Consider the following 47,475-nt stretch of genomic DNA (forward strand, 5'->3'; position numbering starts at 1 on the left):
TTGGCGTTGGTGGATGGCATCCCTGCTTTTGCCCCCCGGCCCGCGGGGGTGGTGGGGGTGGGGGGGGGGGCCGACCGGGCCCAAACCACGCCAGACAATGGTTTGGAAACGCAAAACAAAAGACGCCGGCTGCGTCCTGCAAAGTGCAACGCAAGCCACGAGATCGTACGGAATCGTACAAGCTCTTTCGCTTTGCGGCAGTCTTGCTATCGTTGGCTGGGAGAGATGGGTGGAGGCTTCCGTGGGGCAGATCAAGTCGCCGCTAGGAATCGGTATTGACACCGACGCTGCCGTTCATACCATCATGGCCGACTATCATTCCGGCGACATTCTCTCGACCACCGTCGTCATAGCCGATTTGCGCAAACGCTTTCCCTGGTTCCGGCAAACCGACGAGGAGCTGGTTGGCTTCATCGTTCGGGCGCTGGACGGTCGGGATATCGCGGTCAGCTTCGACCACCGCGGCCGCTAGGCTGATTTTACGGCAAAACCAGCCGGCCGCGGAGCTTAAGCTCCGCGGCCTCGTCAGGCTGTGATGACCGGGCGCTTACTTGCCGCAGTGGTTGTCGTTCACCGTCGGCGCCATCGTGCCCGGAGCCTTGCCGGTCGCATCGGGCAGAGCCCCTTGCGGGCCCGGCGGGCAATTCCGGTCGGCATTCGAATTCGTCGTTGAGAAATCGCGAATGCTATTGGTGATGGTCGAATCCGTGCCGGTGTCAGGGCCGCCATTATCCGGGACTACGATCGTCCGCCCGCTACCGTCGGCAGCGGCTCCGGAAGGGTCGCCGACGTTCTGCGCCATCGCTGACGTAGCCAGACCGATCGTAAGCGCCGAAGCTGCGAGAATTTTCGTGAGCATGATGCTTCTCCTTTTTACGAGGGTCGTCGCGTTGCGACTACGAAAACAACCGTTCGGGCGAGCGAAGGTTCCGACAAATTCCCCATGAAATTCAGCATGTTCTCAGGTGTTCAAGGCGGTCGCCATGTCATTCTCCGCGGGCATGCTTCTGTGGACTTTTCTAACGGCACAGCCCGGCATTTTGCTCGCCGCATGAGCGTACGCCTTACCGTTCCGCCGGAACAGGAATGCTTCTTGCGAGTTCATACCTTTGTACAATGCGACGCGCTGATGCGAATGGCGGCAGCGCAAACAAGGAGAGCAGACATCATGGGCCTTGGAACCATTCTCATCATAATCTTGGTCCTTGCCTTGCTTGGCGGCTTCAGCGGCTTGGGCGGCGGACCGTTCTACGGCACCGGCTATTACGGTGGTGGCGGCCTCGGCCTGGTGTTGCTTATCGTCATTATCCTGGTCCTGCTTGGACGCATTTAATGCATGTCGCGCAAAAGTGTGCAGCGGTTTTGTGATAGCGACATGCATAAAACAGGAACCTAAAGCGCATCGCATGAGGCCAGTCGAACGCGACGCGCCTTAGTGTCACGCTCGCGACAAAAACGCCTGCCGCTTGGCAACAAGCGCCGGGCGTTTTGTCGTGAAGAGACAAGATTTCCAAGATCCTTGGCCAACCAGGATCCCTGGCTAAAAAGGGCGACCCGGTGCCGAACCTTTCGGCACCGAGGACACCACCATAGCAGCAGCTTAGTGTTGGCGATCGGCGGCCAGCGCTTCTTTCAGATCGGCGCTGAGCACACCCTCGTTGAACAGTGACATGATACGGGCGGCCAACCGCTCGCGGACAGGACTGTCGTCCGCAACGCCCAACTCACGGCAGCAGTCGTCGAGCGCTTTTTTCAGCACGCTCAGTTCGGCTGGAGTTGCTGCACCTTGCATCGACATGCCATCCTCCCTTGAAAAAGGGCGAAAGCGCGAAGCGTCTTTCAAGCGTCCACTCGCCATGTCTGTGTGGACGACTCCAATTCAATTAGCGCCGCTCTCGTCCAAACTCAATGTACGGAAATTACCAAACAGACAGTTTGGGAACGACTGCCTTGCACCTGCATTGTTGCTGCGATCCAACCCACCCCTCATTTGGATCATTGGGCGTAGCCCACGACGCCCGAATGGAGCCCGTTGCATCCCTCGCGACGGGCTCTTTCGCGTCCGGTGACCTCAATTGTCGTTTTCGTACCAAACCGTCTTTGGTACGTTTCCAACTCTAACGTTCAGTCGGATGTTTTCGTAGGCAAGCGGCAGGAGAAACTGTCGTGCATCGATTCATTTTTTTATTTAGTAGGCTCCATACCTTTCAGTGCTTATATGAGCGTTATCGTCCGCAGGTTATACCGGGCGCGGACGGCTGGGAGATAAAAAAGCTCTTGCCCTGTTTTGGGGCCAGCTATGTCTGATCCAGCAATTTCCAATAGAAATCTATACAGAAACAAGCTGTTGCGCCGGATGAGCGCCGGCGATTTCGCATCTCTCGAGCCGCACATCGAGCGCTGTTCACTGGAGTTACGGCAATCGCTCGAAGTGTCCGGATCGCCGATCGAGGCCATTTATTTCCTCGAGGACGGCATCGGTTCGGTGGTTGCGAAAATGCCGAACGGCAGCGATGCGGAAGTTGGCCTTGTCGGCTTGGAAGGTATGACCGGCTCGGCCCTGATAATGGGCGACGACCGTACGGTCCATGATTGCTATGTGCAGCTGGCGGGAGAAGCCGCCAGGATCGACGCCGAGCCGTTCAAGGCGGCGCTGACGCAAAGCCCGACGCTGCGGCTGTTCTTGCTGCGCTACGTGCAATACCTGCATGTCCAGACCGGCTATACGGCGCTGGTCAACGCGCGATCGAAACTTGAAGACCGGCTGGCGCGCTGGCTGCTCATGTGTGACGATCGGGTGGACGGCGGCCGGCTGACGATCACTCACGAATTCCTGTCGATCATGCTTGGCGTAAGGCGTCCGGGTGTCACGGTCGCGCTGCAGCTGCTCGAGGGGCGAGGGCTCATCCGGTCCCGCCGCGGCGAAATTATCATTCGCGATCGCGATGGTCTCGTCGCACTGGCGGATGGCGGCTACGGCCTGGCCGAGGCCGAATATACCCGCCTGGTCGAGCATATCGGCGAGCGCTGACGGCGCTTTCCTGGCCGATTGCTGCCGCAGGTCGAAGCCCCTTGCGACACTACACGGCGGGTCGGAAAAATTTTCAAAGCTCCCGGACCGTCAGGGAACTTGTTTCCCGTCGGAGGGTTATGGGACGCCTCTACTTTGCGAGGCGGCACCAACCATTCGGGAGAGGATCATGGCGACCACGAAAAAGGCCGCGAAGGCGGCAAGCAAGGGCCTTGAGGATCTGTTCCTCGACGGGCTCAAAGACCTCTACTACGCCGAGAAGAAGATACTGAAAGCGCTGCCTAAAATGGCCAAGGGCGCGGAGTCGGAAGAAGTGACCGCCGCCTTCGAGAAACACCGCATGGAAACCGAAGGACATGTCGACCGCCTGGAGGAGGTGTTCGAGAAGTTCGGCAAGCCGGCCCGTGGCAAGACCTGCCCGGCGATTGACGGCATTATCGAAGAGGGCTCGGAAGTGCTCGAGGAGTATAACGGTGCTCCCGCGCTCGACGCCGGGCTTGTCGGCGCGGCGCAGGCCGTCGAACATTACGAGATCGCTCGCTACGGCACTTTGATCGCGTGGGCGGAAGAACTCGGCAAGAGCGACGTTGTCGAGCTGCTCAGGGCAACTCTCAAGGAAGAGGTCGCGACCGACGAAGCGCTTTCCAAGCTCGGCGAAAGCGGTGTCAACGAACGCGCAATGCAAGAAGCCGCTTGATTTCAAAACCGCAACCGAGCCTCGGAAATGGTTGCCAAGGCTCGGTTGGCCGCGGGAAACCGGTGAATTCTGCATTGGTCCCTCATGAACGGTAGGGCGGGCAGCTAGAGCCTTGAAGCGGTGCCTCGGAGCGGATTCACTCGATCTGCTCGAACGTGCATTGCCGGGGCTCTTTGTCCGGCCGCCAGCGCAACAGCTTGGTTCCGTGCCGGAACCGGTCGCCTGTCACATGGTCGAACCGAACCTCGACCACCAGTTCAGGCTTTATCGGTTCCCATTGTCCGCTGCGCTCCGTGCTCCAGCGGCTTGGTCCGCCCGGCGCCTTGCCGGTGAAACCCGGTTTGGCCCGCAGTTTTTCCAGCCGCCTGGTCAGCGTCGCGCGGTCGTCCTTGCCGATGGTCGAGGTGAACCCGACATGGTCCAGCCTGCCTTCGTTGTTGTAGAGGCCGAGCAGCAGGGATCCGACTTCGTTGCTGCCGGCGAGATAGCGAAAGCCGCCGACCACACAATCCGCAGTGCGCAGCCGCTTGACCTTGACCATGGCGCGCTCGCCGGGCCGGTATGGCCCGGCGATCAGTTTTGCAACGACACCGTCGGTCGAGCCATGGCCGGCGCCTTGCAGCCAGCGCTCGGCGGCAGCGGCGTCATGCGTATATTTGGACAGGTGCAGTTCGGGCCGTGCCGCCGACGCGACAAAGGCCTCAATCGCCTGCCTCCTGGTGGTGAGAGGCTCTTCGATGATGATCCCGCCGCCGGGTTCGGCCAGCATGTCGAACAGGACCAGCATGGCAGGCGTCTCGAGGCTCAACTTGCGGATCCTGCTTTCGGCGGGATGAAGGCGCATTTGCAGGGCCTCGAACGAGGACGATCCGTCGACCTCGATGACGATTTCGCTGTCGGCAACAAACCGCCGCGACCTCACATCGCGCAGCACCGCGACCAGTTCGGGAAAATAGCGGCCAAGCGGCTTGCCCGATTTTGCACGCAGATCGACGGCATCGTCGCCCTTGAACACGAGGCAGCGAAACCCGTCCCATTTCGGTTCGTACTGCCAAAGCCCGTCGCCGCCAGGAATTGCGTCGGCGGCTTTGGCTTCCATCGGACGAAGGTCGAGCGGCAACGGAAATGCGGTCATGGCTGGTCCGCGCCGCCGCTGAGGCATTCGCTACCGCCGTCGGCCATTCCCCTGCGCCCCGCTTTCCCGCCTCGGCACCTTGCGGCCGGTTTGGTCGGGTGAAGGCGACCGCGGATCGACCTCGTCGGACCCACCGATCTCCTTGGTGATGCGATAGGCCAGATAAGCGACGGCTCCGGCAAGCAGCAAGCGGACCATGACTGCAAATCCTTCGTTGGCGTGAACCCACCAACCCGCAGGCCGAAGGTTTTGTTCCGCCGCGGCCCATCGCCGGGGTGGATCGTCGGCGGCGCAACCAAAATCCAAGCGCATCGTTTGTTGCTTATCGACGAAAAGAATTTGCGATGAAGACGCTCTCGCCCTTGTTCGCTTTGACCCTGGCGCTATTCTTGGCCAGCAGCGCTTGGCCTGACGGGTGACCGCGATGCTCCTCGTTGTTCCGGTCTGGCAGGACATCGCGGCACGACTGCTTCTGACCGCCCTCGCCGGCCTGTTGATAGGCCTCAACCGCGAGGCGCGCGGGCACGCGGCGGGGCTACGCACCACCGTGCTGGTCGGATTGGCCGCCGCCATCACAATGATCCAGGCCAGTATTCTGCTCGAGACCGTTGGCAAGCACCCGGATTCGTTTGCATCGATGGACGTCTTGCGCTTTCCGCTGGGCGTGTTGACCGGCGTCGGCTTTATCGGCGGTGGCGCCATTCTTCGCCGCGGCAATCTTGTCAGCGGCGTCACCACGGCGGCCACGTTGTGGGTGATGACGGCGATCGGATTGGCTTTCGGTGGTGGCCAATACGGCTTGGGCGCGGCCGGCACGGCGCTGACGCTGGCCACCTTGCTGGTCCTGAAATGGGTGGACCTTCGAATGTCGCGCGAACACCATGCCCAGTTGGCACTGACGTGGAAGGCCGCGGCTCGACAGGAGCTCGATGCGCTCATCGGGCCGCTTGGCTACCAGGCACGCCTCGTCGCAATAGAGAGGCGCCCAGATCTCAAGGACCCTGTGTTCTCGTTCGAGATCAGTTGGAGGCGGCCGGACACTGGCGCACCGCCAATGGATCTGCTGGCATCGGTGGGCGAGCATTGCGAGATCCAGAAGTTTGATCTCCTCAGCGAACCTGCCCGCTAGAGCGGTTCATCGTTTCACGGAAACGCCGAAACGCTCTATCTCTTTGTTTCTGCGCAATCCCGGACGGAAAACCGTTTCACACTTTTCCTGGAATTGCTCTAGCGGCTTGCAACGATCGCGGCCTGAATCAGGCCATAGCTTCTCCACACCCCTTTCGATACCTATCTGTCGAGGCAGGACTCAAGGAGCAAGCAAAAGAGCGTGGCACAGCGATCGGGAAGTGCTGATCTCCCACTTCACGGCGGACGCGTGCCGAAATGGCTCGGCGACCGCATGACGCGGCTTGGCGCGGTCATGTGCGAGGCGATCATCCACCATTACGGCCGCGATGAGTTGCTGCGCCGGCTGGCGCATCCGTTCTGGTTCCAGTCCTTTGGCGCCGTGATGGGGATGGACTGGCACTCTTCCGGCATCACCACCAGCGTCGTCGGTGCCTTGAAGCGCGGTCTGTCGCCGCTTTCCGGCGAACTCGGCATCCACGTTTGCGGCGGCCGCGGCGCGCATTCGCGCAAGACCCCGCACGAGCTTGCCCTGATCGGCGAGCGTGTCGGCCTCGACGGGCAAGGCCTCGCGACTGCCAGCCGGCTTGTCGCCAAGGTGGACAGCGCCGCGGTCCAGGACGGTTTCGATCTCTATCTGCACGGCTTTATCGTCACCGACGACGGCAAGTGGGTGGTGGTGCAGCAGGGCATGAACGGCGACAGCAAGGTGGCGCGCCGCTATCACTGGCTGTCCGAAGGCCTGAAGAGCTTTGTCGACCAGCCGCATGCTGCCATCGAGGGCGCCAACCAGGGCGAGATCGTCAACCTGACCGACCGGCGCGCTGAAGCGTCGCGCCAGGGACAACTGGACCTTCTGCACGACCTTGGACCGGATCGCATCGTGAGGGAGCTTGCCGCTTTGGAGCGGGGTTCGGCGCCAGCGCCGGAGCCGGCACAAAAGCTGCTGCCGCATCTGGTGATGCCGGCGCACCACGATGTGCGCGAAAGCGATGTCGTCATGCGCCGCCTGCACGGCAACATCGCCGCGGCGGCCGAGCGCGGTCCGACGGATTTCGCCGGGCTTCTCCTGGTGCCCAATGTCGGCGCGCACACGGTGCGGGCGCTGGCGCTGGTCGCCGAAGTCGTGCATGGCGCGCCGTGCCGTTTTTCCGATCCAGGCCGTTTCTCGCTGGCGCATGGCGGTAAGGACAGGCACCCGTTTCCGGTGCCGCTGAAGGTCTATGACGAGACGATCGGCGTGCTGAAGTCGGCTGTCCAGAAGGCCAGGCTCGGCCGTGACGAAGAGATCGGCGCGTTGCGGCGGCTGGACGACCAGTCGAGGCAGGTCGAGCGCTATGTCACCGGCCCAAGCCTGAAGGAAATCGTCGCCGGGGAGTTCGAGCAATCGCATCTGCTCGGCGGCCGCAGCGTCTTCGGTTGGGAGGTCGTACCCGAAACGGCCGCAGTCAAATCAACGAAGTGATCGGCTCGGATCAAGCCTCCAAGTCGATCAGGGCGACGCCGAGTTCGGGACGGTGCCTGCGGCGCAGATGGCCAGGCGTCTCCACCAATGTGACCTCGAGCGTCGGCCGCACGATGCCGTCCAGCAGATGACCGCCCCTCGTGGTGCCGTCACTCAATCCAAGGACTGCGTGGACGTGCAGGCTGGGCCTGCCGTCGTCGCCGATGGCAACATCGCCGATCGCGCTCAGCACTTCACACTGTTCCCGGACGGGGATTTTCCGGTAGGTCCTTTCTCCAGGGTCGAACCAGCCGACGGTTGCGCTTTCGAAAGCGCCGAGCGCGGTCAGCGACGCGCCGCCGACGCCACGGTCGACCGCAAACGAGGTCAGCTGCGCAAACGCCTCTTCGCCGGGATCAAGCACAACGACGAACGTTCTCTGTCCGGCGCTTTCGGCAACAAGCTGTGATTTCATGATTTCGCTCCAGCCGTCAGGAATTCAAATCCACCACACCAGCAATGCCAGCAAGACGAGACCCACTAGGCCGGCGATGAAAATGATCCGGCGCGCCCGCGTCCGCAGGATGATCTCGCCCTGCCGCGCCTGTTCCGCTGAAAAGACAGGACCATCCTTGTCCCAGTCGTTGCTCATCCATCGTCTCCTTTCGAGCAATTATTCAGCATTGAATAGATCTGGCGCCCGATAGAACACAATCTCGTTTGGCGGATGAGGTTCCACGATGGACCATCGACGGTTGGAACTGACTGGGACTCGGCCGTCTGCCGAGGTGGGACGGAGATCGACCACGAGGTGAACCCAGCCGGCTTGGGACCGGCTGGGCGCCGTTTGCATCTATTCCTTCGGCGCGGTCGCGGGCGCGGTATAGCGGCGGCGCACCGCGTCCAGGACGTGCTTGCGGCTCTCCTGCGCCGAAAGTGTGCCGTCTTTCTCCGCTTCGGCGGTTTCGCGCGCCAGTTCCTTGTCCCTGATCTGGTGGCGAAACCATTCGGAATAGTCGCCGGCGCGCAAATGATGTTCCCAGGTCCTGTCGTCGATGCCCTCGGCGATCTGGGCGAAAATCATCAGATTATGGGCGCGGAGGTTCATCGCATTGTCGGGGCCGCGGAAATAGAAGCTGCCCTTCTCGTCCAGCTGGCCCTCGGCATATTTGCGGCTGTGCCGCTTGAGCGACTGTCGCGGTTCGATCGGCTCGACCATGGCAGGTTTCTTGCGCGCCTGCGGCCGCCAGAACAGCACGCGCTCGTCTTTTGGAGAGTTCAGGTCCTTGTCCTTTGGCGGTTCGGTGCCGGTCTCGTGACAGAACGTCTTGATGACCTTTTTCGCCTTGGGGCCGAGTGCGATGACGGCGGTGACCAGCCGCAATGCCTCGGTTGAGATCGCGTCCGGATGAACCGTGATCAGGATCGTGCCCGGCAATTCCATGGCCAGCACCATTGGCGTGTCGTCGCGCCGCTTCGGCAAGAGGTGATGCGCCTCGTCGATGATCAGCCAGTGTGGTCGTGCCGTGCGGAAGCGAACACCGCCAAGGCCCGGCAGCAGGTCGGCAAAGAAGTCCGGCCGCTCGTTAACGCGCAGCGCCAGGCCATTGACGACCAGATTGTTGTCCGGCTTCTCCAGGAGATCGAGCAACTGCGTCTTCGTCGGCGCGTTCGAGCCGTCGCCCAGCCGGACGGCGCCTTCGAGACCGTCATAGTCGCCTTCCGGATCGAAGATGCAGAACTGGAACTTTCTCTCGACGAAGCGCTCCGTCAGTGCAGTCGCCAGGGTCGATTTGCCGATGCCGGAGCTGCCGGCGATCAGCACCGTATCGGTTGGCGACAGATACACCTCCTTGCCATCCTCCGAGCCAAGCAGAATGCCGTCGCGGTTCGGCACAAGCTCGCGATCGCGCTCGACCACCTTGGCGATCAGTTCCTCGACGCCTTTTCCGCGCGCGCCGCGTGTCACGAGATCCGCCGTATCCTTGACTGCCGGCAGTGCGTTGTCGACGGCCACGCTGAAGCCGCAGGCGCGCAGGAAGGCGTGGTCGTTTTCGGCGTCGCCGACACCGACGACGTTGTGCGGCGACAATCTGAGGTCCTGAAGCGCGGCTGTCAGCCCGGTCGCCTTGTTGATGCCACTGGGCAGGATCATCACCGCGCCCTTGTTGAAGATGATTTCCAGCTCCAGCCCCAATTTCTTGATGACCTCGAGCGCGGTAGCCTGATGCGGTTCCCAGGTTGCGACGATCGAGCGTCCGACCGAAAGCGGTTTGACACCGCGTTTCCTGAGTTTGGCGATGAACTCGGGGGCGGGCGGCGGGGATATCGTCCGCTCCTCCTCGCTGGCCGGCGTGTAGATCAGCGCCCCGTTTTCCGCGACCACCTTGTCGAAGATCGCGACTTCGGGAAAGACGCGTTTCAGGTCGGGCAGCTCGCGCCCGGTGACGAGAATGAGTTTGCGGCCGCTCTTCTTGAAGCGTTCAAGCGCCGCAAGCGTCTTCTCGGCAACGACCCCTTCATGCGCCAGCGTGCCGTCATAGTCAGTGGCCAGGGCAATGAAATACATGCCGTCAGTAGCCGCCCACGATCGGCAATATCTCGCCGGTGATGTAGCTCGAGCAGTGTGGCGAGGCGAGGAACACGTAGGCCGGCGCGATCTCCTCCGGCTGGGCCGGCCGTTTCATCGGCGTATCGGCGCCAAATTTCGAAACATCGCCGGCTTCCTTGTCCGAGGGGTTGAGCGGCGTCCAAACCGGGCCTGGCGCCACGGCGTTGACCCTTATGCCCTTGTCGACAAGGTTGCCTGAGAGCGCGCGGGTGAAGGCATGAATGCCGCCCTTGGTCATGGAGTAATCGACCAGTTGCTTCGAGCCCTCGATGCCGGTCACTGAACCGGTATTGATGATCGCCGAACCGGGTTTCATGTGCGGCACGGCCTCCTGCGCCATGTGGAAATAGCCGTAGAGGTTGGTCTTCAGCGTCGTGTCGAAATGCTCCTCGGTCAGCTCGCTGAAATCGCTGGAGTGGATCTGGAAAGCGGCGTTGTTGACCAGCACGTCGATCCGCCCAAACTCCTGCACGATCTCAGCCACCGCGTTGTGGCAGTGGTTGCGTTCGCTGACGTCGGCCTTGATCAGGATGCAGCGCCGGCCTTCCGCTTCGACGGCCCTTTTGGTATCTTTGGCGTCCCTATCCTCCGAGAGATAGACGATCGCCACATCGGCGCCTTCACGCGCATAGAGCACGGCCACCGCACGGCCGATGCCTGAATCGCCGCCGGTAATGACGGCCACTTTGCCGTCGAGCTTTTTCGATCCGATATAAAATGGCGCATCGTAAAGCGGCGCCGGCTCGATCGCCCATTCATGGCCCGGCTTCGGCTGGTGCTGCTCGGGGAAGGGCGGCTCCGGATATTTGCGGGCGCCGGCCTGCATGGCGCCTTTTTGCTTGCCATTGGATTTGGACTTGTCCTTCTCGTCGATACGGCGCTGGATATGCCGCTGCTTGGCGGCCTCGCCGGCGATTTCCGATTTTATCTGCATGGTCATCTCCCTGGCTTGAAACCCAACAACGCATGTCCAGCGAAAAGGTTGATGCGACCACGTCATTCCTTGAGCCCGGCGACACGCTCCAGCAGCGGCCGTTGCAGCAGCGGCAGATGGCCGACGACGCTGAAGGCCGCGTTCCTGACGCCTTGCATGATGCCGTTGTCCGATTGGGCCAGCGAGAGGATGCGCTCGCTGAGCGTGATCCACCGTTGCCCCACCGGGTGGCGTTCGCTTGTGTAGCCGGCAAGCGTGCCGTCGACGAAACGCCTGGCGAATGACGCGGCGTCCTCGATGCCGAGATTCATGCCGCGCGCGCCCAACGGCGAATTCACATGCGCGGCATCGCCTCCCAGGAAGACGCATGCGGTTTGATAACGCGGCGCCTGTCGTACCGGAATATGGAAGCGGTCGGTCCCCAACAACCGCGTGATCCGGTAATTGCCGGGGATGCGGGCCAGCGCATCCTCGGTGTTGGAGACCGCGCGATAGCGCTTCTCGCCGATCGGGATGATGAAACCGACGTCGCCGTTCCTGTGAAGAAATGCGTGGGCGGCCATCGGCTCATAGGGCCAATCGTCGATGTCGGCGTCGGCAATGCTCCATTGCCGCCGATGCGTGTAGCCATCGAAGCCGATGCTCATGGCATCACGCACCGTGCTTTGCGCACCGTCGGCTCCGAAGATAAGGTCGAAACTTGCCTCGTCACGGCCGTCTGGCGCCTCGATCCGCACCTCGGCCCGGCCTTTATGCTCGGCCATGCCGACAAATGTGCTTCGCCATTCGACGTCGATGCCAAATCCCTTGAGCGTATCGGTCATCAGCGATTCGGTGTCGCGCTGCGGCAGCGACAGCAGAAAATTATGGCGGTGCGGCAGGATCGAGAAATCGATCTCGCCGAGCGCTCGTCCTTCGAAGTAGAAACGGGCTCGGCGAATTTTCAATCCTTCGGCGAGCAATCGGGCAGCGACTTTGGACGGTTCAAGGATGTCGAGGCTGTGCGAACTGATGCCGACCGCCTTGGCGAGCGGCGTCGGGCCTTCCTTGCGGTCGATGATGCGAGGTGCAATGCCGCGCCTTGCCAGTTCGACTGCCGCCGTCAGCCCGGTCGGGCCGGCGCCGACGATCAGGATGGAAGCGTCCCGCGAAGCCGTCATCGTCTGGCGTCAGCTTTTAGGCAATGCGTAGGCAATGACGTCGGCAATGACGTCGTCGCCGATCCTGGTCTCCATGAAATGGTGTCCGCCGGGTGCAAGTGTCGCCAGCCAGGTCAGGACATAAAGCCATACACCGGCGGCATTGCCGGCAAGCAGCAGGCTGCCGGCGGCCAGCAGGGCGATCCCGGCGGGCAGATAGTACCAGGATCCGCCCAGCGCGATCAGCCAGGCACCGCCCCCTCCGATCGGCAGGCCGAGGATCGTCAGCAGCGCGCCGACGAACATCGTCCACCAGAAGGCAACGCCGGACCGGCGGCGAATGGGATGGGGTGGGGGATGGTCATGATGCTTATCCGGGTGAAACAGAACGTGACCTCATCCGAACGTATGGAGGGTTCGATGGTTTCCGGTCACCCCGACCTGATGGGCCAGGGCGAGGTAACCATTCTGTGATCTCCGCTGCTCCAGCCGGAACTTACCCACGCAGCCTTAGTTAGGCACTTTGGGGGGTGAATACGGTTTGCTGGATGCGAAATCGGCGAGTGGATGCCGCAGGTCTTTTCAAGGAGTGCCAACGGCATTTCACGCTTCGCTCTGTGGGGCGCGTGTTTCATGGCGATCTTTGCGGCTCTCGGCGGTACCGCCGTCTTGCGTTCGGACTTCGTCACCGGCGTTGGCCGGCCGTTGGCGCAACCAGTGCCGTTCAGCCACAGGCACCATGTCGGCGAGCTCGGCCTCGATTGCCGTTATTGCCATAGCGGCGCCGAGACTTCGTCATCGGCGGGTCTGCCGGCGACCGAGGTGTGCATGACCTGCCATTCGCAGCTGTTCACCAACGTGGACATGCTGGCGCCGATACGGGCAAGCCTTGCTTCCGGGCAGCCATTGCAGTGGCAGCGGGTGAACAGTGTCCCCGACTTCGTCTATTTCAATCATTCGATCCATATCGCTAAAGGCGTCGCCTGCGAGACGTGCCATGGCGAGGTCGACGACATGCCGCTGATGCGGCGGGCGCACGCACTATCGATGGAATGGTGCCTGGCATGCCATCGCGATCCCGAGCCTAATTTGCGTCCGCCGCAGGACGTGTTCCTGATGCACTGGAAGCCACCGGCCGGCATCGCCGAAATCCGCCGGTCACTCATCAGCCTTCTCGATATCCACCCCGAGACCATGACCGACTGTTATGTCTGCCACCGCTGACAAACCGATCGCGGCTCCAGACATGGCCGGCCTGCGCGAACGGCTTTCGCCCGGCCCGGAGCTGTGGCGAAGCCTCGACGAGCTCGCCGATACGCCGGAATTCCGCCGCTTCGTCGATGCCGAATTTCCCTCGATCGCCGAGCGCATCCCGCGGCTCGACCGGCGCACGCTGCTGAAGCTGATGGGTGCATCGCTGACGCTGGCCGGGCTTGCCGCCTGCAGCCGGGCCGAAGACATCCTGCCTTATATCCGCCAGCCGGAAAACATCGTTCCCGGCAAGCCGCTTTATTACGCGACCACGCTTTCGAGCGATGGCTACGGTATCGGTGCGGTGGTCGAAAGCCATGAGGGCCGGCCGACCAAGGTGGAAGGCAATCCCGACCATCCGGCCTCGCGCGGTGCGACGGACGCCATCATGCAGGCGGCGGTGCTGTCGCTTTTCGACCCCGATCGCTCGCGCATGCCGCTGAAACACGGCGAACCGGCGGCCTATGGCGACTTCCTTGCCGACATGGCCGAGCTCACCTCGCGGCTGGCCGGCTCAGGCGGTGCCGGCGCGGCGCTGCTGATCGAGGCGACGACCTCGCCCACCATGAAGGCGCAGCTCGAGGCGCTGCGCGCGCGCTACCCCAGGCTGAGGCTGTTCCAGCACGATCCCCTGGCAACGCCGTCCGGCGCCGAAGCCACGCAGACCCTTTTCGGCAGGGCGCTTGCACCGGTCTACCGGTTCGATCGCGCCGACGCGATTGTCAGTCTCGACGCGGATTTCCTGGGCGAGGGCCCCGGCCGTCTCGCTTACGCCCGTGACTTTGCCGCGCGGCGTCGCGTGCGCCGGGCGGACGATACGATGAGCCGGGTCTATGCGGTGGAATCGACGCCGACGATCACCGGCGCTGCCGCCGATCACCGCAGGCCGGTGCGGCCGAGCGAGGTCGAAGCCGTCGCCGCGGCGCTGAGCGCGGTGCTTGGCGGCGAAGCGGCGCCAAGCGCCTTGGCACTGGACCCGGCCTGGCTGGCTGCCACTGCGGACGATCTGAAGGCGGCCGGCCGCTCGGCGCTGATCGTGCCGGGCGTCCATCAAACACCGTTCGTCCATGCCGCGGCTCTTGCCATGAATGCGCGGCTTGGTGCGCTTGGCAACACCGTGGAACTGATCGAGCCGCCCGACGCGATGCCCATCGAGGGCGACCTCGCTGCACTTTGCCAGGCGATCGCCGCGCGAGATATCGACACCGTTGTCATACTCGGCGCCAATCCTCTCCACACCGCACCTGCGGGGTTCGATGTCCGCGACGTGTTTTCGCAGCTGAAGCTTCTTGTCCACTGGGGTCTCTACCGCGACGAAACCGCCTTCGCCGCACACTGGCATGTCCCTGCTGCGCATGATCTCGAAAGCTGGAGTGACCTGCGCGCCCATGACGGAACCGCGTCGATCGTGCAGCCGCTGATCAGGCCGCTTTACCAGGGGCGGGCGGTGCATGAAATCCTGGCCGTGCTTGGCGGTGAATTCGCTGTTTCTGCGCTGCCGCTCGTCCGCCGGACATGGGCACAAACGACTTGGGCGCAAGCACTGGACGATCCCGCGTGGCGAAAGGCGCTTCGCGACGGCTTTGTATCCGGAAGTGCCAGCACTCCAGTCGATGTTGCGATGCCGGCGGATTTGCGCGGCCTGAACCCGCGCGTCGAAGCGGCCAAAGGCGTCGAAATCCGTTTCGTCGCCGATCCCTGGCTGCGCGACGGACGCAATGCCAACTCGTCCTGGCTGCAGGAATTGCCGCGGCCACTGAGCAAGATCGTCTGGGGCAATGCAGCGCTGATATCGCCAGCGACGGCGGGGCGGCTTCAGGTGGAAAACGCCCGGGTCGTCAATATCGCCTCGAACGGCACGGACATCGATGCGCCGGTCTGGATCATGCCTGGCCATCCCGACGAGACCGTGACACTTGCTCTGGGCTTCGGCCGGAAGCTCGGTTCGGTGGCAGCACTCGCCGACGGCCACGACGCGTACAGGCTGCGAAGCCTCGAGGCTCCCTGGATCGTCTATGGCGCCACGGTCGCGCCGCGGGACGGCAGTGCGCGGGTCATCACCACGCAACACCATCAGGCGATGGAGGGCAGGGCGATCGTTCGCCATGCCTCGCTCGAGGCCTTCCGCAAAAATCCACACTTCGTGCGCGACGGCGCCCCGCCCGCGCCAACCGGATCGCTCTATCCCGACTGGCAATACAGCCAGGAAGCCTGGGGCATGTCGATCGACCAGTCGGCATGCATCGGCTGCATGGCTTGCGTTTCTGCCTGCCAGGCGGAAAACAACATCGCCACCGTCGGGCCGGACGAGTCGGCACTCGGCCATGAGATGCATTGGCTGCGGATCGACCGCTACTACTCCGGCCCGCTCGACGATCCCGACGTCTTTTTCCAGCCGGTGCCTTGCATGCATTGCGAGAAGGCGCCGTGCGAGGTCGTCTGTCCGGTCAACGCCACCACCCACACCCATGACGGGCTGAACGCGCAGGTCTACAACCGCTGCATCGGCACGCGCTACTGCTCGCAGAACTGCCCCTACAAGGTGCGGCGCTTCAACTTCCTGGACTTCCAGGAATTCGACAAGGATGCGGCCGGACCGGAACAGGCCGCGCACAATCCAGACGTCAGCGTCCGTTCGCGCGGTGTGATGGAAAAATGCACCTACTGCGTCCAGCGCATTTCCGAAAAACGCATCAAGGCGCAGATCGAAAACCGCCACATCGCCGACGGCGAAGTGGTGACCGCCTGTCAGCAGGCCTGCCCGACACAGGCGATCGTTTTCGGGGACCTCAACAGCAAGGGCGCCGCTGTCGTGCAGGAAAAAGCAGCGCCGCAACACTACGCCTTGCTCGAGGACCTCAACACGCGACCCCGCACCACCTATCTCGGCAAGATCAGGAATATCAACGGCCGTCTCTCGCCAGGCGGGAAAGCCGATGGCTGAGGCTATTGCTGGAAAACCGGGCGCACTGCCCGTTCTGCGCGGCCGGCACGACCTTCCGGAGATCAGCGGCCGTATCAGTGCGATCGTCCTCGACGGCAGGCTGCCGCGCTATTTCTGGACCGCGTTTTTCGCCTGCTTCGTCTTCGTCCTCATCTTTCTCTATTCGATTACCTATCTGATCTCGGTCGGCGTTGGCGCCTATGGCGTCAACATTCCGGTTGTCTGGGGCACGATGATTGGCAATTTCGTCTGGTGGATTGGCATCGGCCATGCCGGCACGCTGATCTCGGCGGTGCTTCTGCTTCTGCGCCAACCATGGCGCGCCTCGATCAACCGCTTTGCCGAGGCGATGACGCTGTTTGCCGTGGCAATGGCGGGGCTTTTCCCGATCCTGCATCTCGGCCGCCCGTGGTTCTTCTACTGGCTGCTGCCGCTACCCAACACGCATATGCATTGGCCGCAATGGCGCAGCCCACTGGTCTGGGATTTCGCGGCGATCGCCACCTATGCCAGCGTTTCGCTGATGTTCTGGTATATGGGCCTGCTGCCCGATCTCGCCGTCCTGCGCGACCGGGCGAAATCGCGCCCGGCGCAGCTGTTCTACGGGATACTGGCGCTCGGCTGGCGCGGTTCGGCCTTTCATTGGGCGCGCTACCAGACGGTCTATTTCCTGATGGCGGCACTGGCCACGCCGCTGGTCGTCTCGGTGCATTCGATCGTCTCGCTCGACTTCACCTTCGCCATCACGCCGGGCTTCCATTCGACTATCTTTCCTCCCTATTTCGTTGCCGGCGCGCTGCTGTCCGGCTTCGCCATGGTGCTTACCATCGCCATCCCGCTGCGCTGGGCGTTTTCGGTCCAGGATCTGATCACGCTGCGGCACATGGACAATGCCGCCAAGCTGATGATCGCCGCCGGCATGATCGTCATCTACGGCTATGCCTCCGAGGCTTTCTTCGCCTGGTATTCGGGCGAAACCTATGAGCGCACGATGATGTGGCAGCGCGCCTTCGGACCCTATGCGCCGCTGTTCTGGACCATGCTCGCCTGCAACGGCGCTGTTTTGCAATTGCTCTGGTTCCGGCGGGTGCGCCTCAACATGCCAGTGCTGTTCGCCATTGCCCTGATCATCAATGTCGGCATGTGGATCGAGCGCTACGTCATCGTCGTCACCGGGCCAAGCCGCGATTACCTGCCGTCGTCCTGGGGCGAACAATCACTGAGATGGCTCGACTTCGGCATCCTGTTCGGCTCGATCGGCACCTTCTTCGCATTGGTCTTCCTGTTCATCCGCGTCCTGCCGGCCATCACCATTTTCGAGGTCGAGGAGCTGGCCGGGGAGAGGGGCGGCGCAAGATGAGCCTTTACGGCGTCATTGCGGCTTTCGCCGATCCCGAAGCGCTGACCGAGGCGGTCCGCACCATGCGGGCGCGCGGCTACCGGCGCATGGACGCGTTCTCGCCGTTCCATGTGCATGGGCTGGCCGACATGCTCGGCATGCGCAAGACGCGCTTGCCATGGACCATCCTTGGCGGCGCCATCGTCGGCGCGGTGTTTGTCTATGGCCTGATCCTCTATTCGGTCGAGATCGATTTTCCGCTCAATGTCGGCGGCCGGCCGCTGCATTCCTGGCCGGCCTTTCTCGTCATCGCCTTCGAGGCCGCGATACTTGGCGCTGCGCTGGCCGCATTCTTCGGCATGCTGGCCGCCAATCGCCTGCCCGAATATTACCACCCGGTCTTCAACGCCACGAGCTTCACCTATGCGCGCGGCGGCAAGTTCTATCTGCTCGTCGAGGCCGCCGATCCGAAGTTCCGCAAGGGCGTGACCAAGGGCCAGCTGACACGGCTCGGCGCCGAAACCGTCGAGGAGGTGGAGGCGTGAACATGCGCACGATCCTGCTGTCGGCAGCCTTGCTGGTCGCCGGCTGCCGGCAGGACATGGAGGACCAGCCGCGCTACGATCCGCTCGAAAGCAGCAACCAGTTCGCCGACGGCATGTCGGCGCGGGCGCCGGTCGAGGACACGGTCGCACGCGATGCCGATCTTTCGCCGGTACCCGACACTTTTCCCTATCCGGTCACGATGATGCTGCTGCGGCGAGGCCAGCAACGCTTCGACATCTTCTGTTCGCCTTGCCACGGCCGCGCCGGCGACGGCCACGGCATGATCGTCGAGCGGGGCTTTCCGGCGCCGCCGACCTATCACCAGCACGCGTTGCGCAAGGCGAGCGACAGGCATTTCTACGACGTCATCAGCAACGGCTATGGCGCCATGTATTCCTACGCGGCGCGTGTCCCGCCTGCCGACCGCTGGGCGATCGTCGCCTATATCCGCGCCCTGCAATATTCGCGCGATGCACCAATTGCCGAGCTGCCGGAAAGCCTCCGTGCCGAGCTCAATGCGGAGCCGGATCGATGATGCGGGCGATGATGCGGCTTGCCACCGAACGTTTGATTTTGCCGGCGCTTGCCGTGGTCGCCGTCGGACTTGTGCTTTGCGCCACGGGATTGGCCTTCGACTTCAGAGCCATGTTGGCCGGCTGGCTGCCTGCGGCGCTCTTCCTGCTCGGCCTGCCGCTCGGCGCGCTGACCATCCTGATGGTGCATGGGCTGACCGGCGGCCGCTGGGGCGAGGCAATCCGCCAGCCGCTGCGCGCTCTCGTCGCGACGCTGCCGCTGGCGCTGCTTCTGCTGCTGCCGGTTCTGCTCAGGCTCGACCTGGTCTTTACCTGGGCGAGTGCCGACGCGGCTGCATTGCCCGAGACGGTGCGCCAGAAATTCTCTTATCTGAACGTTCCGTTCTTTTTGCTGCGCTTTGCCGCCTGCGCCGCGATCTGGCTGGTGCTGGCGTGGCGCGTGCTTGACTGGACAACGACCGATAGCGGTCGTGGCAGCGCCGGCCGCGGCAAGGCCTATGCCGCTGGATTGATTGCGCATGGGCTGGCTGTGACGATTTTTGCCATCGACTGGATGCTCTCGCTGGAGCCGGAGTTCTCCTCGACCATCTATGCGTTGCTGGAAGCGTCGGCCGAAGTCGTCGGCGCTTACGCCCTGGCGATGACGGTACTGTGTGTTAACCGCTCGATCGAGGTCATGGCGGGCGGCGAGGAGGATGTCGCGCTCAGCGAGGATTTGGCCAACATGCTGTTCGGCTTCGTGCTGCTGTGGACCTACCTGTCGTTCATGCAATGGCTGGTGACCTGGGGCGGCGACCTGCCAAACGAGATCCGTTGGTACCTCATCCGCAGCAGCAATGGCTGGCAGTATCTGCTCTGGCTGCTGATTGCGCTGCAATTCGCGGTCCCCTTTGCCGGGCTGCTCAGCCGGGATCTGAAGCGCAGCCATGCCGGCCTGCTGTCGATCTGCGGCATCGTGCTGGCTGGCCACTACGTCGATGTCCTTTGGCGGATCAGACCGCCGTTGGCGGACGGCAATGGGATCGCATTCTGGTACGATCTTGCCGCGCTGGCAGGAGCTGGCGGCCTCTGGCTTGCGCTGCTGCTTTTCGTGCTTGGCCGGCCGGACCGGATCGCCCTCTGGTGCCGGAGGCCGGTCCATGGCTAGGGCAGCCCGCCATCCCGAAACGCGCGACGTCTGGCCGGGCGCGCTGCTTGCCTTCGCGGCCGGCCTGCTGCTGCTCCTGGCCGCAACAGTCATCGTCCTCGGGCTCGTCTTCGACACCAGGCCGTTCGGGCCGCTGCCGGGGCCATCATCGGTCGGCAACCGGGCCAGTCCAGCCTTGCAGCGCTTTCCAGAAGACGACCTCGCTGCCTTCCGCAAGGCGGAGGAGCAGGAGCTGAACAAGGTCGGCTGGGTCGACCGCACCGCCGGCATTGCCCGCATTCCGATCGAGGACGCCATGTGGGCGATCGTCAGCCATGGTTTGCCGAACTGGGGGCAGCCGGCGCCGGCCGCCGGCGCCGACTGCCGATTGGTCGAGGCCGAGATACCACGCGCGCCACAGGCCGCTCGCTGCCGGACCGCGCCAGGCCAGGGAGGCCGGCCGTGAAGGCCTGGCTAGCCGCTTTTTCCCTTCTCGCGGCACTGCCGGCCATGGCCTTCGCACGCCCGGCCTTCGATCCCGAGATCGGCGCGCAGCTCAGCCTCGACCGGGTGTTTCGCGATGCGTCCGGCGAGCAGCGCACGATCGGCCAAATGCTTGCCGGCCGGCCGGCGCTACTGATTTTCGGCTACGACAAATGCCCGAACCTTTGTGGTGTGACCCAACAGGCGGTCGCCTCGGATTTGAAAAAGACCTCGCTCGACCCCGACACCTATCGCGCTTTGTTCGTCTCGATCGATGCCGCCGACACGCCCGAAGATGCGGGCGATGCGCAAGCCACGGTCGCCGCGGCGGCCGACGCGAGGAACCTGTCGGCGTGGCGGTTCCTGACCAGTGCCGACGGCGCCGGCGGCGCCCTTGCCGCGGAAGCCGGCATCAGTTTCGACACCCGCGCCAGGATCGACCAATTCGCCCATCCGATCGCGGTCATCGCGCTGACGCCAAAAGGCCGGATAGCGCAGGTGCTGCCGGCGCTGAGCTTCACGCCGCGCGATCTTGAGCTTGCCCTTGTCGAGGCATCTTCCGGCAGGCTCGGCTCGATCGCCGATCATGTCTTCCTGCTCTGCGCCGGCTTCGATGCGTCCAAGGGGCGATATACGCCGGCGATCTGGGCTGCGTTGAAGCTCGCCAGCATCGTGATGGTGGTGGGGTTGGCGACGGCCATATTGCTGGCGCGCGGGAGGCGGGCGTGAGCTTCGGCATCCGGTTTTTCCCGCAGGAAGCCTCGTCCATCGCGGGCAGCGTCGATGCCTTGTTCTACACATTGCTGGCTTTCGCAGTCGCGCTCGGCCTGTTCCTGACCGTTCTCGTTGTCGGCTACGCCGTCAAATATCGTATCGGCTCCGCAGCCGACCGTACCGGGGCGCGTGCCCGCAGCCTGCCGCTGGAGATGGCGTGGACCATTGCCAGCCTGGTGATGGCCTTCATCTTCTTCGGCTGGGGCGCAGTCCTTTTTGTCCGGCGCGACCGTCCGCCACCGGACGCCGTCGAGATCGCCGGCCTCGGCAAGCAATGGATGTGGGAATTCCGCCATCCCGGCGGCCAGCGCGAGATCAACGAGTTGCACGTGCCGGTCGGCAAGGCGGTGGTGGTGTCGCTGGCATCACAGGACGTCATCCACTCCTTCTACGTGCCAGCCTTTCGGGTCAAGCAGGATGCCGTTCCCGGACGCACGGCCAATGTCTGGTTCATCGCCACGCAGCCGGGGCGTTATCACCTGTTCTGCGCCGAATATTGCGGCACGCAGCATTCCGAGATGGGCGGCTGGGTGACCGTGCTGGCGCCGGAGCAATATGCATCATGGCTCGGCAGTCAAGGTGAAGGCGAAAGCCTTGCCACGAGCGGCGGGAAACTGTTCCGCGCGCTCGGCTGCTCCGGCTGTCACGGCAATTTCAGCAAGGTGCGGGCGCCCGGCCTCGATGGGGTTTTCGGCCAGCCGGTGGCGTTGGCCAACCGGCAGACGGTCATCGCCGACGAACGCTATCTGCGCGATTCGATCCTTGTCCCGAACAAGGAAATCGCCGCCGGCTACCAGCCGGTGATGCCGAGCTTCGACGGTCTCGTTGACGAAGCCGAACTGCAGATGCTGATGGCCTATCTCAAATCCCTATCGCTCCAATCTCCCTCGTTCCCGGCGGCAAAAAACGAGGCGCCGCAATGAGCAGCGATTTGGCGTCGGCAAGCTATCTCGCAGAAGGTGCCGGGCCGCGCTCCTGGCTGCTGACAACAGACCACAAACGGGTGGCGTGGCTCTATTTCGTCTCGCTGACGGCCTTCTTCTTCCTCGGCGGAACCTTTGCCGTGCTGATGCGCATCGAGCTTGCGACGCCGGCCGGCGACCTGGTCTCCGACGATGTCTACAACCGGCTGTTTTCGCTGCACGGCATCATCATGGTGTGGTTCTTCCTGGTGCCGTCGATCCCGGCAACGCTCGGCAATTTCCTGCTGCCGCTGATGATCGGCGCGCGCGACCTCGCCTTTCCCCGGCTCAACCTGGCAAGCTGGTACGTCTTCATGTTCGGCAGCCTGTTCGCGCTCGCCTCGGTGGTTTTGGGCGGCGTCGACACCGGCTGGACCTTCTACACGCCGCTGTCGACGCTCTATGCCAACGGATTTGTCTCGACCGCGGCATTCGGCGTTTTCATCGTCGGCTTTTCGACGATCATGACCGGTATCAATTTCATCGTCACCGTCCACACCTTGCGAGCGCCTGGCCTCACCTGGTTCCGGCTGCCGATCTTCGTCTGGACGCTGTACGCCACCAGCCTGGTGATGGTGCTGGCGACGCCGGTGCTTGCAGCATCGCTGATCCTCATCGTGCTGGAGCGCGTCTTCGGCATCGGCATCTTCAATCCCGACCTCGGCGGCGATCCGCTGCTGTTCCAGCATCTGTTCTGGTTCTACTCGCACCCCGCCGTCTACATCATGATCCTGCCAGGCATGGGAGTGGTCTCGGAAGTGCTGCCTTGCTTTAGCCGCCGGCCGCTGTTCGGCTACAAGGCCGTCGCCCTGGCTTCGATGGCGATCGCCGTCTTCGGCTTTCTCGTCTGGGGCCACCACATGTTCGTCAGCGGGCAGTCGGCCTATGCCGGCGTGGTGTTTTCGTTCCTGTCCTTCTGCGTCGCGATCCCATCGGCGATAAAGGTCTTCAACTGGAGCCTGACGCTGCGCAAGGGCGAAATCAGCTTCGAGACGCCGATGCTTTATGCGCTGTTCTTCCTGGCATTGTTCACCTTCGGCGGGCTGGCCGGCCTTTTCCTTGCCGCGCTCGCCATCGACGTCCACGTTCACGACACCTATTTCGTCGTCGCCCATTTCCACTACATCATGGTAGGCGGCATGGTGACCGCCTACATGGCAGGGCTGCATTTCTGGTGGCCGAAACTCACCGGCCGAATGTATTCGGAGGTTTGGGGCCGTATAGCCGCGGCTGTCACCTTCATCGGCTTCAACCTGACCTTTTTTCCGCAATATGTGCTCGGCTTTCTGGGCATGCCGCGGCGCTACCATACCTATCCGCCGGAATTCGCTTTCTGGCACATCCTGTCGTCGGCTGGCGCCGTGGTGCTGGCGATTGGCTATCTGATGCCGCTCCTCTACTTGGCATGGTCGCTGTTTCGAGGCGCGCAGGCGCCGGCCAATCCGTGGCGAGCGACCGGGTTGGAATGGCAAACAAGCTCGCCGCCGCCCGCGCATAATTTCGATCGCATGCCGACCGTCACCAGACCAGCCTACGACTATCCGATGAAAGGCCTGACCGAGAAACGGTCGGACCCGGTGGAGGATCTGGTTTGAAGTCACCAACGACAAGTATCGCCTTCGACCGGCCGGCTCGCGAAACGGCAGCCGACAGCTTTGCCATGTGGGTGTTAATCGGCTCCGAGGTGATGCTGTTCGGCGCCATCCTGCTCGTCTTCATGTTTGCCCGGTTGAGTTATGGCGACGCCTTCGCCGGCGCTGCGAAGCATCTGTCGCTGCCGTTGGGCACGGCCAACACCGTCGTCCTGATCACCAGCAGTTTCGCTATGGCGCTCGCCCATATGTACACGGCCGCGCGGCGATGGCGCGCCGCTGGCTGGGCATTGGCTGCGACGGCGCTGCTCGGCGTCGTCTTCCTGGCGATCAAGGCGACGGAGTACGCCAGGGAATTCAGCGAAGGGCTGGCGCCGGTGCTCGGCGCACCTTTCATCTATAAGGGCCCGGATCCTGTTCATGCCGAATTCTTCTTCGGCCTCTATTTCGCGATGACGTCACTGCACGCCTTGCATCTGATTTGCGGCGTAATCGTCATCGGCGGCATCCTCGCGCTGTGGCCACGCACGATCGAGGCCAGCCGGTTCCGGCGCGTGCAGGCAATCGGCCTCTATTGGCATTTCGTCGATATCGTCTGGGTCTTCCTGTTCCCCGTCCTCTATCTGATCAACAGATGAGCGAGTTCCGCAAACTCACGCTTGCTTATATCGGGCTTTTAGCCTTGCTAGCCCTGACCGTCGGCTCGTCCTTCCTCGCGCTCGGCGGCTTCAATTCGGCACTCAATCTGGTGATCGCCGCGGCCAAGACCGCCGTCATCGCCATCCTGTTCATGCATCTGGCCAGCGACGGCGTCCTGCCGCGTCTTGCGGTCGCTGCTGCCGGGTTTTGGCTGATGATCCTGTTCGGGCTGACGCTGATCGGACAATAGGCCGAAGCGGCGCACCTCGTGATGCCTTGCCTGCGCTCGGACCGGCCTTACAGGGCCGGCTTTTGCTCGGCCGCCGACTTAGAAATCTTTTGGCCGTGGCCGTTGAGTTGCCTGGCCTCGTTCTCGGCTGCGTCTTCGAGCTTGGCGACGAGCAGATCCTTGAGGTCGCCAACCTCTTCCTCGATGTCTTCGATGGGTACGCCGGCATCGGCCGCCTCTTCCTTGCATTCCCTGGCGAGGATTTCCGCCTCCCTTTCAAGCTTGATCGGAGGCGGCGGCACATGAACGTTTTCGTGGATCCAGTCCTGCAAGAATTCTATCGCACTGTCACTCATGGCGCTCACCCATAGCGGCAACCCTGTAGTGCACATTAACGTACGTGCTGCAAAATGGATGCTTGGCAACGCCGGATTTCGGGTAGCGATACTTGACGATAGCGTGATCGCTAGGAACTGGAGCTTCTGCAGCCAAATGGAATCACTTGGCGTCGCGGAATTGCGTCTAACCAGACAGTTGGAGCGGGATCTAATTTGAAAGCATCCCGCCCTAAGACGTGTTGCGCCGACGCGCCGGTGTTGCTCGATTCGGATCGTTTGTCGGCCGACCATCGTCATCGGCAGCAGCCGGTCGTGTCGGCCGCTCAGCGGCGCGGTCGGCGCGCATTTTGCGTTTATGCGCCATCCAGAACGGCAAGAGCTCGGCAAGAAAACTGTATATCGTGGTCTTCATCGGCATGCTCCGGACAACGGTTACAACTCGTGGTCCCGCATTTTCGTTCCGACAAAGAGTTGCGTTCCGACAAATTCGTCGCTTCTATAATTGCGATTCGATCGGCAGGCAGCCAACCAGCGCTGCAACGATGCGCCGATAGAGACTGGCCTCCGGTTCACGCGAACATTGCCGCATCTCGCCATCCGCGATGCCGAGCCACCGCAAGGCGCCTTTGTCCAGGACCAGCTGGTAGCTCGTCTGCGGTGACTTTTCGTGCTCGAACAGCCGGCGCAACTCCATCACCAGATTGGCATCGTGGAAAAGCACGCCCATTTCCGCATTCAACGACACCGAACGCGGATCGAAATTGAAGGAACCGACAAACCCGAGCGTATCGTCGACCGTGAAGGCCTTGGTATGGAGGCTGGCTCCCTTTGAGCCGAAAACGGAGATGTTGGCCTGGCGGTTGAAGGGTTGCAATTCGAAAAGCTGGATACCTTTTTTAAGCAGCTTGCGGCGGTATTTGGCATAAGCGCCGTGCACTGCGGCGACGTCCGTCGCGGCGAGCGAGTTGGTGAGGATTGCAACCTCGGCGCCACGATCCACCAGCTTCGACAGGATGGCCAACCCGGTGCCGCCGGGGATGAAATAGGGCGAGACGATTTCGAGCCGCTGCCTCGTCGCCGCGATAGCGGGAAGCAGCTCCTTGGTCAGCCAGTTCCTGCGCCGCTTGCCGCGCACCTTTTCCGGCGGATCGGAAATGACGCGAACGCCTTTCGTCCAGCAGACCTCGCTGTGCGCTGCAATGAACTCCGTGATCGTGCGCCAGGCACTGAGGCTGTTCAAAAGCTGGCCGTCCGCGGTCGTATCGAGATTGTCGAGGAAATCGGCGCGCGAGCCCACCGCAGCCGGGTTGAGCAGCTGGATCGGCTTTGCCGCCTCGCAATTCCAGAACGCCTCGAAGATCTGCATCGTCTGCCCTACGGCAGGACCGAGAAGCAACAGGTCGAGATCACGGAAATTTGTCTCCGCGGCGTCGAAATAGGCATCGCCGATATTTCTTCCTCCGACGATGGCCAGGCTCCCGTCGGCGATCCAGGCCTTGTTGTGCATGCGGCGGGTCATCGCAAACAGCCGGGCGACCATCTCCAGCGAGCGAAAGATGCTGCCGTTCCTCATGCCGCTGGGGTTGAACAGCCTCAGCTCGATGTTCTTGTAGCTGTTGAGCGCCAGGTAAGCGGCGTCGCTGTTGCGCGGATTTATATCGTCCAGCAGCATGCGGACGCGGACACCGCGCTCCGCCGCCTTGACGACCTCCTGCATCAGCAGCCGGCCGCTATGGTCGTCGTGCCAGAGATAGTACATCAGGTCGAGGCTGCTGGTGGCACTGCGCGCGGCAAGGATTCGTGCGGCAAACGCGTCATAATTGTCGGCGATCAGCACCAGCCCGCTATTGCCGGCAGCGATCTTGTCCCGGGCAAACCGCGAAATGGCTGTATCCATAAAGTGCACCGACAAACATCAGCGAAGCAAACCGTCTGAAATCTGACTAACAACCCTTCAGGTTCATTCTGGTTGCAGTCGCGGCTGCCGTATCGCGTCCAGGTTCAGCCGGGCCTTGATCGGCAGATGATCGGAAGCCCGCTGCGCCAGCGGCGTCTTGTGCACCTCGATGCTGGAAATCAGGTGCGGCGGCCTGGCCAGGATGCGGTCGAGCGCAAACAGCGGAAAGCGCGACGGAAAGCTCGGCAGAACCGCATCGATCGGACCGAAATGCGGCAGCAGGGCCAGCAGCGAAGACCTGTTGCGGACGCGCCATTCGTTGAGGTCGCCAAGCAGGATTGTTGGCCGCAGAACCGGGTGCGTGGCTTCGACCAGCGCGTTGGCCTGCTGCGAGCGCGACCGCCGCAGCAAGCCGAAATGTGCGGCTATGATCCTGAGCGAGACGCCCTTCAGCTCCAGGTCCGCGATCACCGCGCCGCGCGGCTCCAGGCCGGGCAGCCGGATCTGGTTCACGCTTTCGACCACGCCGCGGCGTGCCAGGATCAGATTTCCATGCCAGCCATGGCTTCGGCGGTTTTCCGGGATATGTGTGGGGACGAGGTCGCTGTCGCGCTCGAGTGCTGCGAGATCCAGCAATCCCTGCCTGCTTCCGGTTCTTTCGTCGGCCTCCTGCAAAGCAATGATATCGGCGTCGAGTTCCTTGACCACGGCCGCGACCCGCTCCGGATCGAACCTGCCGTCGGTGCCGACGCATTTATGCACATTGTAGGATGCGACCGTAGTGCATGAAATTTCATTGCCGGGTGCCGCAAACCGCGGCACTTCCCTTCGCAGCGCAGCGCCAAGCGACCTTGGAAGGGTAGGCGATCGATCCAGCATGTTATCCATTTGCTGTTGAGTCGGTGAGTGGCGGCCATTGCGATTATGGCGCGTGCGGAGGTCTGAAACAACGACGACCTTGCAAAACCGTTCCACCACCCGGCCTCGGCGCGCCCGCGGTCTGGAACCCTGACGGGCAACAACACGTTTCGGGAAGGCAGCGCAGTCAACGGAGAAGTCGAATGCAGTCCTTAGCCGCAGATTCCGCCCCCCGCCCAGGCCCGCTCAGGATTGTCCCGTTTGATGGAACCGTGACCGTCCGGTTCTCCGATGCCATTATTGCGTCGAGCGAGCGGGCAAAGCTGCTCTATGAAGACGGCCATGATCCTGTTTTCTACATACCCTTCGAGGACATCTATTTCGACCTCTTGGAGAAGACGAACACGACGAGCCACGGCCCGCTGAAGGGCACGGCAAGCTATTGGCGTGTTCATGCGGTCGGTTCGTCGGCAGAAGACTTCATGTGGGCCTACGAGACGCCCGACACCCCGGCATTGGCGATCGCCCGCCATGGTGCGTTCGATCCCGGCAGGGCGCGGATCGACGCCGATCCCGCGGAAGACAAGCGGCACACGCCGCACGTCACCGAGTAGACCCACATCGGCGACAGCCGCCAGCTGTCCGTCAGCTCGCGAACTCTTCCCTGAGAATGCGCAGGCCGTCTTCGTATTTCGCTGTCGAGGCACCGATCTGCCGTGCCTGCCATAGATTGTCGGCGAGATCGGCGCGCTTGACTGGCAACGCCAACGGATTGGCCGCGGCCCTGCGAACGAAAGCGGCATCATCCTCGTTTGGCAGCCGCGTCATGGCGTCGACGGCAGACACGATGGACGGCCCGAACCCGGCCGCCTCAAGCCGGTCGCGGTTCCAGCCGTCACCTTTTTCGATGACGTCGTGAAGATAGGCGATGGCTTTCTGGTCGAGCGTTTCGACGGCATCGACGACCCGGCGGCAATGTTCGATATAAGGCCGCCCCGTCTTGTCCGTCTGCCCGGCATGAGCCTGTTCGGCGATTTTCGCTGCGCGATAAAGCACGCTCATTGGGTCGACCCCGTAACAGCGCATGTCCTGGCGCACCAACGTGCCATCGTCAGTGCGAGTTCCTACGCGCCGCCGGACCCTGCTGCCTCACTTGCGCGCTGAATGCCGCGGTGGCGGGCGCGATAGTCAGGAGACGCGTTCAAAACTGTCGAGGCTGGTTCCAAACGCGCGCCAGGCGGGGAGTTTCCTGGCTTGGGCCGGGGCACCTTCCTTTTCCGCCGACAAAGCAGCATCCGCAACGGTGTGCCACAGCATCTCCAGCTTCCCGTTCCTGAGGATGCCGGTATAGCTCACCGCCGCGGCTCCGACCCGCCCTTCGGCCGCGCAGGTGAAGCCGATGACGTCTCCATGGCAGGCTCCGAACAGCGGCACGGTCATGCCGAAGAAGGCGCTGTCCTCCAGCGCCGTCCTGAAGGTTCCGCTGATCCGTCCGCCCTCTTCGGTGGTCAGTTCGACGACCGACCCGTACTGATTCCGCCAGGTGCCCAGCCAACTCATCGCTGCTCCTCCTGATTGCTACCAAAGGGATTGCGTTGCCACACGGCCGCCAAGCCGCGGCCGGTGTAGCGGCCTTCAATCAGCCGCGATGCCAGCCATCGACATCTGAACGAAGCGCAGCGGCGCTTCCAGCGTCCAGGTGATGCCGTGCCTGGCGAATTCCAGGCGGCCGGTGCCGCTGAGCGCCTGCGGCGTGACGCGTTTGAGCACAACCGATCCGAAACCGCGTCGCGTGTTTTCATCCACCAATGGTCCGTCCAGTTCCCGCCAGACAAGGCGGAAGCCGTCGCTGCCATCGGCGGCTGGGGTCACGGTCCATTCGACCTCGACCCGTCCGTCATGGTGCGACAGCGCTCCGTGCTTTACCGAATTGGTGGCCAGCTCGTGAAAGGCGATGCCGAGATATTGCACCGCGTTCGGCTGCAGCATGATCGTCGGCCCGCTCATCGACAGACGGGCCTGTGTCGCGAAGGCCTTGGTCTGTGCATGGATCAATTCGCCGATGGTCGCGCCACGCCATTCCGCATCGACCAGGAGGTCGTGCGATTCCGAAAGGGCCATGATGCGTTCCCGGACCCGTGAAAGGAAGGCCTCTGGCGTACCCGCCAGCTTGCTGGTCTCGCGGATCATCGAGACGATCACCGAATACTGGTTTTTAACGCGATGGTTGACTTCGCGCATGAGTGTGCGGATGCGCCGTTCGCTTTCCTTGTGGGGGCTGATGTCGCGCGCGATCTTGGAGGCGCCGATGATACGTCCGATGCCGTCGCGTATCGGCGAGATGGTGAGCGAAACCGGAACCAGGGCGCCGTCCTTGCGCTGCCGGATAGTCTCGTATGAAGGAATCCGTTCGCCGGCGCGAATGCGGCTGATGATCATGGCTTCCTCATCCAGGTGGTCGGGCGGGATGAGGATCGTCACCGGGCGCCCGATCGCCTCGGCGGGCGTATAGCCGAACAGGCGTTGTGCCGCGTCGTTCCAGCTGGTGATAATGCCGTTCAGGTCTTTGGACACGATGGCGTCCATCGAGGATTCGACGATGGCGGCGAGCCTTATGCCGGCGTCGTCGGCCAGCGTCTGCATGCGCAGGTCGAGCAGGGTGTTGATGGCACCGACAACCTCGCCGGCTTCATTGCGAAGCAGGACCGGATGCGCACTGAACGGGATGAGTTGGCCGTCCGGCCGCTCGGCGATGGCTCGGCCCCCACGAACGTCCCGCTCCTCGAGCAAGGCAACGGCCATTGGACACTCGTCATGCGTCATCGGTCGCCCGTCGAGGTGGCGAAGCTTCCATGACCCGCACCAGCGATCCTGGCCGATAACCGGACGATATCCCCAGAGATCGGCAGCGGCTTCGTTGAAGAAGGTGATGTAGCCTTGTTTGTCGGTGGTGTAGACGGCCACAGGCAACGCCTGCATCAGATCGGCGGAGGAAACTTGCGGGATCCCGCCAGTCCTTAGTTCAACGACGTCCACCAGTCCCCCGCTCCGCTTGGCTTGCCGACGGATTGCTACGTCATCTAAATGCGCGCGAGCGTTTTCGGTTCCGTTCGATCCGCTTTCGGACATTCAGGCTGATTTGCGTTTCGGGGCCGTTCTCGGCTTTTTGCTGGGAGCCTTGCCGCCTTCCTGCGCCAGGCTTTTGCGCAGAACATCGGCGAGATTGATGACGTTCGTCTTGGGCTCAGGTGCCGGCTTGGGCGGTTTCTTGCCCTTGCGCTTGGCCTCGATCATTGCAACCAGCGCCTTTTCATAAGTATCGTCGAACTTCGACGGGTCGAATTTGGCGGGCTTCTTGTCGATCAGCAATTGCGCGATTTCCAGCATCTCGGGATCGACCTTGCGAGCCTTCAGCCCTTCGAACACCGCGTCCGCCGCGACCACTTCATTGTGGTTGCGTAATTCCGTCATCAGCATGCCCTTGCCCAGTGGCTGGATCAGCACCTCTCGGCCTCGCTGGTACAGCACGACGCAGGAGCGGGCTGCTACCTTTTTCCTGGCCATGGCGTCCCGGATCACCGCGAAAGCCTCCGTGGAGGGCGCGTCGGCCGGAACGAGATAGTAGGGTTTTTCGAGGTAGCGTGCATCGATTTCGGCGGCAGGCACGAACTCGCCGATCTCGAGCGTATGCTGCGATACCATCTTCAGTTTCTTGATTTCGTCCGGCTCTATATGGATGAACTCACCCTTTTCGACCTCATAGCCTTTTACCTGCTCCGCCGCCTCGACCGTGTCGCCGGTCTCCTCGTCTAGATAGGCGCTCTTGACCGGGAGACCGTCCTTGCGGTTCAGGATCCTGAAATGCACTTTCTCGGCCTCGCTGACGGCACCGATGATCTTGACGCCACAGGAAACCGATCCGACTTTCATAAAGCCCTTCCAGGCAGCTCGCGGCGTCGCCATGTCGATCACTCATTTGTCGAACGGACGGAACGGCTGCGCGCGGAAATCGTTCCGGCTGCTCCACATGCCGGCCCGGACGTTCGTTGCATTTTCGTCAGGGGAATAGCGGAATGGCCCAACGCAGCGCAGGGTTGCTGATTTATCGCCGAAGCGAAGGACATCTCCAGGTCTTGCTGGTGCATCCGGGCGGCCCATTCTGGGCGAAGAAGGACGACGGCGCATGGTCGATCCCGAAGGGCTTGGTCGACGAGAACGAGGACGAGCTGGCGGCAGCAAAACGCGAGGCCGAAGAGGAACTCGGCCTTGCCATCGACGGGGATTTCGAAAGCCTTGGCAGCTACAGGCAGCCGGGCGGCAAGCTCGTCATCGCATGGTGCGTCGAGACGGATTTCGACAGCGACGCCATCAGCAGCAACACCTTCGTCATGGAATGGCCGCCAAGGTCCGGCTCGATGAAGGAATTTGCCGAAGTCGACAAAGCGGGCTGGTTCTCCCTGCCTGAAGCCAACCTCAAGATACTGAAAGGCCAGCGCGCCATGTTGGCGGACTTTGCCGGCCGGCATGGCGACGGATGAATTTGTTTCAGCCCAGTTCTTAGGGCAGTGCTCGGGCTTCCTCACCGCTCTGCTTTAAGCGCGTTGCGGCCGCAGCGTGCGCAACGTGATCGAATAGCGGTGCTCCGCAACCGGCGGAATGCTGTGCTCCCATTCGCTGCGCGCGGCGCCCGTCATCAGATAGGCCGATCTTGGCTCGACGGTGACCGTCTTGCGGTCCCATCGCGTGCCGTTTTTCCGCCGCAGGCGAAAGCTGCAGGCGGCCAGCAGGGAAACACCGGCGACGGCCTCGAAATGAGGCTTGTCGCGGTGCCAGCCGATACCGGCGCCCGGCCGGTACTCGTTGATCAGCACCTGCACGAAGGTCTCGGCGGGCAGGCGGGCGAAGGCTGCAACCTTTTCCCTGAGCGGCAGCAGAAAGCCGGGTATCGGCGGTGCCTCGACGACTTCGCGCCGGTCGTAATCATAACGCAGCCCAAAACCGACCACCCGCCGGTTTGCCAGATGGCCGTGAAAGTCGAAGGCCTGAAAAGGCAGGCTTGCGAGCTGGCTCGCCAACGCTGCTTCTTCGTCCGGCGTGATCAGTTCGGGCCGGTAGCGGAATCCTTCCGGCAGGTCGTCGGCGGCGGCAAAGAGATCGCCCTGGCGGGCTGCAGCCGATGTCTTGGGCGATGGCATCAACCGTATTTGGTGAAGCCGGCCCGTAGCGGCAAGGCTGCTTCGGTAGCAAGGAACCTCGCTCTCCGTGCAGGGTTATTCACATGACGATATGGAATGGAGCACTGCCGAGCATTGGACCTGTCGAGGATGCCTTCAACTGCGATCAGAAGCATCGATTACCAACCGGCGACGAGGATCCTCTCCGTATGGTTCGCCCCGAGCGGAAGCCGCTATGATTACGAGGACGTGCCGCCGCAGGTCCACGCGGCATTCCGCAAAGCCTCGTCAAAGGGCCGGTTCTTCAACGAGCATATTCGCGACCGGTACAAATACCATCTGGTCGAGCAGAGCCATTCGAGCTGAGCCTTCAGCCGCTTCTCAACCACGATCTCGGCTCTCCGCCATGCCTGGCCGCGTGGTGGCAATGAGCGGACTTCGCAGTTGGCGAGCGACCTGATATTGATCATGGTCCCACCCAAAACATCGAAAGCTTGGAATGTCCGCCGAAGCCGAAAAAACCGAGCGAAGGCGAGACCTGGCCGAAACCCGGCAAGCTCGGAGCACTGATCGCTCAATCGCTGACCGAAAATGCCAAAGCCCGGTTCGAGGTGGATTCTGCCCCCGGCAAAGGAACGCGGGTGACCATCGTGTTCAACAGATCGGCCGCCCTCGCGACGTAGCCGGTCGAGCAAGCGCCGCCATTCGAGGCCATCCGCCTCAGCCGGGCCCCTCCATTACCTTGCGCGTGTGGCGGGCGATGACACCTTCTTCGTCGGTCGCCACGACGCGGACTTCCACCTTGCTCTCCGCCTGGCTCATCAGCGCGGCATGAGAGCGGTTGGCGGCCTCGTCGATCGCCACGCCAAGCCAGCCAAGCCTGTCGCAAATCGCTTTACGGGCCGTGGCCGAGTGCTCGCCGATGCCGGCGGTGAACACCAGGCATTCGAGGCCACCCAGCGTGTTGGCGAGGGCGGCAACTTCCCTGCCGGCGCGGAAGGCGAAAAGCTCCAGCGCTTCGCGCGCCCGACGGTCGTCGCTGGCCTCCAGCGAGCGCATGTCGCCGGAAATACCGGACACGCCGAGCAGGCCGGATTCCTCATAGAGCATGTGCTGCAGCGCCTCTCCCGAAAAGCCTCTTTCCAGCAGCAGGTACAAAAGCACGCCCGGATCGATGGCGCCGCAGCGCGTGCCCATGACCAGGCCGTCAAGCGCCGAAAAGCCCATCGTCGTATCGACGCTGCGCCCGGCGCGCATGGCGCACAGGCTCGCCCCATTGCCGAGATGGGCGACGATGGTTCTTTTCGCCGCCAGATCGGGCGATATCTGCTTGAGCCGGCCGGCGACATATTCGTAGGAAAGCCCGTGAAAGCCGTAGCGGTGGATGCCGTCTGCCTCATAGCGGCGCGGCAGCGCGAAACGGCTGACCAGAGGCTCGATGGTCCGATGGAAGGCGGTGTCGAAGCATCCGACCTGCGGCAGGTCGGGCCGCAACGCGGCAAGCGCCCGGATCGGCGCGAGGCTGCGCGGCTGGTGCAGTGGCGCGAGCGGCGTCAGCCTGTCGAGAGCCTCGACAATTGTCGGCGTCAGGCGGACAGGTTCGACGAAGTCGCGGCCGCCATGGACGATGCGATGGCCGGCGGTGATGAGTTTCCTTCCGCCAAGTTCGTTCTCGATCCATTGCAGCATCTGGCCGATGCCTAAATCGGGCGATGCGTCTGCTGCAAGTGGCCGATCGCACTGCACCGCCCCATCGGCGGCTTTTGCGGTCAGCCTTGGCGCATCGCCCAAATCCAGCGAACCGCGCGAGGCAAGATCCAGCTCAGCGGACACTCCAAGATCGTAAAGCCCGAACTTGATGCTCGACGAGCCGGCATTCAACGCAAGGATCGATCGTCGCATCAATCGCCGGCCCTCGTCGCGCCGTCCTGCGGCCAAGACCATTTCTGGATCTCGGGCATGTCCTCGCCATGTTCGCGGACATAGGCCGTGTGTTCAGCCAATTTCCCGTGCAACGCCGCGGCAAGATCCTTCGCCCGCTCGGCCAGCCCCGGCACACGCGCGATCGCGGCGAGCGCGAGATGGTAGCGGTCGAGCTGGTTGAGCACCACCATATCGAACGGCGTCGTCGTCGTGCCTTCCTCGCGAAAGCCGTGCACATGCATGTTGTCGTGGTTGGCGCGCCGGTAGGTCAGACGGTGAATGAGATAGGGATAGCCGTGATAGGCGAAGATGACCGGCTTGGCCCTGGTGAACAGCGCGTCGAACCTGTCATCGGCAAAGCCATGCGGATGCTCGGAATTCGACTGCAAAATCATCAGGTCGACGACATTGACGACGCGGATATTCAGGTCCGGAATGCCCGAGCGCAGGATATCGGCTGCAGCCAGCGTCTCCAGCGTCGGCACGTCGCCGGCGCAGGCCAGGACCACATCCGGATCTTCGCCCTTGGCAACCGTCCCGGCCCATTCCCAGATGCCGGCGCCGGCCTTGCAGTGTGCTTCCGCGTCTTCGGCGGACAGCCATTGCGGCGCCGGCTGCTTGCCGGCGACGATGACGTTGATGCGGTTGTAGGTTTTCAGGCAATGGTCGGTGATCCACAGCAGCGTGTTGGCGTCGGGCGGGAAATAGAGCCTGACCGTGTCGGCCTTCTTGTTGGCGACGAAATCGGCAAAGCCTGGGTCCTGATGGCTGAAGCCGTTGTGATCCTGTCGCCAGACATGCGAGGTCAGCAGGTAGTTGAGCGAGGCGATCGGCTTGCGCCAGGCAAGTTCGCCGGAGGTCTTCAGCCATTTGGCGTGCTGGTTGACCATGGAATCGATGATGTGGACGAACGCCTCGTAGCACGAGAACAGGCCGTGGCGGCCGGTCAGCAGATAGCCCTCCAGCCAGCCTTGGCAAAGATGCTCGCTGAGCACTTCCATGACGCGGCCGTCACGGGAAAGATGGACGTCGTAAGGCTCGATCCGCTCCATCCAGACCCGATCCGTAACCTCGAACACGTCGTCGAGGCGGTTGGAGGACGTCTCGTCGGGTCCCATCAGCCGGAAATTCCTGGCCTCGGCGTTCAAGCGGATCACATCGCGAAGATAGCTGCCGACGGTCCGCGTCGCCTCCCCGACAGTGCCGCCCGGACGCGGTACGTCGAGCGCGAGGCCTTTCCAATCGGGAAGCACGAGGTCTTGTTTCAGCAGGCCGCCATTGGCGTAGGGGATTGCGCCCATGCGTCTTGACCCTGTCGGTGCCAGCGCCGCGAGCTCCGCCAGGAGATGCCCGCGTTCGTCGAACAGCGTCTTCGGTTCGTAGCTGCGCATCCAGTCTTCGAGGATCTGCCGGTGCGCCGCATCGCCTCGTGCGTTCGACACCGGGACCTGGTGCGAGCGCCAGAAATCCTCGACCTTCTTGCCGTCGACCTCTTTCGGCCCGGTCCAGCCCTTTGGGCTGCGCAGCACGATCATCGGCCACAGCGGCCGCTCTCCCTTCCAGCCCGCGGCTCTTGCAGGCTCCTGGATGGAGTGGATCCGGTCGAGCACGGTATCGAGCGTGCGGGCCATCTCCCGATGCATCGGGGCAGGCTCATGGCCTTCCACGAAAAAGGTTTCGTAGCCATAGCCGAGGAACAGGCTGCGCAACGCCTCGTCTTCCATGCGGCCGAGGATGGTCGGGCTGGCGATCTTGTAGCCGTTGAGATGCAGGATCGGCAGGACGGCACCGTCGGATGCCGGGTTCAGGAACTTGTTGGAATGCCAGGCCGCGGCGAGCGGGCCGGTCTCGGCTTCGCCGTCGCCGACGACGCAGGCAACCACAAGGTTCGGATTGTCGAAGGCGGCGCCGAAGGCATGGACCAGCGCATAGCCGAGCTCTCCGCCTTCGTGGATCGAGCCGGGTGTCTCCGGAGCCGCGTGGCTCGGCACTCCGCCGGGAAACGAGAACCGCCGGAACAGCTTTCGCAGGCCGTCTTCGTCCCCGCCGACCTCGGGATAGATTTCGCTGTAGGTGCCCTCGAGCCAGCTGTTCGCGACCATTGCCGGGCCGCCGTGACCCGGGCCGCAGATGAACAGGACATCGAGACCACGTTCACGGATAATCCGGTTTAAATGCACATAGATGAAATTGAGGCCGGGCGTCGTGCCCCAATGGCCGAGCAGCCGCGGCTTGATGTGCTCGGGCCGCAAGGGCTCGCGCAAGAGCGGATTGTCGAGCAGGTAGATCTGGCCAACCGAGATGTAGTTCGCGGCGCGCCAGTAGCGGTCCATCAGATCGATCTGGTCAAGGCCGGTCGTGTGCGCAGCGGTGCGGACCTCGTCGTTCATGGAAATGCCTCCGGAATACCCTCGTCCGTCGTTATCTGGAGTGGCGTCGCGTCGGAGAAAGGATTTGCCTTGAAATAAGTTTGGGCGGCGTGGCTAGCGATTGCCGATCCTGCAACCCGCCTCGCCGGACAAAAGCGGGTCGGTCTTTTGGGGAACCTCGGGGCTTGCCAACGGTTAGGGAGATGCACCGCATTGCTTGGATCCAAAGGGACTGCCGAGGCCCTGAGATACGAGCCGGCCGAGGTGGCGTTGAGCAGCTTGGGCGATTGTAGCGGAGGCCCATAGGAGGAGCAAAAAGATGCTCGATCTCTCCCATGCCCGCAACCAAATGGTCGACATCCACTTGAGCCGCCGTGGCATTCGCGACCGCAATGTCCTTCAGGCGATGCGCGAGGTCCCGCGCGAGGCTTTCGTCGATCCTGGCTTTGAAGAATTCGCCTATGAGGACGGGCCGCTGCCGATCGCCGAAGGTCAGACGATATCGCAGCCCTACATCGTTGCGTTCATGATCGAAATGGCCGAGGTCGGAGCCGGCGACCACGTCCTCGAGGTTGGCACCGGCTCGGGCTATGCGGCTGCCGTAATGAGCCGGATCGTCGAACGCGTCTACACGATCGAGCGCCACGCCGCGTTGGCTGAAACGGCAAGGCAGCGGTTCAAAAAGCTTGGCTACGACAATATCGAAGTCCGCACCGGCGACGGCACCAAAGGCTGGCCCGAGGCGGCACCCTTCGATGCGATCCTGGTTGCGGCCGCCGGACCCGGCGCACCGCTCGCTCTGCAGGAACAGCTCGACGTCGCTGGCCGGCTTGTCATCCCGGTCGGCGATGAATTCGACTCGCAGCGCCTGCTCAAGGTCACCCGTACCGGCGCCGCAACCTACACTGAGGAGGATTTCGGCGGCGTGCGGTTTGTTCCGCTGATCGGCGAGCAAGGCTGGGGCGAGCCAGGCAGCGACAGCCAGATAGCGGCCGATCTTCCGCACCGGCATCAGCGCAGGAGCAGCCTGCCGCAGATGATCGCGGCCGCCGCCGAACCGCTTCCGGATTTCGACGATCCGGCCTTCGGTGCGCTGTTCGACCGGTTTGCCGACCGCCGCGTCGTCTTGCTCGGCGAAGCCAGCCACGGCACGTCGGAGTTCTACCGTGCGCGCGCCGCGATCACTCGCAGGCTGATCGAGAAGCATGGCTTCACCATCGTCGCGGTCGAGGCCGACTGGCCCGATGCCGCGGCGATCGACCGCTACGTCCGCCATCGGCCGCCGCGGCCTGGCGCAGATCCGCCGTTCCAGCGCTTTCCCACCTGGATGTGGCGCAACACCGACGTCGCCGAGTTCGTCGACTGGATGCGACAGCATAATGAGCGGATCAGGCTATCCTCCCGGCGGGCCGGGTTCTATGGCCTCGACATCTACAATATGGGTGGATCGATTGCGGCGGTCCTGCAATATCTCGACCGGGTCGATCCGCAGGCGGCGAGGATCGCGCGCGAACGCTATGGCTGCCTGACGCCGTGGCAGAACGACCCGGCCACCTATGGCCGTGTCGCACTCACCTCCGGTTACCAGAAATGCGAGAAGGCCGTGCTCGAGCAATGCCGGGAACTGCTTTCCAGAGAGCTCGACTACGCGCAGCAGGACGGCATCGATTTCCTCGACGCGAGCCAGAATGCCCGTCTGGTCGCCTCCGCCGAGCGCTATTACCGCACCATGTATTACGGCGGCGCGCAATCCTGGAACCTGCGCGACACCCATATGTTCGAAACGCTGGAGCACCTGCTGCAGGCCCGCGGCCCGAACGCCAAGGCGGTGGTGTGGGCACATAATTCCCATATCGGCGATGCCCGCTATACCGAAATGGGGATCGTCAGGGACGAACTGAATATCGGCCAGCTCTGCCGCCAGCGTTTTGGCGACGAGGTTGCCTTGATCGGGCTCAGTACGCATTCCGGGACGGTGGCCGCCGCCACCGACTGGGACGGCGACATGGAAGTGAAACCGGTTCGGCCTTCCCACAACGACAGCTATGAGCGGCTTTGCCACGACAGCGGCGTCTCGCCTTTCCTGCTCGATTTCGATCGCGACGACACGCTGCGCGAACGGCTTCTGGAGCGCCGGCTGGAACGCTTTATCGGCGTCATCTACCGGCCCGAAACCGAGCTCCACAGCCATTATGCGGACGCCTCGCTCGCCCGCCAGTTCGATGCTTTCGTCTGGTTCGATGAAACCAGTGCCGTGACGCCGCTTGGGCCGGAACATGCGGGGACAGGCCTTCCCGAGACCTATCCTTTCGGGCTGTAGCGAATTTGGACCCTGGGAAAGTGGAAAATCAAAAGAAGGAGGTCACCGATGGCCGGAAAAAAGACTCATGAGCAGCAATTGCGCGTCATCGAAGAGCGCGAGAACACGAAAAACGCCGGCAAGGATTTCGACGCGGAAGCGGATTTGAAAAAGACCAGGCAAGAGCGCGAGGCGTTCCGGCGCGGTGCCGAGCTCAGATCGGACCCGAAGGACATTGCCGATCCCGACGACCGCAACATCATCCGCGGCGAGCACCAGGAAAGCGCCCACAACAAGCATCGCACCGACCGCTGAAACGGCAGGATCGCTTGACGTTAAGATAGTACGCCGGTTCCGTTCCCTGATCTGACGGATGCAGCGTTCGTGGCGGCAAGTTGGCGGACGAGGGCCGTCTTGATCCCTGGCGCTATTCAGCAAAAAATGTCGCGGCGACAGCAATTGAGACGAGGCTCAGCATCGCCAGGCCTGCCCTGGCGACATGCGAAGCCTCCCAGACGTTGTGCAAGTCTCTCCAGTCGCCGGTCTGCTTTCGAGAGAACATTGAAAAAAAGGTCGCGGCTGATTGCGGCATGGCAACGTCTTGCACCCAGAAATTATTGACGGGATGCGTGATCAACCAATAGGTCGCATGTTCCGCCAGCAGGAAGGCGAGCGCCGCCAAGGTCCACCAGAATCGAGCGCTTGGATAAGGCGTCAGGTAGAGCATGATGGCGAGGGCAATGATGCCGCCGATCTCGGCAAAGCCGCCGATCGTGAAGCCGGGATAATAGATCGCCTGCACTGATCTGTAGGTGGCCTCCTTGAGGCGCAACTTGCCGGGCAATTCCAGTGCGTGCGCAAGTGAGAGCGCCATCGTGACAGCGACCAGAAGGACGGTGGCGATCATCAATGCGCGCATGTTCCTGCTCCCTGAATGATGCCCTCGTGGCGCGCGCGTACTTAGGGTGGTTGGTGATCCGGTAAAGGCAACGACACCCGACTTCGCCGGCAAGTCCGGTTCGGTCATTCCCCGATCTGGCTGGTCGACCGTTCGTGGACTGTGGCGCCGGTCTGTGCGTCGACCGCAGCCATGCTGACCTCGTAGCCCCAGAGCTTGCGGATATGGCGCAGCGTGGCGTCGCGGCTGCCGCCTTCCAGCACTATGCCGTCCTTGACCTTATGCTGCAGGCGCAGATGCCGATCGCCGAGCAGGTCCACGTCCACCACCTGGATGTCCGGCCGGCTGGCGCCGATGTCGTAGCTGTGGGCGAGTGCGGCGCGGATGCTCTCGTAGCCGCGCTCATTGTGTATCGAGGCGACTTCGTAGTGCGGATCGTTGGCCGCATCGGCAAGCACAAAGAACCGCCATTTCCGGATCAGGGTAGGGCTCAGATACTGGCGGATGAAGGACTCGTCGCGATGGTTGGCCCAGGCGTCCAGCAGGGTCTGGCGCCAGTCGCCATTGCCGGCGATATCGGGAAACCAGTCGCGGTCCTCGGCGGTCGGCGCGGTCGAGATGCGCTGGATGTCCTGCATCATGTCGAGGCCCAGCGCGTAAGGGTTGATGCCGGAAAAGCGCGGATCGTCGAAGCCCGGCTGGAAGATCACGTTCGAATGGTTGCGCAGCACTTCCAGCATGGCGCCTTCGCCGATCAGGCCGCGGTCGAACAAAAGGTTCATCAGCGTGTAATGCACGAAGGTGGCGCAGCCCTCGTTCATCACCTGCGTTTGGCGCTGCGGATAGAAATACTGCGCGATGACGCGGACAATCCGGATGACCTCACGCTGCCAGGGTTCCAGGATCAGGCTGTTCTTCTCCAGGAAATAAAGCAGGTTTTCCTCGGGCAGCTTGAGCGATTTCCTGCGCTCCGCCATTGTATCCGTCTCGCGGGGCTTGGTGCCGTCCTTCGAAGGCGGCAGCGTGCGCCATAGGTCATTGTAGGAACGCTCCTCGTATTCCAGGCGCTCGCGAACGCCCTCGCGCTGCTTTTCCGACGACAGTTTCGGCGGCCGGTGATATCTGAACACGCCCTGTTCCATCAGCGCATGTGCGGCATCGAGGATCTCTTCCACCGCATCGACGCCATGCCGCTCCTCACAGCGGGCAATGTAGCCCTTGGCGAAGTCCAGATAACTGAGGATGGCGCTGGCGTCAGTCCACTGCTGGAACAGATAATTATTCTTGAAGAAATGGTTATGGCCGAGTGCCGCGTGCGCCGTCACCAGGGCCTGCAGGGCCATGGTGTTTTCTTCCATCAGATAGACGATGCAGGGATTGGAATTGATGACGAGTTCATAGGCGAGCCCCCGTCCGCCTTTGCGGTAGAGCAATTCCTGGTAGAGGTAGTGCTTGCCGAACGACCAGTGGCGGTACATCAGCGGCATGCCGACAGAGGAATAGGCGTCGAGCATCTGTTCTGAGGAGATGATCTCCATCTGCACCGGATAGACGTCGAGGTGGAGCTCTTCCGTGGCGACCGCCTCGATGGTCTCGTAGGCACGCGACAGCGTCCTGAAATCCCAGTCGGAACCGGAAAACAGCAACCCGGATTTGCTCGCCATCAGCCCCCTCTTTCAGCGCTCTTTTGATAACCCGGCTGTCTGGCGAAGAGCTGGCGGAAAACCGGGTAGATGTCGGCCGCCGTGGCGATGCGGCTCATCTGGAAGTTCGACCACCTCAGCTTGACCGCACTGTAGGCACGCCACAGCGACGTGCCGTTGTCGGTGGCGCCGAAGATGTGGCTCTCACGCTCGTCGAGGATCTCGACATAGGCGAAATACTGGCAAAGCCGCATGATCTGTTCGTCGAGCAAGGCGATGCAGCGCTCGGAATCGGTGACGAAATTGTCGCCGTCCGAGGCCTGGGCGACATAGATGTTCCATTCGCGGCTGGGATAGCGTTGCTCGACGATGCGGTGCATCTCCTCGAGCGCCGTGGAAACCACCGTGCCGCCGCTCTGAGTGTTGTAGAAGAAGGTTTCCTCGTCCACCTCCTGCGCCTCGTGCGTGTGGCGAATGAAGACGACCTCGGTGCGGTCATAGCGCCGTTTCAGGAACAGGTGCAGCAGCACGAAGAAGCGCTTGGCCAGATCTTTCTCGCGTTCGCCCATCGAACCGGACACGTCCATCAGGCAGAACATCACCGCATTGGCGTTCGGCACCGGCTGGGCGTCGAAGCGGTTGAAGCGGATATCGACCGGATCGACAAAGGCGATCCGCTTGCGGCGGCGCTCCAGCCGCTCAAGCTCTTCCTGCAGCGCCACGATGCGCTGCCGCATCTCGGCGTTTTGCGGCTTCGTCTCCAGCGTCGCGATCTCCTGCGCGACAGCGTCGACCGCCTCCTGCTTGGGGCGCCTGAGCGCTATGCGGCGGCCATGGCTGTTGCGCATCGTGCGCCCGACATTGATGTTGGTCGGCGAGCCGGTCGCGGCGAAGCCGGCCCGGCGCGGCTTGAAGGCGAGGATCTCCTTGAGGTTGAGCTTGACCATATCAGGCAGTTCGAGGTCTTCGAAAAAGAGGTCGAGCACCTCCTCGCGCGACAGCACGAAACGGAAATCGTCCTCCGATTCGGTTCTCCCCGGGGCGGATCCCATGCCGCCGCCCTGGCCGGGTTTAGGCAGCCGGTCGCCTCGGGCAAAATGCTTGTTGCCGGGCAGGACGTGCTGGCGGCTGCCGCTGTTCCGGGCATCCTTGAAGCTCGGCTCGCCGGTGCCTCGCGCCGGCATCGAAACGGCATGCTCGGCGTCCACGTCGGCGATCTTGCCGGTGCGGATCTGATCGCGGATGGTGCGCTTCAACTCTTCGCGCGCCCGCCGCAGGAAACGCTGCCGGTTGCCGAGGCTTTTGTCCTTCGGGTTCAGTCGGCGATCGATGAAGATCGGCATATGTTACCCCGGGCTGGCTTCAACCCGCCTTGTTCACCCGCATGTACCAGTCCACCAGCCGGCGGACCTGGCGCTCGGTGTAGCCGCGCTGGATCATCCGCTGCACGAATTCGGTATGCCGCTTCTCCGTCACGCTGTCCTGCTTGGAGCCGAAGCTGATCACCGGCAGCAGATCTTCGACCTGCCCGAACATCCGCTTCTCGATGACTTCGCGCAGCTTTTCGTAGCTTGTCCATGATGGGTTGCGGCCATGGTTTCTGGCCCGCGCGCGCAGCGTGAACTTCACCACTTCGTTGCGGAAGTCCTTGGGATTGGCGATGCCGGCCGGCTTTTCGACCTGCGACAGTTCGTTGTCCAGAACCTCGCGATTGAGGATCTGGCCGGTATCGGTATCCTTGTAGTCCTGATCCTCGATCCAGGCATCGGCATAGGCGATGTAGCGGTCGAACAGGTTCTGGCCGTATTCGCTATAGGATTCCAGATAAGCCTTCTGGATCTCGTGTCCGATGAACTCGGCATAACGGGTCGCCAGCTCCGACTTTATGAAATCGAGATAGTCCGCCTCTGTTTCCTTCGGGAACTGCTCGCGCTTGATCGCCTCTTCCAGGATGTACATCAGATGCACCGGATCGGCGGCCACCTCTTCGGTGTCGTAGTTGAAGGTCTGCGACAGGATCTTGAAGGCGAAGCGGGTGCTGACGCCGGTCATGCCTTCATCGACACCGGCCGCGTTTCGGTACTCCTGGACCGACTTCGCCTTGGGATCGGTTTCCTTGAGGTTCTCGCCGTCATAGACGCGCATCTTGGTGTAGAGCGGCGAATTGTCGTGTTCGGCCAGGCGGGTCGAAACGGTGAACCGGCTGAGGATATCGAGCACTTCCGGAGCGCAGGGGCTGGAGGCCAATTCGCTTTCGCGCAACAGCTTCTCGTAGATCTGCCGCTCTTCGGTGACCCGCAGGCAATACGGCACCTTGACCACCAGGATACGGTCGAGGAACGCCTCGTTGTTCTTGTTGTTCTTGAACTGCAGCCATTCCGATTCGTTGGAATGGGCAACGATGATGCCCTGATAGGGGAAAGCGCCGAAATTCTCGGTGCCGTTGTAGCTGCCTTCCTGGGTCGCGGTCAGCAGCGGATGCAGCACCTTGATCGGCGCCTTGAACATCTCGACGAATTCGAGCAGTCCTTGCGTGGTCCGGTTCAGGCCGCCGCTATAGGAATAGGCATCCGGATCGGACTGGCTGAAGTTTTCCAGCTGCCTGATGTCGACCTTGCCGACCAGGGCCGAAACGTCCTGGTTGTTCTCATCGCCCGGCTCGGTCTTGGCGATGCCGATCTGGCGAAGCCTGGACGGCATCAGCTTGACGACGCTGAATTTGGAGATGTCGCCGGACAATTCGTCGAGGCGCTTGGCCGCCCAGGGCGAGATCAGGCCGTTCAGCCGCCGCCGGGCGATGCCGTATTTATCCTCCAAAAGGTCGCCCATGCGGTCGGGGTCGAACAGCCCGAGCGGCGATTCGAACACCGGGCTGACCTGGCCGCCGACCTTCAGCGTATAGATCGGACGCTGCTCCATCAGCCTTTTCAGCTGCTCCGCAAGCGAGGACTTGCCGCCGCCGACCGGGCCGAGGAGATAGAGTATCTGCTTGCGTTCCTCGAGCCCTTGCGAGGCATAGCGGAAATAACCGGCGATACGCTCGATCGTATCCTCCATGCCGTAAAAGTCGGCGAAGGTCGGATAGATCTTGATCGTCCGGTTCGAAAAAATACGGCCAAGCCGCTCGTCCTTGCTGGTATCGACAAAGGTCGGCTCGCCAATCGCCTCGACCATCCGCTCGGGCGCCGAGGCGTACATCGACTTGTCCTCGCGGCAGGCAAGCAGATATTGCTGGAGGCTTATCTCCTCCTGCGCCGCATTCTTGTAAACCTCGGAAAACAGATCGAAGACGTCGGATTGATTCTCACGCATGGTATTCCTAGCCCCGGAGCCGGTGTGGCTGCACGTTTGTCTCTTGAACAACCAAATGTCGGAAAGCCCTTGTGGTTCCCTTCACTTTGCAGAGAGTGCCTGTGACCGAATGATAAGACTCTAGATAAGGGCATCCTGAGTGCAGACAAGGCGTGGAACGCCCCGCTCGAAGCATTAAATCCTGAATCGCGCCACGCCGTGCGGGCGACCTCCGATAAGACGGAGGAACGGTTCTGGTCCTTCCCGGTTGTGAAGGAAAGGAGACGGTTCGATGTTTGAGACTAGTTTGTGGTTGCTCGTTGTTGCAGGCGGTCCACTGCTGCTGGCAATCCTGATCGCCTACGCCCTGCTCACGCAGCGCCGTCGCGGCCCGGCGGAGCGCAGGGAAAGCGACCGCGCCACCGAGCGCCTGTACCAGGAAAAGAAGGACTGACCGACAGGATCGCAGCTCAGCTGCCGGCAACCGCCAGCCCGGCCACTTTTTCGGCGCGCAGCAGCATGCCGAACAGGTCACGCGGTTCATCGGGATCGGCCAGAAGGTCTAGTTCCTCGTAAAGGCCGGTCCGCTGAAGCTGATCGCGGACGTAGCGCAGCGCGGAAAAATCCTCGATCGCAAAGCCGACGGAATCAAACAGCGTGATCTGTCCGGCGTCCGTCCGGCCTGCTGCCTTTCCTGTCATCACCTGCCACAATTCGGTGATCGGATGGTCCGCATCGAGCTGCTGGCTCTCGCCTTCGATGCGCGTCTGCGGCGGATACTCGACGAAAATATTCGAGCGCAGCAGAATGTCGCGATGCAGCTCGGTCTTGCCCGGGCAGTCGCCGCCGACCGCGTTGATGTGCACGCCGGACCCGACCATGTTGTCGGTCAGGATTGTTGCCGACCGCTTGTCGGCGGTCACCGTGGTGATGATCTCTGCACCTTCGACGGCCTCCTGCGCCGACGCGCAGAGCTTGATGTCGAAACCCATGCCGGCAAGGTTCTTCATGCATTTGGTCGAGGCCGCCGGGTCGATATCGTAGAGGCGCAGCCTGTCGACGCCAAGCAGCGCCTTGAACGCAATCGCCTGGAATTCCGATTGCGCGCCATTGCCGATGATCGCCATGCACCGGGCGGCCTCGGGAGCGAGGTATTTCGCCGCGACGGCCGAGCTTGCGGCGGTTCTGAGCGCCGTCAGGATGGTCATTTCCGAAAGCAGCATCGGATAGCCGTTGCCGACATCGGCAAGCACGCCGAAAGCGGTCACGGTCTGGCGGCCGTCACGCGTGTTCTTCGGATGCCCGTTGACGTATTTGAAGCCGTAAAGCTGCCCGTCGCTGGTCGGCATCAGCTCGATGACGCCGTCAATGCTGTGCGAGGCGACGCGCGGCGTCTTGTCGAACAGCTCCCAACGCGTGAAATCCTCTTCGATATAGGCGGCAAGCTCGACCAGAAAGCGCTCGATGCCGATGGCAAGCACCAGCTTCATCATGCGGTCGACGCTGACGAAGGGAACGATGTTCAAATTGACCGTCATGGCTCAGAACCCCCTCGTTGGGCGATCCATGATCCGCCGGCCCATCAAGCTTGCGGTCAGGTCGACCAAAAGCGTGGCGGTGCGGCCGCGTTCGTCGAGAAAAGGGTTGAGCTCGACCAGATCGAGACTGGTGACGAGGCCGCTGTCATGCAGCATTTCCATCGCCAGATGCGCCTCGCGGAAGGTGGCGCCGCCTGGGACGGTGGTGCCGACCGCCGGGGCGATCGACGGGTCGAGAAAATCGACGTCGAGGCTGACGTGGAGCATGCCGTTGGCGGCGCTCACCCGTTCGAGAAAGGCGCGAAGCAGTTGCGCGATGCCGTGCTCGTCGATCGAACGCATGTCGTGGACCGTCACGCCGGCTCTGCGCAATGCATCCCTTTCCGCCAGGTCCACGCTGCGGATCCCCAGCGCGCATATGCGAGCCGGCTCCACCTGCGCTGCAAGGCGGGGGAAATAGCCCTCGAAGCCGGGCTGCCCGCTGGCATAAGCCAGCGGCACACCATGCAAATTGCCGCTGGTCGTCGTGTCGAGCGTATGAAAATCGGGGTGCGCATCGAGCCACAGCACGAAGAGCGGCGGGGGGGGGGTTGGCGCCCCCCGGGGCCAGGCGGGGCGGGGGGCGGGCGCCATGAGGGGGGGGGCGCCCCCCAAAAAACGGCAGCCCCAGGCGCGCGCGGGCGAGTGCGGGTGGGTTTGTTTGCCCCGCG

The 47,475-nt window shown here is 62.6% G+C and carries 50 protein-coding genes and 1 pseudogene; 25 read left to right on the top strand and 26 right to left on the bottom strand.

What is annotated here, in order from left to right; translation table 11 throughout:
• Window positions 1-241: 241 nt before the first annotated feature.
• Window positions 242-472, top strand: a complete 231-nt coding sequence (locus tag NKI67_RS30345; protein ID WP_156937349.1) for a hypothetical protein — start codon at window positions 242-244, stop codon at window positions 470-472.
• A gap of 75 nt (window positions 473-547) precedes the next feature.
• Here NKI67_RS30345 and NKI67_RS30350 read toward each other — a convergent pair whose 3' ends face one another.
• The gene (locus tag NKI67_RS30350; protein ID WP_023677109.1) at window positions 548-859 is read right to left on the bottom strand and encodes a hypothetical protein; all 312 of its coding nucleotides are present in this window, start codon (window positions 857-859) and stop codon (window positions 548-550) included.
• Between the two features lie 309 nt (window positions 860-1,168).
• On the opposite strand from NKI67_RS30350, the gene NKI67_RS30355 reads away from it, so the two are divergent.
• Complete coding sequence (locus NKI67_RS30355; protein WP_023677107.1) at window positions 1,169-1,333, top strand: DUF3309 family protein; 165 nt, start codon at window positions 1,169-1,171, stop codon at window positions 1,331-1,333.
• Between the two features lie 267 nt (window positions 1,334-1,600).
• Here NKI67_RS30355 and NKI67_RS30360 read toward each other — a convergent pair whose 3' ends face one another.
• Window positions 1,601-1,798, bottom strand: coding sequence for a hypothetical protein (locus NKI67_RS30360; protein WP_292655400.1), 198 nt, complete (start codon window positions 1,796-1,798; stop codon window positions 1,601-1,603).
• Window positions 1,799-2,356: 558 nt separating this feature from the next.
• Here NKI67_RS30360 and NKI67_RS30365 point away from each other — a divergent pair.
• Together NKI67_RS30365 and NKI67_RS30370 are read left to right on the top strand one after the other, a co-directional pair.
• On the top strand, window positions 2,357-3,031 hold the full coding sequence (locus NKI67_RS30365) for a Crp/Fnr family transcriptional regulator (protein ID WP_502894902.1): 675 nt from the start codon (window positions 2,357-2,359) through the stop codon (window positions 3,029-3,031).
• Between the two features lie 169 nt (window positions 3,032-3,200).
• The gene (locus tag NKI67_RS30370) at window positions 3,201-3,728 is read left to right on the top strand and encodes a YciE/YciF ferroxidase family protein (protein ID WP_023677104.1); all 528 of its coding nucleotides are present in this window, start codon (window positions 3,201-3,203) and stop codon (window positions 3,726-3,728) included.
• Window positions 3,729-3,864: 136 nt separating this feature from the next.
• Here the strand turns inward: NKI67_RS30370 and NKI67_RS30375 are convergent, their stop codons facing one another.
• Window positions 3,865-4,863, bottom strand: coding sequence for an ATP-dependent DNA ligase (locus NKI67_RS30375; protein ID WP_352648470.1), 999 nt, complete (start codon window positions 4,861-4,863; stop codon window positions 3,865-3,867).
• 30 nt (window positions 4,864-4,893) lie between these two features.
• Window positions 4,894-5,061, bottom strand: coding sequence for a hypothetical protein (locus NKI67_RS30380; RefSeq protein WP_023677102.1), 168 nt, complete (start codon window positions 5,059-5,061; stop codon window positions 4,894-4,896).
• 226 nt (window positions 5,062-5,287) lie between these two features.
• Here NKI67_RS30380 and NKI67_RS30385 point away from each other — a divergent pair, with 226 nt between their 5' ends.
• Window positions 5,288-5,992: an MgtC/SapB family protein gene (locus tag NKI67_RS30385; protein ID WP_031194456.1), complete on the top strand. Its 705-nt coding sequence runs from the start codon at window positions 5,288-5,290 to the stop codon at window positions 5,990-5,992.
• A 201-nt stretch (window positions 5,993-6,193) separates the two neighbouring features.
• The gene (locus tag NKI67_RS30390) at window positions 6,194-7,456 is read left to right on the top strand and encodes a DUF763 domain-containing protein (RefSeq protein ID WP_023677100.1); all 1,263 of its coding nucleotides are present in this window, start codon (window positions 6,194-6,196) and stop codon (window positions 7,454-7,456) included.
• A 10-nt stretch (window positions 7,457-7,466) separates the two neighbouring features.
• On the opposite strand, the gene NKI67_RS30395 is transcribed toward NKI67_RS30390, so the two are convergent.
• From NKI67_RS30395 to NKI67_RS30420, 6 genes are all read right to left on the bottom strand, one after another.
• Window positions 7,467-7,910 carry a PPC domain-containing DNA-binding protein gene (locus tag NKI67_RS30395; RefSeq protein ID WP_023677099.1) on the bottom strand — a complete coding sequence of 148 codons (444 nt, stop codon included), beginning with the start codon at window positions 7,908-7,910 and terminating at the stop codon, window positions 7,467-7,469.
• 24 nt (window positions 7,911-7,934) lie between these two features.
• Entirely contained in the window at window positions 7,935-8,087 is a 153-nt protein-coding gene (locus NKI67_RS30400; protein WP_023677098.1) for a hypothetical protein, read from the bottom strand.
• Between the two features lie 201 nt (window positions 8,088-8,288).
• On the bottom strand, window positions 8,289-10,004 hold the full coding sequence (locus NKI67_RS30405; protein WP_023677097.1) for an HAD family hydrolase: 1,716 nt from the start codon (window positions 10,002-10,004) through the stop codon (window positions 8,289-8,291).
• A gap of 4 nt (window positions 10,005-10,008) precedes the next feature.
• Entirely contained in the window at window positions 10,009-10,980 is a 972-nt protein-coding gene (locus tag NKI67_RS30410; protein WP_023677096.1) for an SDR family oxidoreductase, read from the bottom strand.
• A gap of 62 nt (window positions 10,981-11,042) precedes the next feature.
• Window positions 11,043-12,140, bottom strand: coding sequence for an FAD-dependent oxidoreductase (locus tag NKI67_RS30415; RefSeq protein ID WP_023677095.1), 1,098 nt, complete (start codon window positions 12,138-12,140; stop codon window positions 11,043-11,045).
• Between the two features lie 9 nt (window positions 12,141-12,149).
• Window positions 12,150-12,425, bottom strand: a complete 276-nt coding sequence (locus tag NKI67_RS30420; protein ID WP_051406139.1) for a hypothetical protein — start codon at window positions 12,423-12,425, stop codon at window positions 12,150-12,152.
• A 261-nt stretch (window positions 12,426-12,686) separates the two neighbouring features.
• Between NKI67_RS30420 and NKI67_RS30425 the strand changes: the two genes are divergently transcribed.
• From NKI67_RS30425 to NKI67_RS30480, 12 genes are read left to right on the top strand one after another with little or no spacing between them, the layout of a single operon-like run.
• Window positions 12,687-13,343, top strand: a complete 657-nt coding sequence (locus NKI67_RS30425; RefSeq protein ID WP_023677092.1) for a cytochrome c3 family protein — start codon at window positions 12,687-12,689, stop codon at window positions 13,341-13,343.
• The gene (locus NKI67_RS30430; RefSeq protein ID WP_023677091.1) at window positions 13,327-16,314 is read left to right on the top strand and encodes a TAT-variant-translocated molybdopterin oxidoreductase; all 2,988 of its coding nucleotides are present in this window, start codon (window positions 13,327-13,329) and stop codon (window positions 16,312-16,314) included. The genes NKI67_RS30425 and NKI67_RS30430 overlap by 17 nt, the downstream gene beginning before the upstream one ends.
• Window positions 16,307-17,674, top strand: coding sequence for an NrfD/PsrC family molybdoenzyme membrane anchor subunit (gene nrfD / locus NKI67_RS30435; RefSeq protein WP_023677090.1), 1,368 nt, complete (start codon window positions 16,307-16,309; stop codon window positions 17,672-17,674). Before NKI67_RS30430 ends, nrfD begins: the two co-directional genes overlap by 8 nt.
• On the top strand, window positions 17,671-18,198 hold the full coding sequence (locus tag NKI67_RS30440) for a DUF3341 domain-containing protein (RefSeq protein WP_023677089.1): 528 nt from the start codon (window positions 17,671-17,673) through the stop codon (window positions 18,196-18,198). Before nrfD ends, NKI67_RS30440 begins: the two co-directional genes overlap by 4 nt.
• A 2-nt stretch (window positions 18,199-18,200) precedes the next feature.
• Window positions 18,201-18,734, top strand: a complete 534-nt coding sequence (locus NKI67_RS30445) for a c-type cytochrome (RefSeq protein ID WP_023677088.1) — start codon at window positions 18,201-18,203, stop codon at window positions 18,732-18,734.
• Window positions 18,731-19,879 (top strand): hypothetical protein, encoded by a 1,149-nt coding sequence (locus NKI67_RS30450; protein WP_352648476.1) that lies wholly within the window; start codon window positions 18,731-18,733, stop codon window positions 19,877-19,879. Before NKI67_RS30445 ends, NKI67_RS30450 begins: the two co-directional genes overlap by 4 nt.
• Window positions 19,872-20,324 (top strand): hypothetical protein, encoded by a 453-nt coding sequence (locus NKI67_RS30455; RefSeq protein ID WP_023677086.1) that lies wholly within the window; start codon window positions 19,872-19,874, stop codon window positions 20,322-20,324. The genes NKI67_RS30450 and NKI67_RS30455 overlap by 8 nt, the downstream gene beginning before the upstream one ends.
• Complete coding sequence (locus NKI67_RS30460) at window positions 20,321-21,070, top strand: SCO family protein (protein WP_051406138.1); 750 nt, start codon at window positions 20,321-20,323, stop codon at window positions 21,068-21,070. The genes NKI67_RS30455 and NKI67_RS30460 overlap by 4 nt, the downstream gene beginning before the upstream one ends.
• Window positions 21,067-22,038 (top strand): cytochrome c oxidase subunit II, encoded by a 972-nt coding sequence (coxB, locus tag NKI67_RS30465; RefSeq protein WP_023677084.1) that lies wholly within the window; start codon window positions 21,067-21,069, stop codon window positions 22,036-22,038. The genes NKI67_RS30460 and coxB overlap by 4 nt, the downstream gene beginning before the upstream one ends.
• Window positions 22,035-23,672 carry a cytochrome c oxidase subunit I gene (gene ctaD, locus NKI67_RS30470; protein WP_023677083.1) on the top strand — a complete coding sequence of 546 codons (1,638 nt, stop codon included), beginning with the start codon at window positions 22,035-22,037 and terminating at the stop codon, window positions 23,670-23,672. Before coxB ends, ctaD begins: the two co-directional genes overlap by 4 nt.
• Complete coding sequence (locus NKI67_RS30475) at window positions 23,669-24,307, top strand: cytochrome c oxidase subunit 3 (RefSeq protein ID WP_023677082.1); 639 nt, start codon at window positions 23,669-23,671, stop codon at window positions 24,305-24,307. The genes ctaD and NKI67_RS30475 overlap by 4 nt, the downstream gene beginning before the upstream one ends.
• Window positions 24,304-24,558 (top strand): cytochrome C oxidase subunit IV family protein, encoded by a 255-nt coding sequence (locus tag NKI67_RS30480; RefSeq protein ID WP_023677081.1) that lies wholly within the window; start codon window positions 24,304-24,306, stop codon window positions 24,556-24,558. The genes NKI67_RS30475 and NKI67_RS30480 overlap by 4 nt, the downstream gene beginning before the upstream one ends.
• Before the next feature lie 47 nt (window positions 24,559-24,605).
• On the opposite strand, the gene NKI67_RS30485 is transcribed toward NKI67_RS30480, so the two are convergent.
• The 3 genes from NKI67_RS30485 to NKI67_RS30495 form a co-directional block, all read right to left on the bottom strand.
• A complete protein-coding gene (locus NKI67_RS30485; RefSeq protein WP_023677080.1) occupies window positions 24,606-24,893 on the bottom strand; it encodes a DUF768 domain-containing protein in 288 nt (95 codons plus the stop codon).
• Window positions 24,894-25,371: 478 nt separating this feature from the next.
• Window positions 25,372-26,772, bottom strand: coding sequence for a phospholipase D family protein (locus NKI67_RS30490; protein WP_352648480.1), 1,401 nt, complete (start codon window positions 26,770-26,772; stop codon window positions 25,372-25,374).
• Window positions 26,773-26,835: 63 nt separating this feature from the next.
• Complete coding sequence (locus NKI67_RS30495; protein ID WP_023677076.1) at window positions 26,836-27,651, bottom strand: endonuclease/exonuclease/phosphatase family protein; 816 nt, start codon at window positions 27,649-27,651, stop codon at window positions 26,836-26,838.
• 182 nt (window positions 27,652-27,833) lie between these two features.
• On the opposite strand from NKI67_RS30495, the gene NKI67_RS30500 reads away from it, so the two are divergent.
• The gene (locus tag NKI67_RS30500) at window positions 27,834-28,244 is read left to right on the top strand and encodes a DUF427 domain-containing protein (protein ID WP_023677075.1); all 411 of its coding nucleotides are present in this window, start codon (window positions 27,834-27,836) and stop codon (window positions 28,242-28,244) included.
• A 31-nt stretch (window positions 28,245-28,275) separates the two neighbouring features.
• Here the strand turns inward: NKI67_RS30500 and NKI67_RS30505 are convergent, their stop codons facing one another.
• The 4 genes from NKI67_RS30505 to ku all read right to left on the bottom strand — a co-directional run bounded on the left by NKI67_RS30505 (window position 28,276) and on the right by ku (window position 31,593).
• Window positions 28,276-28,692 (bottom strand): HD domain-containing protein, encoded by a 417-nt coding sequence (locus NKI67_RS30505; RefSeq protein ID WP_023677074.1) that lies wholly within the window; start codon window positions 28,690-28,692, stop codon window positions 28,276-28,278.
• Window positions 28,693-28,818: 126 nt separating this feature from the next.
• Window positions 28,819-29,190, bottom strand: coding sequence for an avidin/streptavidin family protein (locus NKI67_RS30510; RefSeq protein WP_023677073.1), 372 nt, complete (start codon window positions 29,188-29,190; stop codon window positions 28,819-28,821).
• 75 nt (window positions 29,191-29,265) lie between these two features.
• Entirely contained in the window at window positions 29,266-30,666 is a 1,401-nt protein-coding gene (locus NKI67_RS30515; RefSeq protein WP_245274711.1) for a PAS domain-containing HWE histidine kinase family protein, read from the bottom strand.
• Window positions 30,667-30,759: 93 nt separating this feature from the next.
• Complete coding sequence (ku, locus tag NKI67_RS30520) at window positions 30,760-31,593, bottom strand: non-homologous end joining protein Ku (protein WP_023677071.1); 834 nt, start codon at window positions 31,591-31,593, stop codon at window positions 30,760-30,762.
• Between the two features lie 110 nt (window positions 31,594-31,703).
• On the opposite strand from ku, the gene NKI67_RS30525 reads away from it, so the two are divergent.
• Entirely contained in the window at window positions 31,704-32,168 is a 465-nt protein-coding gene (locus NKI67_RS30525; RefSeq protein ID WP_023677070.1) for an NUDIX hydrolase, read from the top strand.
• A 54-nt stretch (window positions 32,169-32,222) separates the two neighbouring features.
• Here NKI67_RS30525 and NKI67_RS30530 read toward each other — a convergent pair whose 3' ends face one another.
• Entirely contained in the window at window positions 32,223-32,825 is a 603-nt protein-coding gene (locus NKI67_RS30530; RefSeq protein ID WP_023677069.1) for an alpha-ketoglutarate-dependent dioxygenase AlkB, read from the bottom strand.
• A 129-nt stretch (window positions 32,826-32,954) separates the two neighbouring features.
• Here NKI67_RS30530 and NKI67_RS30535 point away from each other — a divergent pair, with 129 nt between their 5' ends.
• Both NKI67_RS30535 and NKI67_RS30540 read left to right on the top strand, forming a co-directional pair.
• Complete coding sequence (locus tag NKI67_RS30535; RefSeq protein ID WP_023677068.1) at window positions 32,955-33,170, top strand: KTSC domain-containing protein; 216 nt, start codon at window positions 32,955-32,957, stop codon at window positions 33,168-33,170.
• Window positions 33,171-33,331: 161 nt separating this feature from the next.
• Window positions 33,332-33,487 (top strand): annotated as a pseudogene (locus NKI67_RS30540) (histidine kinase); the annotation flags it as partial.
• A 37-nt stretch (window positions 33,488-33,524) separates the two neighbouring features.
• Here NKI67_RS30540 and NKI67_RS30545 read toward each other — a convergent pair.
• A complete protein-coding gene (locus NKI67_RS30545) occupies window positions 33,525-34,706 on the bottom strand; it encodes an acetate/propionate family kinase (protein ID WP_023677066.1) in 1,182 nt (393 codons plus the stop codon).
• Window positions 34,706-37,117: a phosphoketolase family protein gene (locus NKI67_RS30550; protein WP_023677065.1), complete on the bottom strand. Its 2,412-nt coding sequence runs from the start codon at window positions 37,115-37,117 to the stop codon at window positions 34,706-34,708. The genes NKI67_RS30545 and NKI67_RS30550 overlap by 1 nt, the downstream gene beginning before the upstream one ends.
• Window positions 37,118-37,415: 298 nt before the next feature.
• Between NKI67_RS30550 and NKI67_RS30555 the strand changes: the two genes are divergently transcribed.
• A complete protein-coding gene (locus tag NKI67_RS30555; protein WP_023677064.1) occupies window positions 37,416-39,416 on the top strand; it encodes a protein-L-isoaspartate(D-aspartate) O-methyltransferase in 2,001 nt (666 codons plus the stop codon).
• A 48-nt stretch (window positions 39,417-39,464) separates the two neighbouring features.
• On the top strand, window positions 39,465-39,710 hold the full coding sequence (locus tag NKI67_RS30560; RefSeq protein WP_023677063.1) for a hypothetical protein: 246 nt from the start codon (window positions 39,465-39,467) through the stop codon (window positions 39,708-39,710).
• A 112-nt stretch (window positions 39,711-39,822) separates the two neighbouring features.
• Here the strand turns inward: NKI67_RS30560 and NKI67_RS30565 are convergent, their stop codons facing one another.
• From NKI67_RS30565 to NKI67_RS30580, 4 genes are all read right to left on the bottom strand, one after another.
• Window positions 39,823-40,302 carry a DUF1772 domain-containing protein gene (locus NKI67_RS30565; protein ID WP_245274717.1) on the bottom strand — a complete coding sequence of 160 codons (480 nt, stop codon included), beginning with the start codon at window positions 40,300-40,302 and terminating at the stop codon, window positions 39,823-39,825.
• A 116-nt stretch (window positions 40,303-40,418) separates the two neighbouring features.
• The gene (locus NKI67_RS30570) at window positions 40,419-41,957 is read right to left on the bottom strand and encodes a SpoVR family protein (protein WP_023677061.1); all 1,539 of its coding nucleotides are present in this window, start codon (window positions 41,955-41,957) and stop codon (window positions 40,419-40,421) included.
• A complete protein-coding gene (locus NKI67_RS30575) occupies window positions 41,957-43,279 on the bottom strand; it encodes a YeaH/YhbH family protein (protein WP_023677060.1) in 1,323 nt (440 codons plus the stop codon). The genes NKI67_RS30570 and NKI67_RS30575 overlap by 1 nt, the downstream gene beginning before the upstream one ends.
• Before the next feature lie 19 nt (window positions 43,280-43,298).
• Window positions 43,299-45,248 carry a PrkA family serine protein kinase gene (locus tag NKI67_RS30580; protein WP_023677059.1) on the bottom strand — a complete coding sequence of 650 codons (1,950 nt, stop codon included), beginning with the start codon at window positions 45,246-45,248 and terminating at the stop codon, window positions 43,299-43,301.
• Between the two features lie 271 nt (window positions 45,249-45,519).
• On the opposite strand from NKI67_RS30580, the gene NKI67_RS30585 reads away from it, so the two are divergent.
• Window positions 45,520-45,681: a hypothetical protein gene (locus NKI67_RS30585; RefSeq protein WP_023677058.1), complete on the top strand. Its 162-nt coding sequence runs from the start codon at window positions 45,520-45,522 to the stop codon at window positions 45,679-45,681.
• A 16-nt stretch (window positions 45,682-45,697) separates the two neighbouring features.
• On the opposite strand, the gene ocd is transcribed toward NKI67_RS30585, so the two are convergent.
• Together ocd and NKI67_RS30595 are read right to left on the bottom strand one after the other, a co-directional pair.
• Window positions 45,698-46,765, bottom strand: coding sequence for an ornithine cyclodeaminase (gene ocd / locus NKI67_RS30590; RefSeq protein ID WP_023677057.1), 1,068 nt, complete (start codon window positions 46,763-46,765; stop codon window positions 45,698-45,700).
• Between the two features lie 3 nt (window positions 46,766-46,768).
• Window positions 46,769-47,475: arginase family protein (locus tag NKI67_RS30595; protein WP_352648483.1), on the bottom strand; the 707-nt coding region annotated here is incomplete at its 5' end.

The sequence above is a fragment of the Mesorhizobium sp. M0408 genome (assembly GCF_040321495.1).
GTDB lineage: Bacteria > Pseudomonadota > Alphaproteobacteria > Rhizobiales > Rhizobiaceae > Mesorhizobium.

Excerpts from the sequence above, each read along its gene's own strand:
- NKI67_RS30370 (WP_023677104.1), top strand. The coding sequence starts at position 3,201 with ATGGCGACCACGAAAAAGGCCGCGAAGGCGGCAAGCAAGGGCCTTGAG.
- NKI67_RS30445 (WP_023677088.1), top strand. The coding sequence starts at position 18,201 with ATGCGCACGATCCTGCTGTCGGCAGCCTTGCTGGTCGCCGGCTGCCGG.
- NKI67_RS30500 (WP_023677075.1), top strand. The coding sequence starts at position 27,834 with ATGCAGTCCTTAGCCGCAGATTCCGCCCCCCGCCCAGGCCCGCTCAGG.
- NKI67_RS30430 (WP_023677091.1), top strand. The coding sequence starts at position 13,327 with ATGTCTGCCACCGCTGACAAACCGATCGCGGCTCCAGACATGGCCGGC.
- NKI67_RS30360 (WP_292655400.1), bottom strand. The coding sequence starts at position 1,798 with ATGTCGATGCAAGGTGCAGCAACTCCAGCCGAACTGAGCGTGCTGAAA.
- NKI67_RS30375 (WP_352648470.1), bottom strand. The coding sequence starts at position 4,863 with ATGACCGCATTTCCGTTGCCGCTCGACCTTCGTCCGATGGAAGCCAAA.
- NKI67_RS30365 (WP_502894902.1), top strand. The coding sequence starts at position 2,357 with ATGAGCGCCGGCGATTTCGCATCTCTCGAGCCGCACATCGAGCGCTGT.
- NKI67_RS30380 (WP_023677102.1), bottom strand. The coding sequence starts at position 5,061 with ATGGTCCGCTTGCTGCTTGCCGGAGCCGTCGCTTATCTGGCCTATCGC.
- NKI67_RS30490 (WP_352648480.1), bottom strand. The coding sequence starts at position 26,772 with ATGGATACAGCCATTTCGCGGTTTGCCCGGGACAAGATCGCTGCCGGC.
- NKI67_RS30530 (WP_023677069.1), bottom strand. The coding sequence starts at position 32,825 with ATGCCATCGCCCAAGACATCGGCTGCAGCCCGCCAGGGCGATCTCTTT.
- NKI67_RS30395 (WP_023677099.1), bottom strand. The coding sequence starts at position 7,910 with ATGAAATCACAGCTTGTTGCCGAAAGCGCCGGACAGAGAACGTTCGTC.
- NKI67_RS30485 (WP_023677080.1), bottom strand. The coding sequence starts at position 24,893 with ATGAGTGACAGTGCGATAGAATTCTTGCAGGACTGGATCCACGAAAAC.
- NKI67_RS30545 (WP_023677066.1), bottom strand. The coding sequence starts at position 34,706 with ATGCGACGATCGATCCTTGCGTTGAATGCCGGCTCGTCGAGCATCAAG.
- ocd (WP_023677057.1), bottom strand. The coding sequence starts at position 46,765 with ATGACGGTCAATTTGAACATCGTTCCCTTCGTCAGCGTCGACCGCATG.
- NKI67_RS30400 (WP_023677098.1), bottom strand. The coding sequence starts at position 8,087 with ATGAGCAACGACTGGGACAAGGATGGTCCTGTCTTTTCAGCGGAACAG.
- NKI67_RS30415 (WP_023677095.1), bottom strand. The coding sequence starts at position 12,140 with ATGACGGCTTCGCGGGACGCTTCCATCCTGATCGTCGGCGCCGGCCCG.
- ctaD (WP_023677083.1), top strand. The coding sequence starts at position 22,035 with ATGAGCAGCGATTTGGCGTCGGCAAGCTATCTCGCAGAAGGTGCCGGG.
- ku (WP_023677071.1), bottom strand. The coding sequence starts at position 31,593 with ATGGCGACGCCGCGAGCTGCCTGGAAGGGCTTTATGAAAGTCGGATCG.
- NKI67_RS30575 (WP_023677060.1), bottom strand. The coding sequence starts at position 43,279 with ATGCCGATCTTCATCGATCGCCGACTGAACCCGAAGGACAAAAGCCTC.
- NKI67_RS30550 (WP_023677065.1), bottom strand. The coding sequence starts at position 37,117 with ATGAACGACGAGGTCCGCACCGCTGCGCACACGACCGGCCTTGACCAG.
- NKI67_RS30385 (WP_031194456.1), top strand. The coding sequence starts at position 5,288 with ATGCTCCTCGTTGTTCCGGTCTGGCAGGACATCGCGGCACGACTGCTT.
- NKI67_RS30535 (WP_023677068.1), top strand. The coding sequence starts at position 32,955 with ATGCCTTCAACTGCGATCAGAAGCATCGATTACCAACCGGCGACGAGG.
- nrfD (WP_023677090.1), top strand. The coding sequence starts at position 16,307 with ATGGCTGAGGCTATTGCTGGAAAACCGGGCGCACTGCCCGTTCTGCGC.
- NKI67_RS30555 (WP_023677064.1), top strand. The coding sequence starts at position 37,416 with ATGCTCGATCTCTCCCATGCCCGCAACCAAATGGTCGACATCCACTTG.
- NKI67_RS30495 (WP_023677076.1), bottom strand. The coding sequence starts at position 27,651 with ATGCTGGATCGATCGCCTACCCTTCCAAGGTCGCTTGGCGCTGCGCTG.
- NKI67_RS30410 (WP_023677096.1), bottom strand. The coding sequence starts at position 10,980 with ATGCAGATAAAATCGGAAATCGCCGGCGAGGCCGCCAAGCAGCGGCAT.
- NKI67_RS30505 (WP_023677074.1), bottom strand. The coding sequence starts at position 28,692 with ATGAGCGTGCTTTATCGCGCAGCGAAAATCGCCGAACAGGCTCATGCC.
- NKI67_RS30480 (WP_023677081.1), top strand. The coding sequence starts at position 24,304 with ATGAGCGAGTTCCGCAAACTCACGCTTGCTTATATCGGGCTTTTAGCC.
- NKI67_RS30440 (WP_023677089.1), top strand. The coding sequence starts at position 17,671 with ATGAGCCTTTACGGCGTCATTGCGGCTTTCGCCGATCCCGAAGCGCTG.
- NKI67_RS30570 (WP_023677061.1), bottom strand. The coding sequence starts at position 41,957 with ATGGCGAGCAAATCCGGGTTGCTGTTTTCCGGTTCCGACTGGGATTTC.
- NKI67_RS30560 (WP_023677063.1), top strand. The coding sequence starts at position 39,465 with ATGGCCGGAAAAAAGACTCATGAGCAGCAATTGCGCGTCATCGAAGAG.
- NKI67_RS30510 (WP_023677073.1), bottom strand. The coding sequence starts at position 29,190 with ATGAGTTGGCTGGGCACCTGGCGGAATCAGTACGGGTCGGTCGTCGAA.
- NKI67_RS30525 (WP_023677070.1), top strand. The coding sequence starts at position 31,704 with ATGGCCCAACGCAGCGCAGGGTTGCTGATTTATCGCCGAAGCGAAGGA.
- NKI67_RS30450 (WP_352648476.1), top strand. The coding sequence starts at position 18,731 with ATGATGCGGGCGATGATGCGGCTTGCCACCGAACGTTTGATTTTGCCG.
- NKI67_RS30455 (WP_023677086.1), top strand. The coding sequence starts at position 19,872 with ATGGCTAGGGCAGCCCGCCATCCCGAAACGCGCGACGTCTGGCCGGGC.
- NKI67_RS30585 (WP_023677058.1), top strand. The coding sequence starts at position 45,520 with ATGTTTGAGACTAGTTTGTGGTTGCTCGTTGTTGCAGGCGGTCCACTG.
- NKI67_RS30405 (WP_023677097.1), bottom strand. The coding sequence starts at position 10,004 with ATGTATTTCATTGCCCTGGCCACTGACTATGACGGCACGCTGGCGCAT.
- NKI67_RS30580 (WP_023677059.1), bottom strand. The coding sequence starts at position 45,248 with ATGCGTGAGAATCAATCCGACGTCTTCGATCTGTTTTCCGAGGTTTAC.
- NKI67_RS30420 (WP_051406139.1), bottom strand. The coding sequence starts at position 12,425 with ATGTTCGTCGGCGCGCTGCTGACGATCCTCGGCCTGCCGATCGGAGGG.
- NKI67_RS30565 (WP_245274717.1), bottom strand. The coding sequence starts at position 40,302 with ATGATCGCCACCGTCCTTCTGGTCGCTGTCACGATGGCGCTCTCACTT.
- NKI67_RS30425 (WP_023677092.1), top strand. The coding sequence starts at position 12,687 with ATGCCGCAGGTCTTTTCAAGGAGTGCCAACGGCATTTCACGCTTCGCT.
- NKI67_RS30355 (WP_023677107.1), top strand. The coding sequence starts at position 1,169 with ATGGGCCTTGGAACCATTCTCATCATAATCTTGGTCCTTGCCTTGCTT.
- NKI67_RS30350 (WP_023677109.1), bottom strand. The coding sequence starts at position 859 with ATGCTCACGAAAATTCTCGCAGCTTCGGCGCTTACGATCGGTCTGGCT.